General features: G+C 37.8%; 42 protein-coding genes (1 of these 42 cut by a window edge). 20 read left to right on the top strand and 22 right to left on the bottom strand.

From position 1 onward, the window contains the following. Window positions 1–260: 260 nt before the first annotated feature. Both QWY88_RS06555 and QWY88_RS06550 read left to right on the top strand, forming a co-directional pair. Window positions 261–962: a Bax inhibitor-1/YccA family protein gene (locus QWY88_RS06555; protein WP_304545294.1), complete on the top strand. Its 702-nt coding sequence runs from the start codon at window positions 261–263 to the stop codon at window positions 960–962. Further along, window positions 955–1,365, top strand: coding sequence for a thiamine-phosphate pyrophosphorylase (locus QWY88_RS06550; protein ID WP_304545292.1), 411 nt, complete (start codon window positions 955–957; stop codon window positions 1,363–1,365). Before QWY88_RS06555 ends, QWY88_RS06550 begins: the two co-directional genes overlap by 8 nt. Here QWY88_RS06550 and QWY88_RS06545 read toward each other — a convergent pair. From QWY88_RS06545 to glgP, 13 genes are all read right to left on the bottom strand, one after another. Beyond that, window positions 1,356–2,039 (bottom strand): methyltransferase domain-containing protein, encoded by a 684-nt coding sequence (locus QWY88_RS06545; RefSeq protein ID WP_304545290.1) that lies wholly within the window; start codon window positions 2,037–2,039, stop codon window positions 1,356–1,358. The two genes, QWY88_RS06550 and QWY88_RS06545, sit on opposite strands and share 10 nt — an antisense overlap. Next, on the bottom strand, window positions 2,036–2,833 hold the full coding sequence (locus QWY88_RS06540; RefSeq protein WP_304545288.1) for a metal ABC transporter permease: 798 nt from the start codon (window positions 2,831–2,833) through the stop codon (window positions 2,036–2,038). The genes QWY88_RS06545 and QWY88_RS06540 overlap by 4 nt, the downstream gene beginning before the upstream one ends. A gap of 9 nt (window positions 2,834–2,842) precedes the next feature. After that, on the bottom strand, window positions 2,843–3,613 hold the full coding sequence (locus QWY88_RS06535; protein ID WP_369811216.1) for a metal ABC transporter ATP-binding protein: 771 nt from the start codon (window positions 3,611–3,613) through the stop codon (window positions 2,843–2,845). Beyond that, on the bottom strand, window positions 3,604–4,548 hold the full coding sequence (locus QWY88_RS06530) for a metal ABC transporter substrate-binding protein (protein ID WP_304545286.1): 945 nt from the start codon (window positions 4,546–4,548) through the stop codon (window positions 3,604–3,606). The genes QWY88_RS06535 and QWY88_RS06530 overlap by 10 nt, the downstream gene beginning before the upstream one ends. A gap of 69 nt (window positions 4,549–4,617) precedes the next feature. Then, window positions 4,618–6,540 (bottom strand): 1,4-alpha-glucan branching protein GlgB, encoded by a 1,923-nt coding sequence (gene glgB / locus QWY88_RS06525; RefSeq protein WP_304545284.1) that lies wholly within the window; start codon window positions 6,538–6,540, stop codon window positions 4,618–4,620. After that, window positions 6,537–8,015 (bottom strand): glycogen synthase GlgA, encoded by a 1,479-nt coding sequence (gene glgA / locus QWY88_RS06520; RefSeq protein ID WP_304545282.1) that lies wholly within the window; start codon window positions 8,013–8,015, stop codon window positions 6,537–6,539. The genes glgB and glgA overlap by 4 nt, the downstream gene beginning before the upstream one ends. After that, window positions 8,012–8,851, bottom strand: a complete 840-nt coding sequence (locus QWY88_RS06515; protein WP_304545280.1) for an ROK family protein — start codon at window positions 8,849–8,851, stop codon at window positions 8,012–8,014. The genes glgA and QWY88_RS06515 overlap by 4 nt, the downstream gene beginning before the upstream one ends. Further along, entirely contained in the window at window positions 8,848–10,239 is a 1,392-nt protein-coding gene (locus tag QWY88_RS06510) for a glycogen synthase (RefSeq protein WP_304545278.1), read from the bottom strand. The genes QWY88_RS06515 and QWY88_RS06510 overlap by 4 nt, the downstream gene beginning before the upstream one ends. Next, a complete protein-coding gene (galT, locus tag QWY88_RS06505) occupies window positions 10,236–11,258 on the bottom strand; it encodes a galactose-1-phosphate uridylyltransferase (RefSeq protein ID WP_304545275.1) in 1,023 nt (340 codons plus the stop codon). The genes QWY88_RS06510 and galT overlap by 4 nt, the downstream gene beginning before the upstream one ends. Continuing rightward, window positions 11,251–13,245 carry an alpha-amylase/4-alpha-glucanotransferase domain-containing protein gene (locus tag QWY88_RS06500; protein WP_304545273.1) on the bottom strand — a complete coding sequence of 665 codons (1,995 nt, stop codon included), beginning with the start codon at window positions 13,243–13,245 and terminating at the stop codon, window positions 11,251–11,253. The genes galT and QWY88_RS06500 overlap by 8 nt, the downstream gene beginning before the upstream one ends. A 9-nt stretch (window positions 13,246–13,254) precedes the next feature. Further along, a complete protein-coding gene (locus tag QWY88_RS06495; protein ID WP_304545272.1) occupies window positions 13,255–15,276 on the bottom strand; it encodes a glycoside hydrolase family 57 protein in 2,022 nt (673 codons plus the stop codon). Window positions 15,277–15,285: 9 nt separating this feature from the next. After that, window positions 15,286–17,790 (bottom strand): sugar phosphate nucleotidyltransferase, encoded by a 2,505-nt coding sequence (locus tag QWY88_RS06490; RefSeq protein ID WP_304545271.1) that lies wholly within the window; start codon window positions 17,788–17,790, stop codon window positions 15,286–15,288. Continuing rightward, a complete protein-coding gene (glgP, locus tag QWY88_RS06485; RefSeq protein ID WP_304545270.1) occupies window positions 17,791–19,452 on the bottom strand; it encodes an alpha-glucan family phosphorylase in 1,662 nt (553 codons plus the stop codon). A 178-nt stretch (window positions 19,453–19,630) separates the two neighbouring features. Between glgP and secG the strand changes: the two genes are divergently transcribed. The 3 genes from secG to pyrE all read left to right on the top strand — a co-directional run bounded on the left by secG (window position 19,631) and on the right by pyrE (window position 21,252). Continuing rightward, window positions 19,631–19,945: a preprotein translocase subunit SecG gene (gene secG / locus QWY88_RS06480; RefSeq protein WP_304545269.1), complete on the top strand. Its 315-nt coding sequence runs from the start codon at window positions 19,631–19,633 to the stop codon at window positions 19,943–19,945. Between the two features lie 12 nt (window positions 19,946–19,957). Continuing rightward, window positions 19,958–20,515, top strand: coding sequence for a ribosome recycling factor (gene frr, locus QWY88_RS06475; protein ID WP_304545268.1), 558 nt, complete (start codon window positions 19,958–19,960; stop codon window positions 20,513–20,515). A gap of 128 nt (window positions 20,516–20,643) precedes the next feature. Then, window positions 20,644–21,252, top strand: a complete 609-nt coding sequence (pyrE, locus tag QWY88_RS06470) for an orotate phosphoribosyltransferase (protein ID WP_304545267.1) — start codon at window positions 20,644–20,646, stop codon at window positions 21,250–21,252. 6 nt (window positions 21,253–21,258) lie between these two features. Here pyrE and QWY88_RS06465 read toward each other — a convergent pair whose 3' ends face one another. Together QWY88_RS06465 and QWY88_RS06460 are read right to left on the bottom strand one after the other, a co-directional pair. Next, window positions 21,259–22,071, bottom strand: a complete 813-nt coding sequence (locus QWY88_RS06465; protein WP_304545266.1) for a flagellin N-terminal helical domain-containing protein — start codon at window positions 22,069–22,071, stop codon at window positions 21,259–21,261. A gap of 56 nt (window positions 22,072–22,127) precedes the next feature. Continuing rightward, entirely contained in the window at window positions 22,128–23,759 is a 1,632-nt protein-coding gene (locus QWY88_RS06460) for a cation:proton antiporter (RefSeq protein ID WP_304545265.1), read from the bottom strand. A 76-nt stretch (window positions 23,760–23,835) separates the two neighbouring features. On the opposite strand from QWY88_RS06460, the gene pyrG reads away from it, so the two are divergent. From pyrG to QWY88_RS06440, 4 genes are read left to right on the top strand one after another with little or no spacing between them, the layout of a single operon-like run. Continuing rightward, window positions 23,836–25,455: a CTP synthase gene (gene pyrG, locus QWY88_RS06455; RefSeq protein ID WP_304545264.1), complete on the top strand. Its 1,620-nt coding sequence runs from the start codon at window positions 23,836–23,838 to the stop codon at window positions 25,453–25,455. Continuing rightward, window positions 25,433–27,031 (top strand): single-stranded-DNA-specific exonuclease RecJ, encoded by a 1,599-nt coding sequence (gene recJ / locus QWY88_RS06450; protein WP_304545263.1) that lies wholly within the window; start codon window positions 25,433–25,435, stop codon window positions 27,029–27,031. The genes pyrG and recJ overlap by 23 nt, the downstream gene beginning before the upstream one ends. Before the next feature lie 44 nt (window positions 27,032–27,075). Further along, on the top strand, window positions 27,076–28,458 hold the full coding sequence (locus tag QWY88_RS06445) for an NAD(P)/FAD-dependent oxidoreductase (protein ID WP_304545262.1): 1,383 nt from the start codon (window positions 27,076–27,078) through the stop codon (window positions 28,456–28,458). Window positions 28,459–28,462: 4 nt separating this feature from the next. Continuing rightward, entirely contained in the window at window positions 28,463–30,601 is a 2,139-nt protein-coding gene (locus QWY88_RS06440) for a WD40 repeat domain-containing protein (protein ID WP_304545261.1), read from the top strand. On the opposite strand, the gene fliI is transcribed toward QWY88_RS06440, so the two are convergent. Next, window positions 30,602–31,906 carry a flagellar protein export ATPase FliI gene (fliI, locus tag QWY88_RS06435; protein ID WP_304545260.1) on the bottom strand — a complete coding sequence of 435 codons (1,305 nt, stop codon included), beginning with the start codon at window positions 31,904–31,906 and terminating at the stop codon, window positions 30,602–30,604. Between the two features lie 3 nt (window positions 31,907–31,909). Continuing rightward, a complete protein-coding gene (gene folE, locus QWY88_RS06430) occupies window positions 31,910–32,494 on the bottom strand; it encodes a GTP cyclohydrolase I FolE (protein ID WP_304545259.1) in 585 nt (194 codons plus the stop codon). 176 nt (window positions 32,495–32,670) lie between these two features. Here folE and QWY88_RS06425 point away from each other — a divergent pair, with 176 nt between their 5' ends. The 4 genes from QWY88_RS06425 to QWY88_RS06410 are packed head-to-tail and all read left to right on the top strand — an operon-like array spanning window position 32,671 to window position 35,340. Continuing rightward, a complete protein-coding gene (locus QWY88_RS06425; protein WP_304545257.1) occupies window positions 32,671–33,900 on the top strand; it encodes a coiled-coil domain-containing protein in 1,230 nt (409 codons plus the stop codon). 9 nt (window positions 33,901–33,909) lie between these two features. Continuing rightward, complete coding sequence (locus QWY88_RS06420; RefSeq protein WP_304545256.1) at window positions 33,910–34,431, top strand: FMN-binding protein; 522 nt, start codon at window positions 33,910–33,912, stop codon at window positions 34,429–34,431. Window positions 34,432–34,469: 38 nt separating this feature from the next. Then, window positions 34,470–34,904: a hypothetical protein gene (locus tag QWY88_RS06415; protein ID WP_304545255.1), complete on the top strand. Its 435-nt coding sequence runs from the start codon at window positions 34,470–34,472 to the stop codon at window positions 34,902–34,904. Further along, window positions 34,897–35,340, top strand: coding sequence for a hypothetical protein (locus tag QWY88_RS06410; protein ID WP_304545253.1), 444 nt, complete (start codon window positions 34,897–34,899; stop codon window positions 35,338–35,340). Before QWY88_RS06415 ends, QWY88_RS06410 begins: the two co-directional genes overlap by 8 nt. On the opposite strand, the gene QWY88_RS06405 is transcribed toward QWY88_RS06410, so the two are convergent. The 4 genes from QWY88_RS06405 to QWY88_RS06390 all read right to left on the bottom strand — a co-directional run bounded on the left by QWY88_RS06405 (window position 35,287) and on the right by QWY88_RS06390 (window position 39,564). Beyond that, window positions 35,287–36,255, bottom strand: coding sequence for an FAD:protein FMN transferase (locus QWY88_RS06405; protein WP_304545251.1), 969 nt, complete (start codon window positions 36,253–36,255; stop codon window positions 35,287–35,289). The genes QWY88_RS06410 and QWY88_RS06405 overlap by 54 nt on opposite strands. A 41-nt stretch (window positions 36,256–36,296) precedes the next feature. Beyond that, window positions 36,297–38,240: a ribonuclease J gene (locus tag QWY88_RS06400; RefSeq protein ID WP_304545249.1), complete on the bottom strand. Its 1,944-nt coding sequence runs from the start codon at window positions 38,238–38,240 to the stop codon at window positions 36,297–36,299. Window positions 38,241–38,255: 15 nt separating this feature from the next. Then, window positions 38,256–39,032 carry a 16S rRNA (adenine(1518)-N(6)/adenine(1519)-N(6))-dimethyltransferase RsmA gene (gene rsmA / locus QWY88_RS06395; protein ID WP_304545247.1) on the bottom strand — a complete coding sequence of 259 codons (777 nt, stop codon included), beginning with the start codon at window positions 39,030–39,032 and terminating at the stop codon, window positions 38,256–38,258. Between the two features lie 61 nt (window positions 39,033–39,093). Further along, window positions 39,094–39,564 carry a CZB domain-containing protein gene (locus tag QWY88_RS06390; protein WP_304545245.1) on the bottom strand — a complete coding sequence of 157 codons (471 nt, stop codon included), beginning with the start codon at window positions 39,562–39,564 and terminating at the stop codon, window positions 39,094–39,096. 186 nt (window positions 39,565–39,750) lie between these two features. Here QWY88_RS06390 and hisF point away from each other — a divergent pair, with 186 nt between their 5' ends. From hisF to QWY88_RS06365, 5 genes are all read left to right on the top strand, one after another. Further along, window positions 39,751–40,509 carry an imidazole glycerol phosphate synthase subunit HisF gene (gene hisF / locus QWY88_RS06385; protein ID WP_304545243.1) on the top strand — a complete coding sequence of 253 codons (759 nt, stop codon included), beginning with the start codon at window positions 39,751–39,753 and terminating at the stop codon, window positions 40,507–40,509. A 2-nt stretch (window positions 40,510–40,511) separates the two neighbouring features. Then, entirely contained in the window at window positions 40,512–41,141 is a 630-nt protein-coding gene (locus tag QWY88_RS06380) for an NAD(P)H-dependent oxidoreductase (RefSeq protein WP_369811215.1), read from the top strand. Next, on the top strand, window positions 41,138–41,680 hold the full coding sequence (locus tag QWY88_RS06375) for a phosphorylase family protein (protein WP_304545241.1): 543 nt from the start codon (window positions 41,138–41,140) through the stop codon (window positions 41,678–41,680). Before QWY88_RS06380 ends, QWY88_RS06375 begins: the two co-directional genes overlap by 4 nt. Beyond that, entirely contained in the window at window positions 41,677–42,759 is a 1,083-nt protein-coding gene (gene rlmN, locus QWY88_RS06370) for a dual-specificity RNA methyltransferase RlmN (protein ID WP_304545239.1), read from the top strand. The genes QWY88_RS06375 and rlmN overlap by 4 nt, the downstream gene beginning before the upstream one ends. A gap of 155 nt (window positions 42,760–42,914) precedes the next feature. Beyond that, complete coding sequence (locus QWY88_RS06365; protein WP_304545236.1) at window positions 42,915–43,151, top strand: hypothetical protein; 237 nt, start codon at window positions 42,915–42,917, stop codon at window positions 43,149–43,151. Between the two features lie 351 nt (window positions 43,152–43,502). Here the strand turns inward: QWY88_RS06365 and QWY88_RS06360 are convergent, their stop codons facing one another. Beyond that, on the bottom strand, window positions 43,503–44,414 hold the full coding sequence (locus QWY88_RS06360; RefSeq protein WP_304545234.1) for an RluA family pseudouridine synthase: 912 nt from the start codon (window positions 44,412–44,414) through the stop codon (window positions 43,503–43,505). Between the two features lie 83 nt (window positions 44,415–44,497). On the opposite strand from QWY88_RS06360, the gene purB reads away from it, so the two are divergent. Both purB and QWY88_RS06350 read left to right on the top strand, forming a co-directional pair. Further along, entirely contained in the window at window positions 44,498–45,826 is a 1,329-nt protein-coding gene (gene purB, locus QWY88_RS06355) for an adenylosuccinate lyase (RefSeq protein WP_304545232.1), read from the top strand. A gap of 332 nt (window positions 45,827–46,158) precedes the next feature. Beyond that, window positions 46,159–47,635, top strand: the 5' portion of a protein-coding gene (locus QWY88_RS06350; RefSeq protein ID WP_304545231.1) for a ribonucleoside-diphosphate reductase subunit alpha. The gene runs 890 nt beyond the window's last position; 1,477 of the gene's 2,367 nt are visible here — the first part of the coding sequence; its start codon is at window positions 46,159–46,161; the stop codon falls past the right edge of the window.

Genomic DNA, 47,635 nt, shown 5'->3' with positions numbered 1-47,635 from the left:
TTCGATGGCCTCTCATCGTTTGTGGACGGGAATTATAGGAGAAGTATGCTTAGAAGAAGCTTAACTATTTGAGGAATTCAAAAAGAATTCGCAAATTTGTTTCTTTTAGAATTTCTTTTTCTACAAAACAGTAGTAAATATGGACCTAAAAACCGTCTTATATTATAATGTATAGATTTTAGTCTATATGTTGCTACCTGTTTACCTTTTCACTATAAAATTCTTTTTAAATTCATATTTCGTATATAAAGGAATAAAATATGGGACTTTACGATCGTGACTATGCTAGAGAGCATAGTACTTATGCTTATGAAAGTGCTCATCGTAGTGAAGCGCAAATTGTATCTTTTGTAAAAGAGACTTATAAACTCTTTGCTGCTTCTATGATGGCCGGTGCTGTTGGTGCATATGTTGGTATCCCATTAGCTGGTGCAATACATGCAATGTTTTGGCCTCTTTTCATTTTGGAGATAGGTCTATTAATCGGTTTACATTTTGTTAAACATAAACCAGGTATCAATTTAGTTGTAATGTTTGGCTTTGTTTTTATGACAGGTCTTATGTTAGCACCTTTACTTTCACACACGTTAGGACTTAACGGCGGTGCGACAATTATTGGTAATGCATTTGCTATGACTTCTGTTGTATTTGGAGCAATGAGCTTTTATGCTGTTAAAACTACAAAAGATTTTACAGGTTACGGGAAACCTTTAATGATTGCACTTTTCGTGATCATCGGTTTTTCTATCTTAAATATCTTTTTAGGCAACCCAATGCTTCACGTAATGTTAAGCGGTGCTGTTGTTATACTATTTAGTATCTTAGTTATCTACGATACACAAAACATTATGCAAGGTGCATATGAAACGCCAATTGACGGTGCTATTGCACTTTATCTTGACTTCTTAAATATCTTTACTGCATTACTGCAACTATTTGGTATCTTCGGAAGTGATGAATAATACCAATTTATCGCCCGAACTTTTTCGGGTGATAGATGCAAACCTCAACCGTCTTAAAGAGGGTATCCGTGTTGTAGAGGATATACTTCGCTACAAAGAGAATGACAAAACACTCGCAAAAAAACTCAAATCACTTCGACATCAAGCTGTGACAGACAATACAAAAGAGTTACTTCAGTATCGTGATAGTATCAATGATGTACTACGTCCATCTACTACAAGTGAACAAACACGTGATAATTTAGAGGGGATCATTATTGCAAATCTAAAACGCGCGCAGGAATCATCAAGAGTATTAGAAGAGTTATATAAACTTAATAATATCGGTGAAAGTGAAAAGTTTAAACATATTCGTTATGAGTTATACGATCTCGAAAAAAAGATACTCTTAGATCAAGAGTAGATATAAGCCACCTCAAACTCTAAATAGTTAAGTGGGTACTCTTCCATCAGTTTTTTCGTTTCTTTAAACGAGAGGGCATTTCTAGAGCCGCTGACACCACTCTTTTTTATATATCTAAACATTTCTCTTGTATTTTCGAACTCAAGACGATAATTCACAACTTCAAAATTAACATCAAAATATTTTTTCTGTATCTTATATATTTGATCTTTTGAAAGAAGTAACGGTTCTAGTGATGCTGTTTTATGCAATGTCTCAAAAGTTCCGGATGTAAATATAGCTAAAGAGAGCTGTGCATCTAAACTTTTGATGTTACTAAAAACCTTCTCCAAATCTTGTGCCCATTGTAATGCCGAAGAGGATAAGATATAGTCAAAGCTATACTCATTAAGTGTTTTATAGAGTCTATCATCATTAAAATCACCGTATATACACTCTATCGTGTTAGATTTCGGATGCAATTCCAGCATCCCTTTTGCAAAATCTACACCTATAAAACGATCATATCCCCAATCTATCTTCTCTGCGAGGGCACCGTGACCGCATCCCAAGTCTAAAATGTTTTTGGGTTTATTGTTCACATGAGAAAGCAGTTTTGCAGCCACTTTTTCTTGAATAACATTATAACTCCCGTAATGGGCAGCATATTTTGAAAATTCTGAATCTATTCTCATTTTCTATTGAGCACCAACGAGATAACAAAGAGTAAGATAATACTCAGAACTATAGTAGCACCTGAAGGTAATGAAAAATGGTAAGAGATTACCATACCGAAAACAACACTAAAGATCGCAAAAAGCAATGCAAGCAGAAGTGTTTGTTTAAATCCTACTCTGTATTGTAAAGCCGATACTGCAGGGATAACCATTAAAGCACCAATCAGTAAACTTCCCACAACTCGAATAGATAGGGCAATAATAATCGCAACTACACTTACAAGTAAAAAGTTTAACAGTTTTACTTTTAGTCCGCTTGTTTTTGCCACCTCTTCATCGTAAGCTATAAAATAAAGTTCTTTAGCAAAAAGGAGTAAAAAACTAAGCGCTATAGCTCCAAAGATGAGAATAGTATACAGGTCTTCAGTGGTTACTGCTAAAATCGAACCAAAAAGGTATGAGAAGAGGGAGTTGTTAAATGACCCGCCGACTGAAACAATGATCACAGATAAGGCTAAAGCCCCTGAAAGAATAATTGAGAGTATTGCATCGGAATACAAAGAAAACGAGCTTCTAAGGTACTCTATAAGCCATGCAAACATCACGGCAACTACTACCGCTACCCACATCGGATTATATCCGGCAACTAAACCTACAGCAACACCGACTAAAGCAGAATGAGCCAAGGTCTCACTAATAAGGGAATAGCGTTTAAGTACAACAAACGTTCCACCTATAGAGGCTAAAATAGCTATAAATATCCCTGCGATAAAAGCACGCTGCATAAAATCATAATCAAACATCTCTAACATATCAATATCCTAATGCTCATGCTTATGCATATGAATCAGATGGGCATCGATCCCGTAAAGTTCACTCATCTCTTCACATGAGAGTGCCTCTTTAGGGTTATTGCATATTGTCGCTTTTTGGTTGATTGTGAAAAGTCTTGCAATATCATCTGCGATCACACCGATATCGTGTGTAATAAACAAAATAGTGATCCCATCCTCTTTATTTAACTTACGTAATAGTTCGTAAAATCTTTGTTGCGACTTTACATCAACACCTGTATTTGGTTCATCAAGGATTAAAATACGAGGAGAAGAAGCCAGAGCACGTGCAATCATCACACGTTGACGCTGACCGCCTGAGAGAGTACCAACCATCTTATCTTTAAGATGTGTAATATCCATCTTCTCCATTGCATCTTCCACCGCTTGTATATCTTCTGAGGATGTTCTTGAAAAAAGTTTTCTCTTGGCAACTCTTCCCATCTTTACAATATCTTCAACCGTTGCAGGAAAATTTTGGTCAACCAGTGATGCACGCTGAGGCACATACCCTATCTTATACCACTCTTTAAATTTTTTTTGCTCTTTTCCAAATATCTTGATAGATCCGGATGTTGCTTTTTCTAGTCCAAGCAAAGTGCGGATAAGGGTAGTTTTTCCACCACCATTTGGCCCGATTATAGCGATATACTCACCGCTGAAAATATGAAAACTGATATTGCTGAGTATCTTTTGATCCATAACCTCAAAACAGAGATTTTTTACATCAAAAATAGGAAGTTTAAACTTTAACGGCACTGCATAGCCTCAGCAATTTTGTCTAAATTTATCTTCATAATATCAATATAGTCCAGTTTAAGAGTCATCTCTTCCCCCGTTATATTTCCAAGCGGTTGTAAACTATCAACCCTTACACCCATATCATCAGCAATTGTTTGAATATTTTTATTGTTGGCAAAATTTTCGAAAAAAACAACTTGTATATTTTTCTCTTTTATTTCCTGAAGAAGATGTTTTACATCCTCGGCACTCGGCTGTGCTTCTGTTGAAAGCCCTGTTAAAGACTCAACTTTAAAACCGTATCTATCTGCTAAATAAGAAAATGCATTGTGTGTAACAATGATAGTATCTAGTTTACACTCAAGAAGTTGTTGTTTGTATGCACCGTCAAGTTGATCCAACTGCTTGATATATTGCTCTTTATTTTTTTCAAAATAATGTTTGTTCTTTGGATCGACTTTACTCAACTGCTCTGTAACCACAAATGAGAGTTGTTTCATATTGTCAATATCGAGCCAATAATGGGGATCGTATGCTCCGTGATGTTGATGATGTGCCTCATGCTCTTCATCCTCATCATCATGGTCTTCATCTTCCTCTTCAAGAGTTTTGAGAGTAACGTACTTGCTCATATTAAGTTTATGTACCTCAGATGCAAGATGCTGAGCCCATGGCTCCAAAACATCGCCGCTATAGAAAAAAAGCTTGCTCTTTTCAAGTTTGGCAACAATTTTCGGTGTCGGTTCAAAACTATGAGGGTCTACCCCAAAAGGTAAAATATTTACCAGCTCTATTTTATCACCGCCGATATGTTTTGTTAGATCGTAAATAGCAAAATTACTTGTTGTTACAAGAGGCTTTGAAGAGAGTTTTTGCTCATTTGAACCTGTTGTGAGGATCAAAACGACAACTACCAGCGAGAGTAGTGCTAAAACTATCTTCAAATTTTTCAATTTACATCCTTCTATATCTTTTAAAAATATAATGCAATTATACCCTCTTTTATGTTTGGTATCAGGTTTCTATAGTGTTTTTTGCAGATAGAGTACGCTCAGAGGCGGCAAATTAAGGCTGATCATATTTTTTCTGCCATGGTAACTTTTCGGAGTCGTTTTTAAAACACCCCCATTCAAACTTCCACTCCCTCCAAAAGCTTCATCTTCAGAGTTAAAGATCTCTTTATACTCCCCGCGTTTCGGTACTCCTAGCATATACCCGATATGTGCTTTATCGGAAAAATTACATACTATTATCAACTGTTTCTCTTTTGTATTGCCTTTACGGATAAATGCGATAACATTTGCCCTGTAATCGTTTTCATCGATCCATTCAAAACCGTTACTCTCTACATCATTTTTATAAAGAGCGGGCTCATTTTTATAAAGTGTATTGAGTGTTTGTATAAGTTTTTGCACCCCTGAATGGTTTTGGTTTTGTAAAAGATGCCAATCAAGACTTTGTGAGAAATTCCACTCTGCAAACTGGGCAAATTCCCCACCCATAAAAAGAAGTTTTTTACCGGGATGCGCATACATTAAACTGTAAAGTGCCCGGAGATTTGCAAACTTTTTCTGATATTCTCCCGGCATTTTGTTAATCAAAGAACCTTTCATATGCACCACTTCATCGTGACTCAGAGGCAAAACATAGTTTTCGTTATACATATAGACAAAACTGAAAGTGAGGTTTTTATGGTGATGCTGTCTGTGGATCGGATCATTTTTCATATATTTGAGAGTGTCGTGCATCCACCCCATATTCCATTTATATCCAAACCCAAGTCCCCCGTCACTCACAGCACCGCTTACCATTGGATAGTTTGTAGACTCCTCGGCAAACATCATAATATCTTTGTACTGTGCATATGCACTGGTATTAAGATGGCGTAAAAACTCTACGGCACCTTTGTTTATGTTGCCGCCGTCCTCATTTGGCAGCCACTCCCCATCCTCTCTTGCATAATCAAGATAGAGCATAGAAGCAACAGCATCTACTCGTATGCCGTCAAGATGATATTTATCAAGCCAGAACATGGCAGAACTTACCAGAAATGCGCGTACTTCATTTCGATCGTAGTTGAAAATCGCACTTCCCCATTCCGGATGGTACCCTTTTCTTGGATCCTGATGCTCATACAAACATGTACCGTCAAACGTGATAAGCCCATGCCCGTCTGTTACAAAATGAGACGGTACCCAGTCTAAAATTACACCTATATCGTGATTGTGCATAATATTTACAAACTCTTTAAACTGTTCAGGTGTACCGTATCTGGCAGTGGGTGCAAAATAACCGGTTACCTGATACCCCCATGAGCCCTCAAATGGATACTCGGTAATCGGAAGCAGTTCTACATGGGTAAAGCCAAGATCTTTTATGTAGTGTGCAAGTTCATTCGCAGCTTCCACATAGTTTAAAAAACGGTTATCATCCTCAACTTTTCTCCTCCATGAACCCAGATGGATCTCATAGATACTTACAGGTGCTTTATGAGAGTTTTGTTTTTTACGTTTTTTCATCCACGTAGCATCATCCCAAGAAAAAACATTAAGGTCCCATACTTTTGAAGCAGATTTCGGAGCCACTTCGGCAAAAAATGCAAAAGGATCCGCTTTTTCTTTGTTTACCTGTACATTATCTGAATCTATGTAGTATTTATAGAGTGCTTCAACACTAACATCACTAACAAACACTTCCCAGATCCCGGAACCGTCTTGGCGCATCTTTAGCGGATGGGTTTGATTATTGAAGTTATTAAAATCAGCTATTAAAGAAACTCCCTTTGCACTCGGTGCCCACACGGCAAAGTAGACACCCTCTTGGCCGTTTCTTACATAAGGGTGTGCACCTAAATGCTCATAGAGTTTTGTATGTGTACCCTCTTTAAAAAGATAGATATCAAACTCGCTAAAAAAACTTACATCGTAAAAAGTTGCATATTTCATTGTTTTGGTCTTTCATAAGTTTCCGGGTCTAAAATGTAGCGATAGACCTCTTCGTAATTCTTCGCCGCATCATCCCAGCTAAAATGCTCGCCCATTGCATGCTGTTGCATATCAAAAAAAGCATCTTTATCGTTGTAGTATATATTTAGAGCCCATAAAACTGTGTAGTAGAGTGCTTCGGAAGTGGCATCGTAAAACTTAAAACCGTTACCGTGACGATGATGCTCATCAAAATTCACTATAGTATCGTCAAGCCCTCCCGTTGCACGCACTATCGGCAAAGTACCGTAGCGCAGACTGTAGATCTGGTTCAGTCCGCAAGGCTCAAAGAGTGAAGGCATTAAAAACATATCACACCCCGCTTCTATTTGGTGTGCAAGCGCTTCGCTGTATCCAACATATAAACCAAAATTTTCTCTATGGTGGGCGACGCCCGAGAAGAAACCTTCTGCCCACTTTTCACCCGTTCCGAGCATTACGATCTGTACATTATGGTCCAAAATTCCGTTGATAGCACTTGCAATGAGCCCTATCCCTTTTTGCTCTGCAAAACGACCCACAAAACCGATCAGAGCTACATCATCTCGCTGCTCTAAATTAAAGTGCTTCTGCAGGGCGCGTTTACACGCTCTTTTTCCTTCCATTTGATCATGATCAAAAGTTTGCGCAATATAATTGTCCTTTGAAGGGTTCCACTCATCATAATCTACACCGTTTAGAATCCCAAATATTTTCTCTCTATGAGCCCAAAGATGTCCATCTAAACCGAAACCAAACTCTGCTGTTTGGATCTCACGAGCGTAACGTTTGGAGACTGTAGTTACTGCATCGGCATGCATCACTCCCCCTTTTAACATATTGAGATGGTTAAAACTTTCAAACTCATGTGCATTAAAATGTTCCCAGCCGATCTCTAAAAGATCCATCAACCCTTTGTGAAAAACTCCCTGATGCTGCATATTGTGGATTGTAAACACTGTTTTTGCATAAGCAAAATCGTGTATAAAACGGGTTTTGGCTAAAATAGGCAACAGTGCAGTATGCCAATCGTTAGCGTGGATAATGTCTGGGGTAAAGTGGAGCATCTTGCACAACTGCAATGCCGCTTTTGAAAAGAAAACAAAACGCTCACCGTTATCTTCGTATGAGCAGTTATCCTCTTCATAAAACCCGGCCCTGCCGAAATAGTTTTCATGATCGATAAAATAAACCTGTACATTGCTTTGGGGCAAAGTAGTTGTGTAAACCGCAGCCCACAGCTCACCCATACTTCCCATCGGTACACCAAGCGGTGTTTCTAATTTTGTAAGATTTGCTTTATCGATCTTGTAATATCTCGGCAATACAAGAATGATCTCATGCCCAAGCTTCTCGATAGCTTTTGGAAGAGCCCCTGCTACATCTGCCAAACCGCCTGTTTTTGCATAGGGAACCGCTTCTGAAGCGGCAAAAAGGATTTTAAGTTTTCGTTTCATATATTCTCCTTTAAAAGCGATGCACCTTGCAGCACTGCGTTTTGTAGTTTTGTTTTAACAATCCGCAGCCCTTGTGTACTTTGCGGCATGCTAAACTCTCTATAGCGTGCTAAAACCGTTTCAAAGATAGTTTCATCATCTGTAATGATCCCGCCACCTAAGACCAAAACCTCCGGATTAAAGAGGGTAATTACAACACCAACTGCATCTAATAGTGCCTCTTCAAACTCCCTGTAAAGCTCATTGTGCTCCGCAAGCGTAGAGTCTCTAAGCTCTTGTAATGTAAGGGTTGCATCAATTTTCAGATAGTGTTTAAACTTCATTAGCCCGGAACCTGAAGCAAAAAGTTCTATGCAGTTGTCTTTGCCGCAGCCGCAAACAAATGGAGCTTTTTTGTAAGGGATATGCCCCAGCTCACCAGCTAACGCATTATAACCCTCTAACAAACTTCCGTTAGTGACAACCCCGAGTCCGAGTCCGCTCCCTACATAGAGTGCGCTGATCTCCTCTGTTTGAAAATATTTTGCTTCTGCCAAAACGGCACAGGAGAGATCGTTTTGTATTAAAAACTTTACATCGTATTTGCTTTGAAAATAGTTTTTAATATCTGGCTCTGTCACTTCTATATTTGGAGCGCCGAGAATACTCCCCTCTTTTATCTGTCCTGCATACCCTACAGCTATTGTTTTTACATCTTTGTATCTTTGCAGCAGCTTTTCGATCCAAGAGATAAAACCTGTGCCGTTACACTTCTCACTCCCTGAATCAAGCTCTTGCTCCCCTTCATAAAGAGCATAACGGAAATATGTCCCTCCGGCATCTATACACAGCTTCAAAACAGACTCTCATACAGCTTCATATAGCTCTTTGCTCCCGTTTCAAAAGAGAAATCGCACTCCATATTAAAAACCACCGACTCCCTAAAAGCCTCAGTATCTTTTTTAAGTTTAAAAGCCCGTCCTATCGCCTTGGAAAACTCTTTTTTTGTGAACTTTTCAAACACAATACCTCTGCCGCATCCATTTTTCTTTTCATGGACACTGTCTTTTAAGCCCCCTGTTGCATGGACAATGGGGATAGCTCCGTATCGCATAGCTATCATCTGTGCCAAACCGCAAGGCTCAAACAAAGAGGGCATTACAAAAAAATCTGCCGCGGCGTATGCTTTATGGGAAAGCACCTCATCATAAGCGTTTTGAAATTCAAGGTTTGAGTACTTAGAGGACAGAGCGTTTAGTTTGTTAGTATAAAGTTCTTCACCCTCACCCAAAACAAAAATATTGATCTTTTTCTCCAACATCTCGGGAAGCACTTTTATTAAAAGGTTGATCCCTTTTTGCTCCACCAGTCTTGAGAGTACAACAAACAAAGTTTTTCTTGGATCTTTGAGTTTGGTGTTTTTTAAAAATGCCGCTTTGTTTTTATGCTTATTCTCTAAGGTGGCAGTGTCGTAACACTCGTGAAGATAAGGATCACTTGCAGGATCAAAAACTTTCGTATTGATTCCGTTTAATATACCGCTTAACTTTTCGACATGGTAGTGTAAAAACCCTTCCAAGCCGCAGCCAAACTCATCTGTGAGGATCTCTTGTGCATAACTTGGACTTACCGTTGTTACGGCATCAGAGTATGCAATCCCCCCTTTCATAGAGTTTAGCTGTCCGTAAAACTCTAAAGCATCCATATTAAAGTAACTAGGCTCAATCCCAAGCCGTTCACAAGATTCCTGTGAAAATATCCCCTGATAGGCAAGATTATGGATAGTAAATACGGTTTTTATCGCTAACGACTTTTGATCTATAAACAGAGCTGCTAACGCGGTATGCCAGTCATTGAGATGAAGAAGATCAATCTTTAGTCTTACAGCCAACTCTACAATGCTTGCACTAAAGATCCCAAAACGCAGATCGTTGTTTGCATAATCAACATCGTTATACCCGTAAAGGTGCTGCGTAGTACTTAAAAGGGGTGCTTTTATAAAATAAACACCCAACCCCTCTTGCAGAGTAAAATAGACTTCAACACTGTATGAAATTCCACCCAGTTCAAGTTCAAAATCCTCAACTTTTTCTAGGTTCTGCAGCTCTAAAAAACCGTATAATGGGATCACAACAGAGATATCGGTATATTTTTTCAGTGCTCTGGGAAGTGCATCTGCAACATCTGCAAGTCCCCCCGTTTTCACATAAGGGAGCATCTCACTCGCAGCAAATAAAACTCTCATATCTCCTCACCTCGCAGCAGTCTTGCACACTCTTCTGGCTCCATACAATTGATCGCCATGCCGCTTGAAAGCTCAAACCCTCCGATATTATAGATTCTCGGAATTATTCGCAGAGTAAAACGGAAGTTTTGTTCTAAAAGTGCCATGTGGCTTTCATTTTCAAAGTTTTGATTGAGCGGAGCCTGCATAAAAGCCAGATTATAATCAAAAGAACCCAGCTGTTTTGCCAGTTTTGCAAATATCGACTTTACTAAAAATCCCAGCTCCTCCAACTCTTTTTTACTAGCTCTATTCAATGAGACTATATTGTGTACAGGAGCAATCATCACCTCAAAAGGATAGCTGCTTGCAAACGGACAAAAAGCGACAAAGCTCTGTGTTTGCGTAACAAGCCGTTTTTTAAACAAGATCTCGTTGTGTAAAATATCTTCAACTATCCCTCTTCCGTGTCTTTGATAATAGAGCATGTTCCTGCTCAAAAAGTAGATCGCATCTTTTGGCATCACAGGCAAAGCAATAATCTGGGTATGCGGATGTTCCTGCGTAGCACCCGCTTCTTGACCCACATTTTTAAATACACTTATATAAACCAAGCGCTTATCTTTTTGTAAGTCTTCTATCCTACTTACTATTGTTTTAAGCCAGTTTTGTACATCTATCTCATCAAGATCTTCCATATTGCAAGAGTGACAGGAGGTGTCAATAACTATCTCATGTGCTCCAAGCCCGGGGACCGATTCAAACATCCCGTCACGCTTTGAGCTCTCACTAGCTTCTATCTGCACAGCTTTGTAAAGATTCGGTACAACCCGTGTTTTCCAACCGGACATATCCGGCTCGTTTTTGCGCAGAGCAAAGATCTCTTTTGGAGTAAGGTGCTCGTTCCCTTCACAAAAAGGGCAGTTACTTTTTTTGTTTTTAGGAGCTTTTGAAGCTGTTATGCTGTTTGGTCTTCGAAGCCTTTCAGGAGCTATAATCACATACTGATTAGCAATTCTATCTAGTCTTATCTCAGACATCGCATATCTCCAAGCTCAGATGCAGATCCAATCTTTTTTCCAAAGAGAAGCTAAAAAACAGTGTCAATTGCTGGGGTGTTTTATCGTATCCGCTTTCGCTTTTTGCAATACTGCTTGCTATATATGCGTGCACATCACACTCCATATCACTTCGCAAACGCACTGTTTTATTTGTAAAATCATCATACAATGCAACCTCCCTGCAACTTTTTTGACTGAACCCTTCAGCTATTTTTTCTCCGTTAAGTGTGAGTGTGAGCAGATGGGCAAAATGGAGATTAAACTCCAAACCGTAATAAAGCCGCTCCTCTGACTCGCTAAGCAGTTGCAGATCAAGATGAAGCGCTTTTTGTTTCACCTTATATCTTTTTTCTATCTGCACCTCTTTATGCTCGAAAACACTCCCTTGTGTAAAAAACAATATATTACCCTTTTGTAACTTACATTCAGCAGGGGTTTGAAGTGTTTGTATCTCCTGAGTCCCCCCTTTCAACGAGTCCAACGCAAAAGGTTTTGTTGAAAAACAGTCGATAAAAGAGTACCTTGGGATAACATCAAATACCAGCTCTTTTTTAAGCACCTCATCTAAAACCACCTCATCGTGGATCGACTCAAGCTCTTTAGTATGTTCTGCAAGTTCAGGTTGAAAATGGTAGCTCTCCTCTTTTCTCATCAGAGTGTTTTGCCAGTTAAAAAGTGTTTCAAAGGAGCCTAACTCCATAAGAGCACCCCCCTCTTTTAGCGAAAATACTAAAGAGAGTTCATCGGTTCTTACTTTGAGCTCTTGATATCCGTCTTGATCAATATCTAAAAGCTCCTTCTCTTTCTGCTCAAATCCTCTTTCTATCTCTAAAAGATATCTATAGGCATTGTCTCGTAAATTTGGCAAATAGATCCCGCCGAAAACCCCGTGCCAAAAAACATCATTTGTTTGGAGTTTATACAAGGCCTCTTTTTGTGCTCTGGAGAAACTGCTGCTTTGTTTACTGAGCCATAACATCCGTTTATGCAGATAATTGCTCTCGGGATATTTAACAAAAAAGTTTTTCCATATCCCCCCTTTTACAAATGCAATCCCTTGTTTTTCCATATACTCTTGGCCAAGGTAGTTTTGCAAGGCATGAAACGCTTTGGCATTCCCGTTTTTTAAACTCCACTCCCCCATCTCAAAATAGGAGGTGTTATTTAGATAAGCGATCCCCAAAGAGTGCTGCTTTTGCTTATACTCTGTATAGTGTTGTGTAGTGATTCGCTCCTGAGCCAATACCTGACGTACAAAACTCTCCAGCCATCCTTTCTCATACACCCACTCAAAAGTGTGCGGCCACAATCCGAACTTCTCTGCATCATCGAAAAAAACAGCGGCCGAGCCCTCTTTATTTGCATACTTGAATATACTCTCAATCCCTTTTTCAACGTTTGAGAAAGGAAAATCATAACGAAGCGGCTTGGAGATAGGAAAAAGTGCACACTCTGCGCCCCCCTCTTCAGTGGTATAGTATCCGTCAAGCTTGTCAGCCGCAAATCCACTGCTTAAAAAATGGTAATCATCCACTACTACATACTCTATACCGCATTTTACAAGGTCCGGAATCAAAGCACTCTCCCATACCCGCTCAGTGAGCCAAAGCCCCTTTGGATGAACCCCTAAATGTTTTTTTAAAAATCTGTTTAATTTTTTGATCTGTGCTATGCGATCTTTTGAGGGGATAGAACTTAACACAGGTTCATAGTATCCTGCCGTGAGCCACTCTATTGAGCCTTTTTCTGTGAGCGTTTTCATCACTTTAAAAAGTTCAGGATATTTTTTCCGGATCTCATTAAGGAGCCATCCGCTGCAGTGCAAAGAGAATTTAAACTCCGAATTGCGCATCATCACTTCAAAAAAAGGTTTATAACTTTTCTCAACAGCTTCTTCTATACACTCGCTGAAATTGTCTACCGGCTGGTGCATATGTACGCCAAAAAGCAAAGTAACTTTTTCCATTACCCTTACCTACACAAACCACTCATGGGAATAATCATCATAAAGATCGATTTTAAGCTCCCCGAAACTCGGCAATATCTGCACCACTTTTCCCTCTTTTTCGATCTCAAAACGGATCAGTATCTCTTTTGCATCCAAGTTCTCTTTTGTAATACTCATCTCTAAAAGATCGCCACATACATTAAAAATCTCTACCCCGTCAATAACAATAGTTTCATTGGGCAGTGTCAGTTTTCCGTGAATGTTGCCCGGTTCAATAATAACCTCCAAACTATCACTCTCACACAAACTTTCCATATCTGCTTCAAAAGAGAAGTAAAACTTCTGCTTATCCTGTCCGTAAAAGATCTTTTTTACAGGGCCTCTTGCTGTGTCCATTGTAGAGAATACTTTTGTTTCATCCACTACCCCGCACCCTATCCATTCAAAAAATGAATCTCGTTTACCGTTAATTGTGGGAGAGATATCCGATTTTGGCTTCAGCCAGAAATCTTGTGTACTTTTATGCTGTATGATCGGTATATAAAGATCTGCAGGGGGTGCTATCTCTAAAAGATTATAGATTGTGATCAAATGGTTTCTAAACAACTCATCAAATTCCGCTTCAAACTCACTGAAGTGATCATCGCCGTACCACCAAAACCAGTCTGAACACTCCGCTGCTAAAAAGTGCTGTGTTATCAACTCTTGTTTTTTAGGCTCGATACGCTCTTTATGGTGTATATAATCTTGCTTCGTCATAAAAAGAAGCTCCCAGCCTCTTGTTTTTTCACTGCCGCCGACCCAGGTATTAAACTCTCCGTGTATCCAGCTTCCCGGAGCTAAATGCTCAAGTGTTTTTGTAGGAAGCTTACACACCTCATCCATCGTTAAAGTTTGGCACCATGGAAGAGAGAGCAGTTTGGTATAGAGCATTTGAAAAAACTCATATCCGTTTGCTTTGTAAAACTCCCAGGCGTTTTCTCCGTCTAAAATAACGCAAACAAGCGGATCGCTGTTTTGAGACTCTATCTTTTGCAACTCTCTAACAAAATCTAAAACCGCCTCCTCTGCATTTTTATGGCGATAGGTAAAACCGATAAGATCACTTAAGTAGTGATCTCTAAAACAGATCCTCATCCCCTTATATATGTAAGGATGATAAAGTAAGCCCTTCTCTATTTTGTTTAAAGATTTAAAAAGAATCGCTTCGTCTGTTGCGATCCACCCTACATCTTGGGCAGAATAAAGCGCTACGCTTTTTGGATCTACCGCCCCCTCAGCCGGCCAAAAACCGCTCGGCTTACAACCGAAAATATCTTCAAAAATCTCTTGAGCCCTTTGAATTTGTAAAAGAGCATCCTCCTGTAGCGGAATATGATTTTTTGGGATATTTGTCAGAGGATGAGCAACTAAAGCATTGTTCATATCAAGAAGCAGAGGCAAGATAGGATGATTCAGCGGTGTTGTAGAAAAGCTTACCGAACCTTTTGAATGTAACTTTTTATAGTAATCAAAGATCCCCCGCATAAAATTTTGCAACTCATTAAAGAGAACTTTTTTATCATGTTGGTTGTAATCTCTTTGTTTTTGTAACAACTCTTGAACAACGCTGCTGTTTTGACGTAAATAGTTCCCGCACCACGATAAAATAAACAAAACCTGCAGTTCAATCAACTCAGAATGGGTGTAATCATACTGTGCAAATAGCTCTTTATAACGCGTGAGCGGTTTGATCATGGTTTCATAGTTGGAACTTTTACATATCTTTACGATCCAGGCCTTCTCCTCATCCTGCAGTTTTGCGGTCTCGTCTCGTAAAAGGGTTAAAAACTTATCGTTTTTACTCAGATCGTTTTCATAAAGCTGCAACTGTTTTATGAGCGAAGGTGTGATGTTGAAAGTTGCTTTTATCCCCTCTTTCCCCTCTACCATCCAAGGCATATCGTAGTAATCTTTTATAGCATGCAAAAACACCCAAGGCAGTTGCATAATACCGGTTGCATCTCTATAGTCGGGCTGATGCATATGCCATAAAAAATTCAATTTCATTTTAGTATCCTATTGGGAGATCCATTGTGCCATTTTTTCTTTATATTGCTTAAAGAGGTTCTCTCCGGCAACATCGTCTTTGGCTTGAATATAGAGATTTAAATACTCTCCGTATTGGTTTGGAATCATTAAGATCCAGTCTGTCTCGTTCTCCCAGATCTTCACCCCGTCTAAATGGGAAGACTTTTTCCCTTTTGCACTCTCTAAAAATTTTCTCATCATCTTCGCTTTTAAAGATTGAGTACACTCCACTTTTGTCGTTTTATAGTAAAAATAATCGATCTCTTTTGCCACTTCTGAGAGTTTTAAACCACTGCTGTTAAGAAGTTCAAGAATCTTTAACGTTGCATAGAGAGCATCGCGCGTATAACTAAACTCGCTAAATGTATAGTTGCCGTCAACCGTAGCGATGAAATCGTAACGCTTAAGCTGCTCTACCGTAAAGTCAGTGTATTTTCCACGCTCGATAATCAAGTTGTCAAACTCCAGAACATCGGGTGCCCAAGTTGGTAAAAACACCTTTTTTTTCTCATTTACTTTTGTAGTTACACTCAGCAGATATAAAACACAGTGAAGTGATTTGATCTTGTTTAACACCTCTCCGAGATCAGTTACTAACGTGATTGTTTGAGCATTTGGAGCAATAAGGACACCCATCTCATACCCTAAACTTTGTACAATTTTAGACATATTCTCCGTTGAACGTTTTTTCATCGCTACATAATTTGAAAGTTTTTGCTCATCATAGTAAGAGTTTAATACAATATTTTCTATCCCGATCTCATTTAAAATGGTAGGAAAAACATTTGCAGAGTTTCCATGCATCAAATCAACGGCGATTCGCAGATTACTTTGTCTGATACCCAGCTGATCCAAACACTCTTCAATACTGTTCTTATAATCTATACACTCTTCACAATAATGACTCTCAAAGATCTCCCCGATACTTGCATGTTCAACCCGTCTGAACTTCTCGGTAAAAAATGCTTTTTCTATCACTTTTGCCGCTGAAGTGTTAATACGCACCGCATGCTCGTCAAAAAGTGTGATTTCAGAGTTTCTCGGATCATTAATACAGCGTTTAAACTGCGCACCGGCTACATATTTTGAACTGTTTGCCAAAGTAAAACGCAGCAACGGCTGCGGTATGCTTTTCAGATCGTGTACATGCACACCGGCTGAAAGCAGTCCTCCTAAAAAAGCACGTTTAATCATACGCGAGTTTTTATCATCATCTCTTCCCACTACTACTGTTGAACCCACAGGTAACTGTGAAGCGAATGCTTCGGCAAGTTTTGTCGCCATCTCACAAGAGAGCTCCACGTTACTTGTACCGATCACGCTTCCGTTTTCAAAAATAGAGTTTTTATATCTGCTTCCCAAAACTATATTATGACTCACTATAGAGGCCGCCTCGATCTTTTTGTCCGGCCAAACCGTAATGTCGCGTTCAAAAGAGCTTAACTCTCCAATCTCACACCCTTCAGCCAAAATAAGTCCCGCTTTTACACTAACATTTTTTCCGATCGTGTTGTTGTTACAGATAACGGCGTTGTCAAGTTTTGTTTTCTTGCCGATAAAAACATTTTCCCAGATCACACTGTTTCTGATTTTAGACTCAGCATCAATCACGACATTATCCCCTATTACGCTATTGTAGAGTTTTACACCGTTGTTGATAGTCACCTTCTTGCCTAAAAGTACCGTTCCCGTAATCTCAATAGAGTTATCCAGCTTATACGGTTTTTCTGAATATAGTACACCGTCTGGAAATACCTGTTTGTGCCCGTAAAGTGAAAAATTGACACGCTGTGCAAAGATATCCTCATATACCTCACGATAACTCTCAGGATTTCCTACATCTCTCCAGTAGCCGCTTAGGTTGCATCCCATAAGATCAACCTTTTGTTGCATCAATAACGGAAAAAGATCTTTTCCAAAGTCAAAGTTCTCATTTTTAGGTATATACTCCAAAATCTCCGGTTCAATTACATAGATCCCGGTATTGATGGTATCTGAGAACACCTCTCCCCAGCTTGGTTTTTCCAAAAACTTCTCAATAATACCCTCTTCATTGACGATCACTACCCCAAACTGCAAAGGGTTGTCTACGGATGTTAAGCCTATGGAGAGTTTTGAGTTTTTCTCCTTATGAAAAGCAAAAAGGTTTTTAAAATCAAAATCTGTAACAAGGTCACCGCTGATTACAATAAAGTTTTCATCACCTATATACTCTTGGGCAAGCTTAACGGCTCCTGCCGTTCCGTAATCATCATCAGGAAGCACATAGGTAATCTTGATCCCAAAATCACTTCCGTCTTTAAAATAATCTCTTATTATCTCAGGTTTGAAATATAACAATACGATAAATTCTGTTATGCCTATCTCTTTGAGCATCATCATCGTATGCTCCATCATCGGTTTATTCATTATAGGCAACATTGGTTTTGGTTTGGAGTTTGTCAAAGGTTGAATCCTTGTGCCAAATCCTCCTGCCATCACAACAGCTTTCATCTATAACTCCCCCTCTTGTATTTTATATTCATAGAGCAATGCATAATACTCTTTTGCCATTCTAGTAGAATCAAATTCCAAATCGATTTCAGTCATCGCATTTTTCATAATTTTTGTCCATTTTTTCGGATTTTCATAGTATGTAGGGAGAATCTTCTGCTCTAAGATATCCATCATATTTTTGTTATCTATCTTATCTTGTTCATCGTGACTTAAAGAGTGTTCAACTGCCGGAATGGTAAAAGCGTTTCGTCGATCTCTTGCAAATTCCGGATGCCATCCGTCATCGATCGAAAAATGGACTGAGCCGTTCATACTTGCACTCATCCCGCTTGTACCACTGGCTTCTCTTGTAATGCGAGGAGTATTTAACCAAAGGTCGCTTCCTTGTTTAAGGAGTCTTGAAAGACTGAGCTCATACCCTATTAAAACAGCTATATTTTTATATTTGTGACTCATATAGATCAGATCGTTAAAAAGACTCACGGCTCCGCTATCTGTCGGATAGGGTTTGCCCGCCCATATAACCTGTATAGGCATTTGAGTATTTTTTAGTAGTTTTTCAAATCTTGCAAAATCGTACTTTAAAAGCCCAGGTCTTTTATATTCTGCAAAACGTCTTGCCCATACGATCGTAAAAACATCAGGATCAAACATCTTTCCAGATTGATCCGCAACTTCGTCAAAAAGAATTTTTTTGAGGTGTTTTTTTCTCGCTTGCAGCTCATAATCTTCATGCTCGTCAAGGGCACGGATAAGTGTCTTGTCGGTCCAGTATTTTTTATTTTGTGCATTGGTAATGGAGATGATCTCACAGCTGTCAACAACCTCTTTCCACATATTTTGTGCAACTTTTTTATGGATTTTTGAGACCGCATTGGCACGTTTGGCATTTCGTAATGCTTCTACGGTAAGATTGAGCTTTTCTTTGTGGCAATTACACAAAGAGTGCACTTCATCTTTTGTCAGTGAACTAAAAAAACCCATCTCATGTAAAAAATCAAATCTGTGGGTCTCATTTCCTGCAGCTTCGGGAGTATGAGTTGTAAAGACTACATGTTCTTTCACTTTTTGCACATCTTTTAAACGTGTATGCAGTTCATAAACAAGCGGAAGCGAATGCCCTTCATTCATATGATAGACATCCACCTTTCTATTCATCGCTTCAAGGATCTTTAATCCTCCAATCCCTAACACAATCTCTTGTGCTATTCGTGTTCTTTCATTTGAGTCGTAAAGTTTATGGGTAATAGTTCTTGAGAGATAATCGTTTTCATCTGTATCTGTGGAGAGTAAAAGGATAGGTGCGGTTCCAAAAACCTCTGGATGGAGTAAAAAAGCTTTTACAACAACGTCAGTGTTCTCTATCCGTACGGTCACTTTGTGTTCAAGCTCTTCTAAGAAATAATAAAATTTTCTTAAATAATTGGGCTTTAATGTTCTGTCTTCATTTCTCCCCTGATCGTAGTAGCCAAAACTCCATAATATTCCTATTCCTACGATATTTTGTTTTAAATCATAAGCACTACGCATATGAGATCCGGCTAAAAAGCCGAGACCTCCCGAGTAGATTTTTAAAGCTTGGTCAACAGCGAACTCCATTGAGAAGTAAGCAACACTTGTTTTATAGTTCTTGTTTATATCGTAGGAATGCAGTTTCATGCAAAGTCCTTTATTTTTTCGTAAAAGTTTATATAACAATACAAAAAGTGTTTTTTATTGTGCATTATGAGTTTATAGTATCTAATCTTAGTTTTATATAAACTGTAAAAAAAGAGTTATTTGATAATACAGCTTTTTTTAGATATAATTCACCACTTTTTATTTAGGAAAATATGATATGACAACTAGTCTTTTACTTATCGTACAAATTGTTTTAGTAATTATCTTAACAATTGCAGTTTTATTACAAAAAAGCTCAAGCATAGGTCTTGGTGCATATAGCGGTTCAAACGAATCTGTTTTTGGGGCAAAAGGTCCAAACAGTTTCTTAGCGAAAACAACTTTTCTTATCGGTTTTTTATTTGTTGTAAATACAATCGCTTTAGGTTATATGTATTCAAAAGCTGCTGAATCTTCAGTAGTTGATGAGATAGTTGAAAATACAGCAGTAACTGCACCGGCAGTAAAAGTTGAGACAAACACTACAAAATAGAGAGAGGGCATAATGGTAAACGAGATTTTTGACACTTGTGAACAAAAAATGAAAGCTAGCATAGAACATATGCTAAAAGAGTTTAAAACACTTAGAACAGGTAAAGTGAACACTGCTGTTTTAGATAATGTAAAAGTGGACTATTACGGTACTCCGACTCCGCTTGATCAAGTTGGTTCAGTGATCGCGACTGATGCAACTACTATCGTAGTAAACCCTTGGGAAAAAAACCTTTTAGGTGATATTGAATCTGCAATCGCAGCGGCAAACATCGGTGTAAACCCAAACAACGACGGTGAGCAAATTAAACTTTTCTTCCCTCCGATGACAGTTGATCAAAGACAAGAGACTGTTAAACAGATGAAAGGTATGGGTGAAAAAGCGAAAGTTTCAGTAAGAAACGACAGACGTGATGCAAACGATAAAGTAAAAAAACTTGAAAAAGATAAAGAGATCACACAAGATGACTCTAAATCGGCTCAAGATAACATCCAAAAATTTACAGACAAATATATCGCAGAGATCGACGCTATCTTAAAAGATAAAGAAGCAGAGATTTTAAAAGTTTAATTCTACTGAATTAATTACGTCAAAGGAAATAATTCCTTTTGCCTACGCTAACGCTGAGTTTCCTCAGCGGAAAGCTCTCGCACTCTTGGTGCTCTTTTTATTAACTACCGACAAAATAGGAACTTCAAATGGATATCAAAAAAATCTACATGGATGCAAACGCTCTTTTAGAGGGTCACTTCAAACTTAGTTCTGGAAATCATTCCCAATACTACTTACAATCTGCAAAAGTTTTAGAAGATCCTAAAACAGCGACACTTTTAGCAACTGAACTGGCAAAACAGATCAAAGAAAGCGGTTTAGAGATCGATACTGTATGTGCACCGGCTCTTGGCGGTCTGATTGCAGGTTATGCACTGGCACAGGCTTTAGATGTAAGATATATCTTTGCTGAGCGTGTAAACGGTGAGATGTCTATCCGTCGCGGGTTTGAAGTAAGTAAAGGTGAAAAAGTACTTATGTGTGAAGATATCATCACAACTGGCGGTTCTGCTATGGAAGCAGCAGCTGTTGTAAAAGAGCTTGGTGGTGAAATAGTAGGTGTAGCAGCATTAGCTAACCGTGGTTTTTGCCATAGAGAAAACAGTGATGTTGAAACAAAACCAAACTGTAAACTTCCACAAGATATCCCGTTTTTCGCATTAGCTGACTTTACTTTTGAGATGTATTCTCCGGATGATTGTCCGTTATGTAAAGACGGTAGCGAAGCTATCAAACCAGGTTCAAGAGGTAACTAAACCTCTTTACTGAAGCAGGCGCATAACACTAGCAAGTGATGTATTCGTTTGCGCTTGAGCAAATGAACCCGCCTGGCTCATAATATTTTGTTGTGAGAAGTTCATACTTTCTTTCGCAAAATCAACATCTCTTATTTGAGATTCTGCCGATGCTATATTAATCTGCGACTGTGATACATTTCTAAATGTTGATTCAAGTTGATTTTGAGAAGCTCCAAGTGTAGCTTGAGTAGAGCTGATCTGCTCCATAGCACTATCAATACTATCGAGTGCATTCGATCTTCCTACAGCTGTTGTAATATCAATGCTTCCAACTAAACTTGCAGAACTCATATCCGGGATATTTAAACTTTGTGTCTCACCACTATTAGCACCTATCTGTAAAGTAAGTGATTCTGAACCATCTAGAAGATTCTTTCCATTAAATGATGTGCCCTGAACAATACTATCCATAGATTTTAAAACACCATCTATCTCTTTTTGAATAATTGCTCTATCACTATCATTTAATGTTCCATTTGATGCCTGCAGAGTCAATGTTCTAATTCTATTTAAATTATCGTTTAATCCTTGTACAGCACCGTCCGCAGTTTGTACTAATCCAATTCCATCATTGATGTTCATCATAGCTTGCCCATACCCAGACACCTGTGCAGAGAGTCCATCAGAGATAGCTAATCCCGCTGCATCGTTTGCAGCATTTGCCAATGCATCCCCGGATGCCAGCATAGCTAGCGTTCTATCTAAGGCTTTCTGATTATTTTGTAATGAAAGATTTGTATATAAGGACGAAACATTAGTATTTATTTTAAAACCCATAACAGATCCTTTCTTTGAAGATAATATCCTTCTTTTACTATTCTAACACTTTACTATTAAGACTGTTTTAAACTTTTTAATTGACAACTTACCATTCGCTCAACTAATACACGTGCGACTTCTACTTTTCCATCAACAATTGATGTAATCGGTAACATTGCCAACTTCGCCTGTTCTTGGAGTGATGTTACTTTTACGATAACGTTAGCATCTTTTGAGTGTGCCAATACCGCTTCACAAATAGTGTATTTTTTCTCTGCATTATCGAGTGTAATGATAATAGCAGCCGCCTTATCTATATTAATTGCATCTAAAATACTTGTTTTTGAAGCATCCCCTAGATAAGCCTCTCTACCGTGTTTTAAAGCCTTTATAACGTTTTTGTTAGAGTTATCTATTACGATATAATTAGCACCCATATCTTCAAGCTCCTGAGCAACAAACTTACCCACTACACCGTAGCCGCAAACAATAACATGATTCTCTTTTCCCGCAATTGTAGAAAAGTCTGTTTGTACAACTTTCTCTCTGATAAATCTGTTTACAAACGGACTGATCCTAGAGATAAAAAACGGCGTAATCATCATTGAGAAGATAACGATTAAAACCAAGAACATAGATAACTGCTCATCAAGTAATCCACCGCTTGTAGCGAGTGCAAAGATTACAAAAGAGAACTCACCCACTTGAGAGAGTGAGAGGGCAGTTTTTAAAGCTTTTGAGCTGCTTGAAGAGAGTTTTACCACAATAAAAGTGATAATAGTTTTTAAAACAAAAACAGCTGCAAATAGTAATACTATCGTCCCTATGTGTCCAAGGAAAAAGTCAACATCGATCTTCATCCCCACCGTAATAAAAAACGTACCCAGTAAGATATCTTTAAACGGTGCAATATCCGCTTCAACCTTATGGTGATACTTTGTCTCGGCAATGATCATCCCCACAACAAAAGCACCGAGCGAATAGGTAAAGCCCATTAAAGAAGCAAAGAGTGATGCACCGATAACGATAAATAAAACACTCCCCATAAAAAGCTCGTCAAGCTCCGAAGATGCAGAGAAATGAAGCAGCCACGATACAACTCTTTTTCCGACAATAAACAAAAGTCCTACAACAATCACAGCACTGCTAAACGTGTGCCAAAGAATTGTCCCTACGCTCTGATCCCCTTCAGTAGTCAAAAAACCGATCAAAATTAAGATCGGGATAACTGCGATATCTTGGAAGATTAAAATTCCCGTTGCCTTTTGCCCGTAAGGTCTGTGGATCTCTTTTGAACTTTTTAAATAACTCAAAACTACTGCTGTTGAAGAGAGAGAAAATGCAAGTGCTATCATAAGTGACGATGTAGAATCAATTTCTAAAAGATAATGCACTATTGCATAAAAAACTGCAGAGGTGATCCCCACCTGTAAAATACCGTTTCCAAAGATCTCTTTTCTCATACTGTTCATCTTGGCAAGAGAGATCTCAAGTCCAATCGTAAACATCAAAAATACTATCCCGAATTCCCCCACAAGTTCCAGTTCATGGGAGTGGCTAGCATCCCTTAAATCAAATGCGTATACGATGATCGTACCCGTTAAAATGTACCCTATGATCTGTGATATCCCTATCTTTTTTAGAAATATATTAACGACGATAGATATACCTAAAGCCATAATAATATAAATAAGTGTGTTTTCCATTGCAAACTTTCATAATTTAATAAGTGATTATATTATATAATCGCATTTATATTTATAAATATGTGGAGATTTTTATATGACTAAATACATTTTTGTTACCGGTGGGGTTTTAAGTTCTCTTGGTAAAGGGATCACAGCAGCGAGTATTGGTACACTTTTAAAGCACTCTGGTAAAAAAGTGGGTATGTTAAAAATAGATCCATATATCAATGTTGACCCTGGTACTATGTCGCCGTTAGAGCATGGAGAGGTTTTCGTAACAAAAGATGGAGCGGAAACTGACTTAGATATCGGAAACTATGAAAGATTTTTAGATACTTCGTATCTTAAAACTTCAAACTTCACAACCGGTCAAGTTTACTCAAGCGTAATTGAGCGTGAACGTGCAGGTGGATACCTAGGACAAACTATTCAGGTTATTCCACATATTGTTGGGGAGATCGTTAACCGTATCAAAGCTGCGGGTGAAGGACATGACATCCTTGTAGTAGAGCTTGGTGGAACAGTTGGTGATATCGAAGGTTTACCGTTTATGGAAGCGATTCGCCAAATGAAACATGACGATGAAGTAGCGGGTACTTTCTTTATTCACGTAACACTGATCCCTTTCATCAAAGCGGCAGGGGAGTTAAAATCGAAGCCGACACAGCACTCGGTTCAAGAACTTCGCCGTATCGGTATCACTCCACAGATGATTATTGCAAGATGTGAAAATGCATTGCCGAAAACTTTCAAGAAAAAACTTGCAATGAGTTGTGATGTAAGCAGTGACAGTGTTGTTGAAGCTCTTGATGCGGCATCTATCTACGATGTACCGATGAGCTTTTTAAGACAAAATATCTTAAAGCCGATCGCAAAAGAGTTAGAATTAGGCGAATTAGAACCGGATATGGAAGAGTGGGATAATCTTGTTAAGAAGATCGTTCAACCAAAAGGGAAAGTGGTTATCGGTTTTGTTGGAAAATATCTTGCACTTAAAGAGTCTTACAAGTCACTTACTGAAGCACTTATCCATGCAGGTGCACACCTTGACAGCCGCGTTGAGATCTGCTGGGTTGATTCAGAAGAGATCGAAGAAAAAGGTGCTGAAACACTTTTAGCTGATTGTGACGGTGTTTTAGTTGCAGGTGGTTTTGGTAACCGCGGTGTTGAAGGTAAGATTCAAGCAATCGAATACGCTCGTGTAAACAAAGTACCATACCTTGGAATCTGTCTTGGTATGCAGCTTACTTTAGTTGAATACGCACGTAACGTTTTAGGTTTAGAAGGGGCTAACTCGGTTGAGTTTGATGAAAACACACCATACCCTATGATCTACCTAATCGACAACTTCTTAGATCAAAGCGGTGGTATGCAGCTTCGTACACACCAATCACCGATGGGTGGTACACTTCGTCTTGGTGAGTACCCGTGTGATACAAAAGAGGGTTCATTATTACGCCAAGCATATCACGGTGAGAAAACTATCTATGAAAGACATCGCCATAGATATGAAGCAAATCCTACATACAGAGCAGAGCTTGAAGCTGCAGGTATGATCGTAACAGGTGAATCAAACGGTCTAATCGAAGCTGTTGAAGTAAAAGATCACCCATGGTTCTTAGGTGTACAATTCCACCCGGAATTCACATCTCGTCTTCAAACACCAAACCCTTCAATTTTAGCGTTTGTTGATGCAGCACTTAAATCTGAATAAGCAACCTCTTACAAAAAAAGCACTCTACAACCTGCTCTCAAGCAGGTTTGATGGAGTAGATAAAAAACTTTCACACATTCCAAATCCTGCCCTACTTCATAACGGTGAAAAAGCCGCAAAAAGAATAGCCGAAGCAATACTAACAAACCAAAAAATAGTGTTAGTAGGTGATTATGATGTCGATGGGGTGAGTTCTACTGCCATTATGGTGGACTTTTTCAGACAGATCCCCTATCCTCTTGAAGCTATCATCCCAAACAGGTTTAACGACGGTTACGGAGTAAGTCCTAAGATTTTAGAGAGAATCGAGGCTGATCTCGTACTTACCGTAGATAACGGTATTACTGCCGTTGAAGCAGCCAAGATCTGTAAAGAGCGAGGAATTGATCTAATCATCACCGATCACCATACACCCTCAGATAATCTGCCGGATGCCTATGCTATTGTAGACCCGAAACTCAAAGAGTGCAACTATCCCTTTAAAGAGATCTGTGGAGCCCAAGTTGCGTGGCTAGTACTTGCACTTGTAAAAAAAGAGCTTTCACTCAACATCGATATGAAACAGTTTTTGGATATCCTGGCAATTGCTATCATTGCCGATGTGATGCCTTTGATCGATATAAACCGTACCCTTGTAAAAGAGGGGCTTAAATATATAATGTATTCTAACCGCCCCTCTTCGATCATCATAAGAGACTTTTTAAATAAATCACAAATCAACTCTGAGGATATAGGGTTTATGATAGCCCCTCGCCTAAACTCTGCGGGACGTCTTGAAGATGCATCTATAGCACTTGAATTTTATACAGCACAGGATACAAACAAGGCCTATCATCAGTTCGAGCTTCTTGGAAAACTTAATGAGCTTAGAAAAGAGACAGAGGCACAAACAACTCAAATAGCTTTTACCCAGGTAAATGAAAATGACAATGTGATCGTTGTCGCAGGTGAAGAGTGGCATGAGGGTGTTGTAGGGATAGTCGCTTCACGTTTAGTAGATAAATACTCTAAACCCGCAATAGTGCTCAGCATACACGGTGAGGATGCAAAGGGAAGTGCCAGAAGTGTAGGAGAGGTCAATGTTTACGAGCTTATTAAAGAAAATGAACACTTGTTAACTAAGTTTGGTGGACATAAAATGGCTGCAGGTTTAGGGCTTAAAACTGAAAATATAGAGCTCTTCAGAGAAGCTCTCAATCAAAGCGCACAATCGATTCCAAAAGAGGATTTCATCCCTAAAGAATCACTTAGCGGCATACTTGAAACTGATGAGATTGATAATGAGTTCCTTACACTTTTAGAAACATTTGAACCTTTCGGCGAAGCAAATGCACGCCCCTCATTTTTACTTGAAGATGCAGAAGTTGTCAGCATAAAACTTTTAGGTGCCGATAAATCACACTCAAAAATAGAGGTACGTCAATATCCTCATCAAAGAAAAACGGTAGAGCTGATCGCTTTTAGAACTGTTTACGAAATGCCTAGTGATCGCAAGATCTCATGCAGCTATACGATCGCAAAAAATGAGTTTAACGGAAGGGTATCTACACAACTATTACTCAAAAAGATCTATTAAGTGTAGCAGCTGTATAATGGAAAAAAATAGTAAAAGGTGTAAAGATGTCAAATAAACTCTCCCGTCGTGATGCCCTTAAAGTTATCGGTCTCTCCCCTGTTGCTGCATCTGTTTTACTCTCAAGCAGTGCAACTACACAACTAGAAGCTTCTGAAGATGTAAAAGGAAAAATCGTGATTGCAGGCGGTGGAAGCGGTGCTATTATGGCACTTTCACGCTTGCAGCGTGCCATCAAAAATCCCGACATTACGATCATTGCACCAAATGAGATCCATATCTACCAACCGGGACAAGTGTTTGTTGCTGCCGGAGAGATGGAAGTCGAAGATCTTTACTTAGATAACCACGACTATATCGATACAAATAAAGTGAACTGGATCAAAGATGAAGTAAATAAGTTTGATCCTCAAAATAACAGTGTAACAACTCGATCGGGAGAGGAAGTGCTTTACGATTATCTAATCATTGCAACAGGTATCCAATCTAACTATGAAGAGATCGAAGGCTTAAAGAAAGAGGATATCGGTACAAACGGGATATCTAGTGTTTATCTCAATGACCTTGAACACGGTAGAGCCGAAGGTGCTACAATCACTTGGGATTGGTTTAACGATCTTAAAACTGCCGCAAAAACCAAAAAGCCAAAAGTACTTTACACACAACCCAGTTCCCCTATAAAATGTGGCGGAGCACCTCAAAAAATGCTTTATCTCAGTGCAGATTATCTTAAAGAAGCGGGACTTAGTGCCGAGTATACCTTTGCAACCGGATTAAAATCACTCTTTCATCTTCCAAAAATTGATAAAGAGCTTCACAAAACACAAGAGAGATATGACAAGATAGAGAACAAATTCCAGCACCATCTCCGCTCCATAGATGTGAAAAACAAAAAAGCAACCTTTATTCACGCCTATGAAGAGGAGGTATATGATGAAGATTTCGAGATCTATGAAAAAGTTTCAAGAGCTGATGAAGTTGTCATCGATTATGACTTTATTCACATTACACCCCCTATGAGTCCGGTTGATCCGCTTAAAAACTCAGATCTGCTTGACAATATGGGCTGGCTGGAAGTTGATCAATACTCACTCCAACACAAACGCTATAAAAACATCTTCGGGATCGGTGATGTATGTGGAATCCCTATGGGAAAAACAGGAGGGAGTGCTAGACATCACGGCCCTGTTTTGGTTGAGAACCTTCTTTCACTAATGAAAAACGAGACACTCAAAGCAAAATTTGACGGCTATACGGTGTGCCCGCTCAAAACTCAATACGGCAAAATTATTATGGCGGAGTTTAACTACAAGGGGCCTGCTCCAACATTTCCGCTAGATTTTGAAAAACCGAGATGGATCTGGTGGGCTTTTGATCTGTATATGTTAAAGCCAATGTATAAATATCTCATGCTTACAGGTAGATTCTAGGTAGATGATCATACAAGAGGAGTGTCTTCGTACACGTAGTAACATAGTCGCTTTTAGCGCACTTAATAACGATGAAATTATATATGCGCTGCAACATAAAATTATAAAATCGTTTTCTACGTTAACCTGCAAGCCCTTAAGCAGTATAGCTACGGAGTACCTCTCAAGTCAAACAACAGCTATCTGTTTTCATAAAACAGATGATCTTGTTGCTCTTGCCAATGGAAAAACTATCTATATTATCAACACAAAAACAAAGAGTGTTTTACAAACTATCATAAGTTACTCGGGTGATATTACAATCCTCCATTTTATACAAAACTCCCCTTATCTTATTACAGGGACGAAAAACGGCCGTGTCGTACAGTATAGATATGACGGGAAATCAAGCCTTTCAAGACTTTGTTCTTTCCCTTTTAACAACACCATAGGGAAAAAGGTGATCGACAAAAACTATGTAGGTGCAATCGATTCAAACGATACATACATAGCATGTAGCGGTTACGGCGGGGCTATCACCATCATCAAGACACATTCACTAACACACAAACAAACAATACAAACAGCACGTGTAAAAGTGAATGTTCTAAAGTTTATATCGGACGAGCTTTTAATCTCTGCAAGCGTTGATGGAAATATCTACTTTCACGATCTCAATCACTATAAAAGTATAAAAACCATCAACTCCCCTATCGGTAATGTAACGCAGATTATTCCTATTTCAGGGGAAAAATATGCCTTGCTTAGCGGAGAATCAAATAAAATAGCCCTGCTTGATCTCATACAGCAAAAATTTATCTCCAACGAACTTTTTAAATTTGATCTTGATATAAAATTTGTAGAACTTGTAGAAAATACCATTTTTGTAGTTTTGGAAAACAACCATGTTGAGAAGATCACTCTCCCCACATCACATATGCTAAGAGATCTGATCTTACATAACAACCTTGAAGATGCCTATAAACTATTGGAAATAAATCCTATACTCTACAACACTCCTGAGTACACCCAGCTAGAGAAGATCTACAAACAACTCTATACAAAGGCTATTGATGCTTTTATAGCATCAAAAAAACAAGAAGCCGTTGAACTCCTTGCCCCTTTTAAAAATATACAAAGTAAAAAAAGCGATTTAGACCTGATCTTTAATTCGTTTGAACAATATCAAAAGTTTCATACACTTGTATTGGAGAGAAAATACCATGTAGCGTATGCTATGGTTGAAAAGTACCCCGCCCTGCAACAGACACACCCTTATGCAACAATGGAGAGTGCCTTTAAAGAAGCGTTTTCATTTGCTCAAAAACAGATCAAGCTCGGCAGAGATGATATTGCTCACGATACCCTTGCTATCTATGCAGGTGTAAACTCTAAAAAAGCGCTTGTAAAGCTTCTGCTGAAACAAAATAAAGATTTCCTCCTCTTTTTACGATCGTTGCAGGTAAAAAACTATAAAAATATTTCCCTGCTTATCAAAAAAAATGAGACTTTCAAACAACTGGGACAGTATCAAGAACTTCTAAATGAGATAAAACTCCAGCTCAAAAATATAAAGGAGGATATTTTTCGATCAAAGGTAGATAAGGCGATCGAAAAGATCCAACAACTCCAATACCTTCAGGATATAAAAGAGCCCCTCAAAGAGCTTTATGAACTTGCAAGTTATGCCAAAAAATTTTTACAATATTACGAAGCAGATAACTTTCTTGGCTGTTATGAAACAATCGATAAAGCAAAACAGCTTGATCGACTGGAGTTAGCTGCTCTGCTTGAGAGACATTGGCAAAAATTGATAGACAAATGCGAGAGCCTTGCATTAAAAGGGGATCTCAAAGGGATCAAAGAAACTCTTGGAGAACTTATCGTTCTCAAAAGCAGAAGTGCAAAGATAGGAGATATTATCCGTCTGAGTTTTCAAACAAAAGTCAAAGTTTTGCTCGCTAAACGCACTTTTACACAAACAGAAGCGATTATCTACTCTTACATAGATATATTTGGGCTTGATACGGAGATAAAAACGCTTATGAGAACATATGAGAAACTCTCAAACAATAAACTCGCACTTACAAGCAGTGACGAAATTTTTAAAGAGCGTGATGCGTGGCTTGATTCAGAACTTATAGTCGGAGAGCATAAGAGATAATTACCCCATTATCTCCGTAAGTTCGCCTACAGCCTCTTCAAAACTCACTTTAAACATCGCACCTTGTGCTATAAAGCGCTGCATTGATTCTTTTTTATCAATAGCTTCGTCGAGCTCCGGATCAGTCCCCTTATTGTAAGCACCGATACGGATCAATGTTTCATTCTCTTTTAAAAGGGTGTATAAACGACGAAACTTCATAGCCGCTTTGAAATGTTCCTCCGAAATAATATCGTTCATTACACGTGAAGCAGAGTTTAAAATGTGCACAGGAGGATAGATACCAAAGTCTGTCATCTCCCTTGAGAGTACAATATGTCCGTCTAAGATAGAACGGGACTGATCGGCGATCGGATCACTCATATCATCCCCCTCGATAAGTACGGTAAAGAAAGCGGTAATACTCCCTTTGCCCTCCTCTTTTCCTGCACGCTCCATTAACTGAGGTAAAAGTGTCAAAGATGAAGGGGGATACCCTTTTGAGGTCGGCGGCTCACCTAGAGCAAGCCCTATCTCACGCTGAGCCATCGCAAAACGTGTTACCGAGTCCATAATAAAAAGCACATCCTGGTTTTTATCTTTAAAATGCTCAGCTACACTCATCGCGGCAAAGGCACCGTACTTTCTCATAAGTGGTGAATCATCACTCGTTGCAACAACAATCACCGTATTTGTCAGATCACCGCCGAGGTTTTTTTCTATAAACTCCGGAACCTCACGACCACGCTCACCAATCAGGGCTACTACTTTGATCGGCGCCTCCGCACCGCGGACAATCATCCCCATCAAAGTTGATTTACCGACACCGCTTCCCGCAAAAATACCAAGTTTCTGCCCTTTTCCACAAGTCAAAAGCCCGTCGATACTTTTAACCCCTACTCCAAACACTTCATCGATCATCCCACGCTTCATTGCGGCAATCGGAGCTTTGATAATAGGAGAGAGTTTTGCACTCTCGATTGGACCTTTGCCGTCAATCGGACGCATAAAAGGATCAACCACGCGCCCTAAAAGTGCATCACCTACGGGAATATTTAGCCCTGTAGAGTCTAAAAAGACACGATCACCCGAACGAAACCCCTCTACAAAACTAAACGGTGTAATATAAAAAAATGAACCGTCAACCTCTGTAACCATCCCTACGGTTTCTTGTTCTGTCTCATTAGAGACTATTTTTACCATATCACTAATACTTACATTTAAACCCTTGGCTATGATGACGGTTGCATTGATCTTTTCAACCTCACCAAAAGCTACCGAGTAGTTTTTCTTGGCAAGTTTCTCTCTTAGTGACGATAATGGCATATCTTAGAATCTACTTCCCGCTGGAGAATTGATAAGTGAGAAAAATTCCGCTCTTGTTTTATCGTCTGATTTAAACAAACCGCGAAGTGCTGAAGATGTAGTAGTAGAGTTAATCTTCTCAACCCCTCTCATCTCCATACACATATGACGTGCTTGAACAACAACCGCTACACCTTTTGGCTCAATAGTATCCATAATAGCATCTGCGATCTGCTCAGTTAACTGCTCTTGGATCTGCATACGGCGTGCGAAAACATTTACAACACGAGGAATCTTTGAAAGACCAACCACTTTTCCATCCGGAATATATGCAACATGTACACGCCCGATTATAGGAAGTAGATGGTGTTCACATGTAGAGTAAAACTCAATATCTTTTACAAGTACCATCTCATCGTTGCTACTTGTAAAAAGTGCTTTAGAGAGAATCTCTTTTGGATCTTCTTTATATCCGCCGTAGATAAATTCATACGCTTTTCTAACACGTTTAGGAGTATCTAAAAGCCCCTCTCTTGTCGGATCTTCACCAACATGCTGCATCATCATTTTTACTGCATTTTCAAATTCTGTATTTTTGTTATCTGACAAAACTTGTACCTTTAAATATATATGTTCGTAATTATACTACATTTGTACTATTCAAACTTAAAACCTATCATTAATAATGATAATGATTATTGAATTAATATATTATTAAGATAATTAATGTAATTATTCTAACATCAATTATGATAACAAATATCATATTCATATAAGGAAATAAAATGAAACTTTCTAAAAAAGCTTTATCGTTAGTAGCTTTTTCTTTACTAACAACAGCTACATTTGCAGATACAAATCAGGATATCGAAGCTTTAAAAGCAGAGATCCAAGAACTCAGAGAGATAACACAGACACTTGCCGATGAAACAAGTTCGCTTAAAACAGGTGTAGGATTTAATGTAGTAGATACTACACAATCTTACAGTGGACTTGCAAGTGCTGCATCTAAAGTATATTATTCAAAATCACCTCTTAGTATTGGTGGGTATGGAGAGATGTTCTATGCTTACAATAAAGAGGATGGAAAATCGTTACTTGACGTATATAGATTTGTTCCATACATAGGATATAGATTTTCTGACAATATTATTTTAAATGCTGAACTGGAATTTGAACACGGCGGCGCAGAAGACGGTAATACGGCCAGCGGTTATGTAGTAGTAGAGTTCATGTATCTTGATTTCTTGATCAACGACTATGCAAATATCCGTGCAGGACATATGCTAGTACCGATGGGACTAATCAACGAAAGACACGAACCGACACTTTTTACGACCGTACAAAGACCACAAACAGAAAAATACATTATCCCTTCTACATGGCATGACAGTGGAGTAATGGTTTACGGACAGGTAACAGACAACCTTTCCTACAAACTTGCAGCAATCAGTGCTCTAAAAACAGAAGCGGATGGAAAAAGCTGGATACGTGACGGACGCGGCGGTTCTTTTAAACAAACAGATCCAAACCTTGGTTTTGTGGCAAGAATGGATTATACAGGTATAAACGGTTTACTTGTCGGAGCTTCTGTATATAATGCCCCTTCTGGTGATGAAACAAGTTCTAGAACTACAATCTCAGATCTCCATTTAGACTACAAACAAAGCGGATTTAGACTATATGGGGTATATTCTCAAGTTGATCGTTCAGATGCAGAGGATATTAATGCAACGGCAGTAGAAAGTGCTTATGGAGGCTACCTAAATGCAAGTTTTGATATACTCTCACTAACAAACTCTAGTGATATGCTTCCTCTTTTTGTACAATATGAGCAATTATCTCCACAAGATAAACTTGCAGACGGGACAGGTAATGAAAGTACAAAGATCACAACTGTGGGTCTTAACTACTTCCCACATGAACAAGTTGTAATCAAATTCGATCATGCTATGCAAAAAGGTGGTTTCGGCGACAGCGATACAACAAGCATCTCATTAGGATTTATCTTCTAAGGAATCATTATGAAACTTCTTATCCTATTTTTATCCGCACTGCAACTCAGTGCGGGGATGCTACTCTCACCTCAAGAGATTTTAAAAAGCAATTTCGGTAGTGATGCAACAATTATAGAAAAAAACATTATTTTAAAAAAAGCACAAAAACAAGCGGTTCAAAAAGCTGCACAACAAAAACTGAACTCTTCCATAGTGCGTACTTACAAAGTTTCTAAGGGCTCAGAACATCTTGCTTATGCTATTTTACTCTCAAACAAGATCCGCTCAAAAAACGGTGTTTATCTTTATACAATCAACGCACAAGATGTTTTAGAATCAATCGAGGTTGTCGCATTTAATGAACCTTTAGAATATATGCCAAACGATACATGGAAAAAGCAATTTGCAAATACCGATACAACTCAACACCTAAACATTCCAAAAAACATCTCTACTATTACCGGTGCTACTCTTAGTGCCAGAAGTATCACTGAAAGTGCAAATGTAGCAATGCAGATATATAACGTTGTTTTAAAGGCTCAAAAGTGAAGTTCACTCTTGTAAAAGATATTAGGGAAGATCCTATAATGAAGCCCATTTTAGGCTCATTATTATCTTTTTTTCTGCTCTATTTAGTAGCTGACTTTTTCGTCAAACACTCTAGTTTCGGGATCTTTTTTGAAACGGTAGAAAATACACTTTTCGGAAATACGGAAGAGTTTCTTGATCCGATAGACTATGCGGTGTTTTTAGAGTTTTGGCATACAGAAATCTTTTTTACGATGTTTATAGTCTTTCTTCTAAGCACTGTTTTTATCCGTCTTTTCGCTACTCGTAAAATCTTTTTATGGCTACTCAATAGTTTTATGATCAGTGCCTTATTATCTTTGATCTTCTTACCTCTGAGCTATTTTTACCATTTTGACTTTTTAATTTACGGTTTTATTTTTGCTTTTTGGTCTTGGCACCTCATAGCCATTCTAATCTCTATACTGAGCCTTAAAAGGTTTTACTTTGCATAATGCTTACAAATATTCAATCATCTACTTTAGTTGTTTTGTTTTACTTTTGTTAGTGAGTGCACTTATGCTTTTTGTACATAAAATAGGCTTTGACCCTACACAAATTGCACACTATTATCTGGGAGATGGTGATCTGTTGCTTCAAAAAACAAATGCGGGCATCTTTAAACTTATTTTACCCCATATATTTGCTTTTGGCGTTTTGAGCTTCGTAGTGATCCATTTTTTGATTTTTACCGATTATAAAAAGAGAAGCTATACGCTTATGGTTATCTATATCCTACTAATAGTACAGGCTTTAGAGATCTTTTCACCCCTTTTAATCATCAATGTTTCCGAGTACTTTAGCTATCTTAAGCTGATCTCTTTTATAGTTTATATGTTATTTATTCCGCTCATATTTTTTTGGCTGTTTAAAAGTATCTTGAAAGCTTAGCTCTGTGACATAATCGGAAATATTTTTACTGATGTGTATTGAACCGTCGTTCTCTAAAATAATATAAGCTATATTATGTTTTTGTAAAAAACTGTATGCTTTTGCTTTGGGCATAACGCTTACAGCTGTTGCATAAGCATCAAGCAGAGCATTATCAATCTCTGCAATCAAGGTTACAGATATAAATAATTGCTGCGATCTTTTCGTTTTTGGATCGATTAGATGATTGTTTTTTACTGAAGTTACATATCTATTGTAATTGCCGCTTGTACTAATTGCCGTTTCGTCTCTTTTAGTACTGAATTCTGTCAGTGGTGTCTCTTCAAATGGATTGTTTACTTTAATCTTGCAGGTTTCCAAACAACGTATATCTCCACTTGCCCAAATGACAAACTTTTTAACCCCATTTTGTTTCAATACCTGCGCCATTTTATCAACTGCATACCCTTTGCCCATACCGCCAAAATCAACTTTTAGATCTTTATCAAGTGTTGCAAACTTTTTATTGAATTTCACCTTCGCAAGAGCGATCTTTTTATGCTCTAAAAGTGTCGGATAAGGAATTAACTCCCCTTCTCCAAATTTATATAAATCTTTTGTTATTGAACCAACAGTTGGATCAAAATAACCTTCAGTCTGCTTATACACTTTTTTACTAATGGCTAAAACCTCATAGCTGTATTGGTCTAAAGAAGTCATTTTATTACGGTTGAGTTTTGAAATTATAGAGTTTTGTTTATATGTTGAGATGCTGTTTTCTATATCTTGGGCTACTTGAAAAGCTTGTTTTGAAAGATCAATCTTCTCTTTCTCTACTTCTACACCAATAAACGTACCCATAAGGATCTTCTCTCTCATTAAGGTAGTTGCTTCTAGAAATGAGAATGTTAATAAAAAAAGTAAAAATGTTTTCATGAAGTTTGCATAAGTGCATAAAAATGCACTTATAAAGTTTTTTAGTGGATAAAAGTATGTGGAACGATAAGTGGGTACTTTTTCATTCTTCTATAGATGTGTTTACGAACTGCTTGTCTCATATCTGCTTCAAACGCTTTATGGTTACTTGTAAGTCCCGGTTTCATGTTGATAAGAAAATGCTCCAATACATCTTCGATCTCTTTTGCAAATGCTTTATCACGCTTATCTGCTACAAGCCCAAAAGAGGTTACTTTTGGTTTATTTAACATTTTCCCTTCTTGCTCACTCACTTCAACTACAAGCATAACTACGCCGTCATTTGCAAGTTTTTGACGATCAACGACAATATCATCTTCGATCTCATGGTTATTTTGGTTATCGATGTAAGTTTTCCCTGTTTTAACAGTTTTTACTTTTCTCATATATTTCGGTGCAACTTCAATCTGCTCACCGTCTGTCATAAGAAGAATATTTCTCTCAGGAACACCACATAATACACCTGTCTCTTTATGTTTCATAACGTGGTTATACTCACCGTGAATAGGTAAGAAGAACTTAGGATTTACAAGACGTAACATAAGTTTTTGCTCTTCGATAGAAGCGTGACCTGAAACGTGAATATCTCTATCCATCGCTACTTTTGCACCACATCTTTGGATGAAGTTCATCATATTTGAGATACTTCCCTCGTTTCCTGGAATTGCACGAGATGAAAGTACGATTAGGTCAGTCGGTTTAATCTTGATATGTCTGTGCTCACCGATACTCATTCTAAACAGAGCCGAGTTTGCTTCACCTTGAGAACCCGTTGTTACGATAAGAACATCTTTATCGTTCATACGAGAAACCTCTTCCGCATCAACAAAGATATTTTTCGGGAATCTAATATAGTCGTATTGCATTGCAATCTCTATATTTCTTTCCATACTACGTCCGATAACACAAACTTTACGTCCATATTTTACACCGTACTGAATCGCTTGATATACACGGTGAATATTTGAGCTGAATGTTGAAAGGATAACCCTCCCCTCAGCTTTGTAAAAGATACGGTCTAACGCCGGAGCAACACTTAACTCCGATGGTGTCGGAGTTGGATTGTGTGAGTTCGTAGAGTCACTTAGTAGACAAAGGACCCCTTTATCACCATAGTATGCTAAACGGTGTAAATCTGCCGGATATCCATCAACTGGAGTATGGTCTATTTTAAAGTCACCCGTGTGAATAATAGTACCCGCCTCAGTCGTGATCGCTAACGATGAAGAATCAATAATAGAGTGAGTCATATGCATCCACTCGATCTCAAAATCGTTTCCTATTTTGTATACTTTACGTTTTTCAATCGGGTTGAAATATTTTCTACAATCTTTTAAGTGATGCTCGTCAAACTTGTTTCCGATCATTGCAAGTGGTAACGGAGTACCGTAAATAGGGAATTGCATCTCTTTATAAAGGTACGGCATAGCACCGATGTGGTCTTCGTGAGCGTGCGTAATGATTACCGCTACGATCTTGTGTTTGATCTCTCTAAGGTATGCAAAATCAGGGATTAAGATATCTACCCCGTGCATCTCTTCATCCGGGAAACTCATCCCTACGTCGATTAAAATTGCTTCGTTTTCAGTTTCGAAAACAGCGATATTCCCACCGATTTCACCTAAACCACCAAGCGGAGTGATACGTACTTTTGCTTTTGAATTTAGATCTAGTTTATAGTGAGGATTAAGTCTTTGTTTATGAGACTCTTGGTTTTTTGTTACAAAAGATTTAAGGTTTTCATCTACGACAGTAGCGTTTCTACGCCCTCTTGAGCCACCTTTGCTTCTGTTTCTATTGTTGTTGTTTGATGAAGGTTTTGTAGTTTTTTCATCACCTGTTTTGTTAGAAGTATTCGGTCTACGATTATTGTTTCTTCTATTGTTATTTGGTTTACGATCTGTCTGAGGTTTTTGTTGTGTTACCTCTTGATTCTCTTCTGCCATCCAAACTCCTTGTATTTACATTATTTTTTTATAGAGTTGGTGATAGTCCTTAGTTGAAACTTGATGAGGCCTGATAGTCGATAAAAGCTCTAAGTCGTTAAAAGCCTCTTGAAGTTTTTCTTTGTCATACTTTGCAGAGAGATTTTTCATCAAAGTTTTGCGAGGCTGCGTAAATGCAACTCTAAGCAGTTCCTCGAAATCCTTATCTGATCTATCGCTATGTTTTTGTATAAGAAAAACGGCAGAGTCAACTTTAGGCTGAGGATCAAAAGCAGTCGGTGGAACTTTTACTATAATTTTAGCATTTCCTACACTTTGAGTTATTACACCCAAAGAACCAAAAACTTTTTCACCTTCATTTGCACAAAACTTCTCTGCAACTTCAAGCTGTACCATTACAAGTATATTTTTACACATTGGATCTGCAAGGGCTTTTAAAATGATGTTTGTTGCAATATAATAGGGCAAGTTTGCCACTAAATCATACGGCTCATCAACAAGCTCACTCTGCCAAGCTTCTAAAACATCCCCACAGTTAATATGGAGTCGCTTGGTATTGATCTCTTCTCGAAATTTACTCTGTAATAGTTTACATAAATCGGTATCTACCTCAAAAGCTTCTACACTTTTGACATCAACTAAAAATTTAGTTAAATCACCTAAGCCAGGCCCAATTTCAACAATTTTATTATCATTTTTGGGCATCGCTTCGACGATTTTTCTTAAAACTTCTTGGTCTTGCAAGAAATTTTGTCCAAATTTCTTCTTAGCCACAACATTATTGTTATTCATGGATAAGAGTTTATAACATTATTCCTTATAGTAAGGTAATAAGGCTATAAAATTCCCTTTTTTAGACTAATTGTTCAATCTTCTCTGAAGGAATAGCAATTAAACGGCGTTCAAGTCTGTTGATCTCATCTAAAAGTTTTTTTGAGATCTCCTCTAACTCCTTATAATAGGTCTCAGCAAGTTGACTTTCAGCATCAGATATATTTTTTTTCGTAAAGCCGAAAAGCTTAGCAAAAAAGCCTGTTTTTTTCTCATTTGAAAAATATATATTGAAGATCTTCAAGTACTGATCATGCAGTTCAAAATGTAATTTTTCTATCCCTTGCATACACTCTAAAGGATTATTTGATAGTGAGTTCAAAACTTGTCCGTCACCATAAAACCATTGTCCAAAATTACACTCTGTAGAATCAACCGGTATTGAGCTCTCTTGTATATCTACACCATTAATCAACAGTTTTGCTTTTTGGACCCATTTAATATGTGCAGATTTTGCAGCTCTTAAATGTTCTAACACCTCTTCTTTTTTCATGTTTTTTCCTACTGAAGATATTGTTGAAATATTAATATTTATTATATTCTGATTATATTTAAAGATTTCTAAATCTAGTAAAATATATCACAAATATATAAATTATGTGAAATTTTATTATAATTATATCACATTGTTTCACGTGAAACAAAACAGCTGTTAAGAGTAAAGTTGTATAATATCACTATGAATTATTTTGCTAAAAGAATTATCCCTTGTCTGGATGTAAAAGATGGTCGTGTTGTTAAAGGTGTAAACTTTGTAGGTTTAAAAGATGCGGGTGATCCTGTTGAAGTTGCTCGTCGTTATAATGAAGAGGGGGCTGATGAGATCACATTTTTAGATATCACCGCTTCTTCAGATAATAGAGATACTATTGTAGATATTGTAGCTCAAGTTGCGAAGGAGATCTTTATTCCTCTTACAGTTGGTGGCGGAATTCGTAAACTTGACGATATCTATAAACTTTTAAATGTAGGTTGTGATAAGGTAAGTGTAAACTCAGCCGCTATAAAACGTCCCGAACTGATCGATGAAGGCGCTAAAAGATTTGGTAGTCAATGTATAGTTACTGCAATCGATGTGAAAAAAACAGGTGACAGATATAATGTATACCTCAATGGGGGTAGGGTAGATACAGGAATTGATGCTATCGAGTGGGCTAAAGAAGCGGTAGAGCGTGGAAGTGGAGAGATTCTTCTTACATCTATGGATGCTGACGGAACAAAGGCCGGTTTTGAACTTAACATCACTCAGGCGATCTCTAAAGCTGTAAACGTACCTGTCATTGCCAGCGGTGGAGCAGGGACTATGGAGCATATCAAAGATGCATTCAATGCAGGAGCTGATGCTGCACTAGCTGCAAGTATCTTTCACTATAAAGAGATAGACATTATGGATCTAAAACACTATCTCCATGAAAATAACATTCCAGTAAGGTTGTAATAATGAATATTAAAGAGACTCTTTTAGAGGCATACAATTTTCGCCATGCTTGTAAACTATTTGATCATACAAAAAAGATAACAGATGAAGATTTTAACTTTATTCTAGAGACTGCAAGACTAAGTCCTACATCTTTTGGGATGGAGGGTGTAAGACTAACAGTTATAACTAACGATGAGTTAAAAAAAGAGCTCAAGCCATTTTGTTGGAACCAAAACCAGATCGACTCATGTTCACACTTGGTTGTATTCAAAACAAAAACTAAAGAGCTTAAACCGTATAGTGACTGGACAAAAGCAAAATTTGCCGAGAGAGGATTACCTCAAGAAGCACAAGACAAATATATGGAAGTGTATGCAAACTTTCACAAATCACTTAAATCTGATGATATATATGAATGGGGAACAAGACAAGCATACATTCTTTTTAGTTCGATGATCACAACTGCAGCACTATTAAAAATAGACTCATGCCCAATTGAAGGGTTTGAAAAAGAGAACCTGGAAAAAGTATTAAAGATCGATGTGAGCGAAGAGGAGATCTCTTTAGTGTGTGCTTTTGGATACAGAGAAAATGAACAGCCAACAAAACACAGACTTCCATTAGAAGAGATTTGCGAGTACATTAAATGATAATTTGCGCCGGCAATAACGAGACTTTTGATTTTGCTACACCTATGGGAGTAGGGCTTATCGAAACGGCTATGAATCTTACAAGACTATGTTTGTTTGATAAACCGGAATTTTTACTCTTTATAGGAACGGCCGGTAGTTACGGTGATGCTGAGATCTTTGATATTGTAGAGAGTAAAACTGCTGCAAATATTGAACTGGCATTTTTAGATAACTGCGCTTACACACCCATTGACAATGTAGTCTCTACTAACACACAAGATGTTAAAGATGTTATCGTAAACAGCTCTAACTACATCAGCACGTGTAAAGAGAAAACGCTCAAGTTTTTAAACTACGGAATAGGGATAGAAAATATGGAGTTTTTCTCTGTATTGCAGATCGCAAAAGAGTTTAATATTCCTGCCGGTGGAGTATTTTGTGTTACAAACTATACTGACGAAAATGCTCATAGCGACTTTCTCAAAAACCATGAAAAAGCAAAACAACTTTTAGAAGAACATACAAAAAGACGCATCAAGGAACTAACAAAAAGATGACTAACACAAAACCTTCACTCTATGACTTTACATTAAAAGAGTTAAGTCAAATAGTTAAACCCTCGTTTCGAGCTAAACAGATCTACGGATGGTTATACCACCAATATGCTCAAAGCTTTGAAGATATGAAGAACATCCCTAAAAATTTAAAAGAGGAACTATCACAAACTTACGTGATCAATCCTATGAAAATTGTTCGTAAAGAGGAATCTAGTGACGGTACTATAAAATATCTTTTTGAGCTTCAAGACGGTAAAACAGTAGAAGCTGTTTGGCTGAAAATGAAAGACGATATCTTCGATGATGATGGAAAACTGATTCAAGAAGCAAAATACACTATCTGTGTTTCAACACAAGTTGGGTGTAAAGTAGGGTGTGCATTTTGTCTAACTGCCAAAGGTGGTTTTACAAGAGATTTAACAGCGGGTGAGATAATCGCTCAAGTAGTAAACCTTAAACGCGATAATAACCACAAACATAACCGTAAGATCAATATAGTATATATGGGTAGGGGTGAACCGTTAGACAACCTCGACAATCTCGCTAAAGCGATAGAGATATTCAAAGAGGAAGAGGGGTTAGCCATCTCAGGAAAACGCCAAACTGTTAGTACAAGTGGTCTTAGTAACAAGATAGATGCGTTAGGGAAGATGGATCTGGGTGTTCACATTGCAATCTCACTCCATGCAGTTGATGATGAGCTTCGTACAGAACTTATTCCGATGAATAAAGCACATAACATCAACTCTATTATAGAAGCGGTTAAACGCTTTCCTATAGATACAAGAAAACGTGTTATGTTTGAGTATCTTGTTATTAAGAATAAGAATGATGACTTAGGGAGTGCTAAAAAGCTTGTTAAGCTACTTTCAGGGATAAAAGCCAAGGTAAACCTCATATACTTTAATCCTTATCCAGGAACGCCTTATGAGCGTCCTAGCTATGAAGATATGCACTCTTTCCAGGAGTATCTCATAAAACATGGTCTTTTATCAACTATAAGAGACTCTAAGGGTATAGATATCAGTGCTGCCTGCGGTCAACTTAAAGAGAAAACAGAAAAGGATTTAAATGGGTGATTTTACAAGTGTAGATATATTTGAAGTTATTGTTGTTGTTATAGTATTTGCTATCGGTGTTGGTGGTTTTTTATACGCTGCTACAAAAGACGATTAAATATATATATGATAAAATGTTTTAAACGTTTACGTTAAACTATATAAAGGATATTTCAATGGCAGAAAAAACAGATGCTGATAGAATAAGAGAAGTTTATAAACTTTGTAAAAGCCATTTTGGTGATGTGAGATTTGTTGGTATCAAATACCACTCTAAAATCGGTTGGATCGCTAAAGCACAATTGGGTGATGATTTTGAAAATCTTACATCTGATGGAAGAACAAGTACAGATGCTATTAAAAAACTAAGATCTCGCGTGAAAAAAATTATAAAAAGATATAACGAAGTATAAAAAGACGACCAACACACCAGGGAGGTCGTCTATGAATGTAATAATACCCTACTAATCTTAAAAAAATCTATTTTAACTTTCTAACTTTCCATACTTAAAATAAGCAAAAAGTATAAAAAAAATTTATAAGTGTGTATTATTCACACATTGTTCTAATATGTGAATTAAATTTTACATCACATTTCAAATATTTTTAAATTCTTTCAAAATTTAAGAGTTTTTTTATATAAATATGAGCTTAATAGATTAAATAAAAGATAGCTTAAAGCCCTAAATTCTGGGCTTTAAAAAGAAATTGGATTTTTTTCACATAAAATATGTGTATAAATAGGGAGTTAATATAAAAGTTATTCACATAGATAATAATTGGAGTGAAACTTTTTCAAAATCAACATCACTTTTGATTTTATATACATTATTATAAAGTTCAAACTCTAATTGATCAGCATGCAATAATAATCTAGAAGCACCACTTAATTTGATTCTTTCCTCTTCTGAAAGTTCCTTATCTAAAAAGCGAACTATATCTTCCTCTTTTTGTCCATAAATCGGATCGCCTACGATCGGATGTTTCACGTGAAACAAATGTACACGTATCTGATGTTGTCTTCCGGTATGTGGTTTACACTCAACAAGTGTCATATCTAATTCAGGAAAATACTTTAAAGGCTTAAATGATGTTTTGGAAGCTTTACCTCTTTCATCAACTTTTACAACCATTCTAACAATAGCTGATTCATCCTCGGCTCTGAGTAATGGTGCCTCAACTATAATCTTGTTTTTAAATTCACCGTGAACCATTGCAAGATATGTTTTTTGCATATCTCTCTCTTGAAACATCATCTTAATATCTCTCTCACTTGTTTTGTTTGTAGCACAAAGTACAAGACCGCTTGTTTCTTGATCGATACGGTGAGTTATATTTGCATCTTTTCCATATTGATATTTCAGTTCATCGATTAAAGAGTAGGCTGTATTTCTATTTTGCGGATGAATAAGAACTCCGCTTGGTTTATCAAAGACAACAAACTCTTTTTCTATATATGTAGGTTTGAGTCCTTTTGTTGTTGGCTCGAAATGGATAAACTCAATTTCACCTTCAACTTCTTGTCCGGCTTTAGAGATCACTTCACCGTTTTGGAGAACTCTCCCTTTTGCGATCAAACGTTGTGCTTCTTTTTGTGTATAGCCCAACTCTTTAATAATGTATAAAAATAGTCTTTGCTTTTTCTCTATGAAAAACTTATCAATTACAAATGGCAAGATTAATCCCTCTTTCATCATCTATATAGTAAAATGCGTTATTAAAATTATGCGAATGATAACATATTATATAAGGGTGAAATATGGTAGAAAGATACGCTCGTGAAGAGATGAGTAAACATTGGACACAACATGCAAGATATGCTGCATGGCTAGAAGTTGAAAAAGCAGCTGTAAAAGCTTGGGCAAAACTTGGTAAGATTCCACAAGATGATGCAGATAAAATTGTAAAAAATGCAACATTCTCAGTTGAGAGAATTGAAGAGATCGAAGCTGTTACAAAACATGACTTAATTGCATTCAATACAAGTGTAGCAGAATCACTTGGAGATGAGTCAAGATGGTTCCACTATGGTATGACATCTTCAGATGCAGTTGATACTGGTGTGGCACTTCAAATGAGAGATTCTTTAACTATTATCATTGAAGATGTAAAGATGTTAATGGAGTCTATCAAGAAACGTGCAGAAGAACACAAATTTACTTTAATGGTTGGACGTTCTCACGGTATTCACGGTGAGCCTATTACATTTGGTTTAACTTTAGCGGTTTGGTACGATGAAGTTGCACGTCACTTGAAAAACCTTGAAGAGACTATGGAAGTTATCTCTGTAGGTCAAATCTCTGGAGCTATGGGTAACTTTGCTCATGCACCGTTAGAGCTTGAAGAGTTAGCAATGGAAGAGTTAGGTTTAAAACCTGAGCCTTGTTCTAACCAGGTAATTCACAGAGACAGATACGCTAGACTTGCAACTGCTTTAGCACTACTAGCTTCTTCAGTTGAGAAGTTTGCAGTACAAGTTCGTCACTTACAAAGAACAGAAGTTTACGAAGCGGAAGAGTATTTTGCAAAAGGGCAAAAAGGTTCATCTGCAATGCCACATAAACGTAATCCGATCCTTACAGAAAACATTACAGGTCTTGCACGTATGATCAGAGCATATGCTGCACCTGCAATGGAAAATGTAGCCCTTTGGCACGAAAGAGATATCTCTCACTCTTCAACTGAGCGTTTCTGGTTACCGGATGCATTCATTACATGTGACTTTATGCTTCACCGTATGAACAGCGTTATCGCTAACCTAACAGTTATGCCTGAGAACATGATGAAAAACCTAAACCTAACTGGTGGACTTGTTTTCTCACAACGTGTACTTCTTGAACTTCCACTTCAAGGTGTAAGTCGTGAAGACGCATATAGAATCGTCCAAAGAAATGCTATGAAGGTATGGGAAGAGATTCAGCAAGGTAAACCTACACTTAATGAAAAAGGTGAATCTTTATACCTTAACCATCTTTTAGCGGATGATGAACTTAGAAGCAAACTAAGCGAAGAACAAATCCGTGAGTGTTTTAACTACGATTACTACACTAAAAATGTTGATGCTATCTTTAAAAGAGTATTTGGCTAAAGCGTATAGTTTGCAGGAGCAAAGATTTTCTCTGAAAATCTTTAGCCCGCAAAACTATAATAATAACGCTTTAGGTAATCACAATAACAACTTTCCTAAAAATACTATCAATATCACAGCTACAATTACACAAAAAATAATCACTAATTTTTATCAAAAAGAAGTTACACATAATCTGAAGTATTACCTCAAATTATATGTCTAAATTTAGTCAAAAATTCATTTATTTTAAAGTTTACAGTGGATAAAATCAACTTTATTTAAAGTAGTTTTTTCGTAAATAATTTTTTGATTATTTACGAAAAAATCACAATCAAAAGTAGGACAGTTTCATGATAACAGTTATAAAAAGAAATGGTAGAACAGAACCATTAGATGTAACAAAAATACAAAAATATACTTCGGCAGCCGTTAAAGGATTAGCAGGCGTTAGCCAAAGTGAGCTTGAAGTTGATGCACAACTCCATTTCCGTGATGGAGTTACTTCCAAAGAGATCCAAGAGACACTTATTAAAACTGCTGTTGACAAGATCGATATCGATGCTCCAAACTGGACATTCGTTGCAGCAAGACTTTTTCTTTATAACTTATATCATGAAGTAAATGGTTTTACAGGATACTGTTCACTAGAAAAATATTTTGAGCGTGGTGAGAAAGAGGGGCGTATCCTTTTAGGTTTAAGAGATATGTACGATCTTGAAGAGCTTGAGAAACATATTAAACCTGAGCGCGATCTACAGTTTAACTATCTTGGTGTAAAAACTCTTTATGACAGATACCTGATCAAAGATAGAAGCTCTAGTCCGATTGAACTTCCTCAACATATGTTTATGGCTATTGCAATGTTCTTAGCACAACGTGAAGAGAATCGCCAAGAGTGGGCTATCAAGTTTTACGACATGATTTCAAAATTTGAAGTGATGATGGCTACACCTACACTTTCAAATGCAAGAACAACAAGACACCAGTTAAGCTCGGGTTACATCGGATCAACTCCGGATAATATCGAGGGTATCTTCGATGCTTACCAAGAGATGGCAATGCTTTCTAAATTTGGTGGCGGTATCGGTTGGGACTGGACTCAGGTTCGTTCAATGGGTTCATTTATAGATGGACACAAAAATGCGGCAGGGGGAACGGTTCCGTTTTTAAAGATAACAAACGATATTGCTATTGCAGTTGATCAGCTTGGTACTAGAAAGGGAGCTATTGCAGTTTACCTTGAACCATGGCACATAGATATAGGCGACTTCTTAGACCTAAAGAAAAACTCTGGTGAAGAGCGTCGTCGTGCACACGATCTTTTCCCTGCACTTTGGTTAAACGATCTTTTCATGAAAAGAGTTCAGGAAGATGCTATCTGGACACTCTTTGATCCATACGATACAAGAGATTTAACAGAACTTTACGGTGAAGCGTTTGAAAAACGTTATATGGAACTAGAGCGTGATGAGAGTATCATCAAAGAGAAAGTAAAAGCAAAAGATCTATGGAAGAAAATCCTTACATCTTATTTTGAAACTGGATCACCTTTCCTTTGTTTTAAAGATAATGCTAACCGTGCTAATCCAAATAATCATTACGGAATTATCAGAAGTTCAAACCTTTGTACGGAGATCTTTCAAAATACTCAACCAAACCACTATAAGATCAAGTTTATTTACGAAGACGGTTCTTATGAGAGTTATGAAGAGGAAGAGATCATCAAAGTTGACAGCGGTATAGAAAAACCTGCTAAAAAAGTAACTGCTCTAGATACTTTAAACGGCAAAGAGATCTTTGTAGTTGAGAAAGAAAAAGTCGACGGTG

The organism is Sulfurimonas sp. hsl 1-7 (genome assembly GCF_030577135.1).
GTDB classification, from domain to species: Bacteria; Campylobacterota; Campylobacteria; order Campylobacterales; family Sulfurimonadaceae; genus Sulfurimonas; species Sulfurimonas microaerophilus.
Note: the sequence above shows the minus strand (reverse complement) of the source record. Positions and strands in the feature narration are given on the sequence as shown.

What these genes read in the sequence shown, in the direction of transcription:
- QWY88_RS06555 (WP_304545294.1), top strand. Translation starts at nt 261, where the DNA reads ATGGGACTTTACGATCGTGACTATGCTAGAGAGCATAGTACTTATGCT.
- QWY88_RS06550 (WP_304545292.1), top strand. Translation starts at nt 955, where the DNA reads ATGAATAATACCAATTTATCGCCCGAACTTTTTCGGGTGATAGATGCA.
- QWY88_RS06545 (WP_304545290.1), bottom strand. Translation starts at nt 2,039, where the DNA reads ATGAGAATAGATTCAGAATTTTCAAAATATGCTGCCCATTACGGGAGT.
- QWY88_RS06540 (WP_304545288.1), bottom strand. Translation starts at nt 2,833, where the DNA reads ATGTTAGAGATGTTTGATTATGATTTTATGCAGCGTGCTTTTATCGCA.
- glgB (WP_304545284.1), bottom strand. Translation starts at nt 6,540, where the DNA reads ATGAAATATGCAACTTTTTACGATGTAAGTTTTTTTAGCGAGTTTGAT.
- glgA (WP_304545282.1), bottom strand. Translation starts at nt 8,015, where the DNA reads ATGAAACGAAAACTTAAAATCCTTTTTGCCGCTTCAGAAGCGGTTCCC.
- QWY88_RS06510 (WP_304545278.1), bottom strand. Translation starts at nt 10,239, where the DNA reads ATGAGAGTTTTATTTGCTGCGAGTGAGATGCTCCCTTATGTGAAAACG.
- galT (WP_304545275.1), bottom strand. Translation starts at nt 11,258, where the DNA reads ATGTCTGAGATAAGACTAGATAGAATTGCTAATCAGTATGTGATTATA.
- QWY88_RS06500 (WP_304545273.1), bottom strand. Translation starts at nt 13,245, where the DNA reads ATGGAAAAAGTTACTTTGCTTTTTGGCGTACATATGCACCAGCCGGTA.
- QWY88_RS06495 (WP_304545272.1), bottom strand. Translation starts at nt 15,276, where the DNA reads ATGAAATTGAATTTTTTATGGCATATGCATCAGCCCGACTATAGAGAT.
- QWY88_RS06490 (WP_304545271.1), bottom strand. Translation starts at nt 17,790, where the DNA reads ATGAAAGCTGTTGTGATGGCAGGAGGATTTGGCACAAGGATTCAACCT.
- glgP (WP_304545270.1), bottom strand. Translation starts at nt 19,452, where the DNA reads ATGAAACTGCATTCCTACGATATAAACAAGAACTATAAAACAAGTGTT.
- secG (WP_304545269.1), top strand. Translation starts at nt 19,631, where the DNA reads ATGACAACTAGTCTTTTACTTATCGTACAAATTGTTTTAGTAATTATC.
- frr (WP_304545268.1), top strand. Translation starts at nt 19,958, where the DNA reads ATGGTAAACGAGATTTTTGACACTTGTGAACAAAAAATGAAAGCTAGC.
- pyrE (WP_304545267.1), top strand. Translation starts at nt 20,644, where the DNA reads ATGGATATCAAAAAAATCTACATGGATGCAAACGCTCTTTTAGAGGGT.
- QWY88_RS06465 (WP_304545266.1), bottom strand. Translation starts at nt 22,071, where the DNA reads ATGGGTTTTAAAATAAATACTAATGTTTCGTCCTTATATACAAATCTT.
- QWY88_RS06460 (WP_304545265.1), bottom strand. Translation starts at nt 23,759, where the DNA reads ATGGAAAACACACTTATTTATATTATTATGGCTTTAGGTATATCTATC.
- pyrG (WP_304545264.1), top strand. Translation starts at nt 23,836, where the DNA reads ATGACTAAATACATTTTTGTTACCGGTGGGGTTTTAAGTTCTCTTGGT.
- recJ (WP_304545263.1), top strand. Translation starts at nt 25,433, where the DNA reads ATGCAGCACTTAAATCTGAATAAGCAACCTCTTACAAAAAAAGCACTC.
- QWY88_RS06445 (WP_304545262.1), top strand. Translation starts at nt 27,076, where the DNA reads ATGTCAAATAAACTCTCCCGTCGTGATGCCCTTAAAGTTATCGGTCTC.
- QWY88_RS06440 (WP_304545261.1), top strand. Translation starts at nt 28,463, where the DNA reads ATGATCATACAAGAGGAGTGTCTTCGTACACGTAGTAACATAGTCGCT.
- fliI (WP_304545260.1), bottom strand. Translation starts at nt 31,906, where the DNA reads ATGCCATTATCGTCACTAAGAGAGAAACTTGCCAAGAAAAACTACTCG.
- QWY88_RS06425 (WP_304545257.1), top strand. Translation starts at nt 32,671, where the DNA reads ATGAAACTTTCTAAAAAAGCTTTATCGTTAGTAGCTTTTTCTTTACTA.
- QWY88_RS06420 (WP_304545256.1), top strand. Translation starts at nt 33,910, where the DNA reads ATGAAACTTCTTATCCTATTTTTATCCGCACTGCAACTCAGTGCGGGG.
- QWY88_RS06415 (WP_304545255.1), top strand. Translation starts at nt 34,470, where the DNA reads ATGAAGCCCATTTTAGGCTCATTATTATCTTTTTTTCTGCTCTATTTA.
- QWY88_RS06405 (WP_304545251.1), bottom strand. Translation starts at nt 36,255, where the DNA reads ATGAAAACATTTTTACTTTTTTTATTAACATTCTCATTTCTAGAAGCA.
- QWY88_RS06400 (WP_304545249.1), bottom strand. Translation starts at nt 38,240, where the DNA reads ATGGCAGAAGAGAATCAAGAGGTAACACAACAAAAACCTCAGACAGAT.
- rsmA (WP_304545247.1), bottom strand. Translation starts at nt 39,032, where the DNA reads ATGAATAACAATAATGTTGTGGCTAAGAAGAAATTTGGACAAAATTTC.
- QWY88_RS06390 (WP_304545245.1), bottom strand. Translation starts at nt 39,564, where the DNA reads ATGAAAAAAGAAGAGGTGTTAGAACATTTAAGAGCTGCAAAATCTGCA.
- hisF (WP_304545243.1), top strand. Translation starts at nt 39,751, where the DNA reads ATGAATTATTTTGCTAAAAGAATTATCCCTTGTCTGGATGTAAAAGAT.
- QWY88_RS06380 (WP_369811215.1), top strand. Translation starts at nt 40,512, where the DNA reads ATGAATATTAAAGAGACTCTTTTAGAGGCATACAATTTTCGCCATGCT.
- QWY88_RS06375 (WP_304545241.1), top strand. Translation starts at nt 41,138, where the DNA reads ATGATAATTTGCGCCGGCAATAACGAGACTTTTGATTTTGCTACACCT.
- rlmN (WP_304545239.1), top strand. Translation starts at nt 41,677, where the DNA reads ATGACTAACACAAAACCTTCACTCTATGACTTTACATTAAAAGAGTTA.
- QWY88_RS06365 (WP_304545236.1), top strand. Translation starts at nt 42,915, where the DNA reads ATGGCAGAAAAAACAGATGCTGATAGAATAAGAGAAGTTTATAAACTT.
- purB (WP_304545232.1), top strand. Translation starts at nt 44,498, where the DNA reads ATGGTAGAAAGATACGCTCGTGAAGAGATGAGTAAACATTGGACACAA.